We start from the raw sequence: 57,671 nt of genomic DNA, 5'->3' as shown, positions 1-57,671 counted from the left end.
GGGCAAAATTTCGCTGAGCCATGTTTGAAAATTTAACGGATAAACTCGAACGGTCATTCAAAATCCTCAAGGGCGAGGGGCGCATCACCGAGATCAACGTAGCGGAGACGCTCAAGGAGATCCGTCGTGCGCTGATCGACGCCGACGTCAATTACAAGGTCGCTAAATCGTTTACCGACCAGGTAAAGCAGAAGGCGCTGGGACAGGACGTGCTCAAGGCGGTGAAGCCCGGACAGATGATGACCAAGATCGTACGCGACGAGTTGGCCGAACTGATGGGCGGCACGGCCACAGACATCAGGCTGGAGGGCAACCCGGCCGTGATCCTAATCGCGGGTCTGCAAGGCTCGGGTAAAACCACCTTCTCGGGCAAGCTCGCGGCATTCATCAAAAGCAAGAAAGGCCGCCAGGTACTGCTGGTGGCAGGCGACGTATACCGTCCCGCGGCCATCGACCAGCTGAAGGTGCTCGGCGGGCAGATCGGGGTGGAGGTCTACACCGAAGAGGGGAACAAAAGCCCGGTGCAGATCGCCGAAAACGCCATCAAATACGCCCGCCAAAACTCGTTCAACGTCGTAATCGTCGATACGGCGGGCCGTCTGGCCGTGGACGAGGCGATGATGCAGGAGATCACGGCCATCAAGGCGGCCGTGAAGCCTTCGGAGACACTCTTCGTAGTGGACGCCATGACGGGCCAGGACGCTGTAAACACGGCCAAGGAGTTCAACGACCGGCTCGACTTCGACGGCGTGGTACTCACCAAGCTCGACGGCGACACCCGCGGCGGTGCCGCGATCTCGATCCGCTCGGTGGTCAGCAAACCGCTGAAATTCATTTCGAGCGGCGAGAAGATGGACGCCCTGCAGGTGTTTCATCCCGAACGTATGGCCGACCGTATCCTCGGCATGGGTGACGTCGTATCGCTGGTGGAGCGTGCACAGGAGCAGTTCGACGAGGAGGAGGCGCGCCGCCTGAAGAAAAAACTGGTCAAGAACCAGTTCAACTTCAACGATTTCATCGGGCAGATCCAGCAGATCAAAAAGATGGGCAACCTGAAAGACCTCGCGGGAATGCTTCCCGGCGTAGGCAAGATGCTCAAGAACGTGGACATCCCGGACGACGTGTTCAAGCAGACCGAGGCGATCATTTCGTCGATGACCCCGGCCGAGCGCGAGCACCCCGAAATCATCAACGCACACCGCCGCGAACGCATCGCCAAGGGCAGCGGCACGACGATGGCCGACGTGAACCGCCTGATGAAACAGTTCGAGGATACCCGCAAGATGATGAAGGCCGTAGCCGGCGGCAACATGAAGATGCCGAACATGCCCGGAAGACGCCGATAGCCAACAGATTGCAAATAAACCACGATCCCTCATTCGGAATGGGGGATTTTTTATGCGGTAGTTTTTAGGGCCCGAAACGAATTTTTCATCACTTTTTCATAGCAGGACAGTTAAAAATTATTACCTTAGTACACGCAATACTTCAAATCTCACTTTTTCTAATTTAATCACAACCACATGATGCAATTATCATTTTGGAAAAGATTACTCTGCGCGGCGCTCACCCTCGCGCTGGGAGTAACACTGACAGCATGTTCGGACGACGACACCAAGGACGACAAGCTGATCCCTGAAATCGAGGTTACCCAATCGTTGACGTTCGATTGCACGCAAACCCAGACGAAAAACCTCGAAATCGAGCTTAACGGAAAGCTCAACTGGCAGATCAAGGCCGACGCATGGATCGAGCTGTCGCAAACCAGCGGCAAAGGTTCTGCGACGGTAGCCGTAACCGTCCCCGCGAACGCCACGTCGCGTACGGGTACCATCACCGTAACGGCAACCGGTTACATGGGCGCCACCGACACGGGCACATGCTCCGTAAGGCAGATCAAAGAAGGGGAGACGAATACGAACATTGCGGAAATCCGCGAGCTCGTCATGGCGACCAATCCCTCTGCCGATGGAAAAGAACTGACGGACGCGATCAGAGCCATGACGCTGTGCGGTATCGTAGTCTCGGACAAGGGGGGGGGAAATCAGCAGCCCTTCATCGTAATCCTTGCCGACGATACGCAGGATGCCGGTGCCGGCCTCGCACTCTCGATCAGCCAGTCTAACAACACCTTCGAGCGCGGCGACATCGTCGAAGTATCGCTCAGCGACGCATCGGCACAGCTCTTCAGCGGACTGCTGCAGGTTTCGACCCACAACGAACCCATACTCGTGGGGCAGACCGAACCGCTGGCCCCGATCGCCATCACCGCAGACAAAATCGCGCAGTACGAATCGCAATACGTAAAGATCGAAAACACGCAGCCCGAAGCGTCGGAATCGGGCACCTGGAACAGCGACTCGAACAAGGGCAATGTTTCCATGGAGACCAAGGACGGAAAGTCCTACAAAATCCGCACCCTGCAAACCGCATCCTATGCCCAGGATGCCATCCCGACCGACAAGAGCGGTTCCATCGCAGGTATCGCGGGCATCTACAACGGCACACTGCAACTCCTGCCCTGCAACGGCGACGACATCCAGCTTACCGAAGCACGTTTCACGGTACAGGGTAACAAGGCCACGCTGGCCGAAGTGCTCGAAGCCGGCGCCGGCTCGGCATTCGAAGTCGAGGGCGTAAGCGTCATCGCCGCCAACGAGCAGGGTGTCCTCCTCCAGCAGGACGGCGCACGCATCTACGCATTCAAGGGCGAAGCCCACGACCTGGCCGTCGGCGACGTAATCACCGTATCGGGCAAGACCGAGTCGCGCAACGGCCTGCTGCAATTCGGCAAGGGTTGCAGTTTCACCAAGACTGGCCACCAGGATATTACCCAGCCGCAGCCCGCGGCATTCTCGGCAACGGAAATCGAAGCCTACATGAAAAACCCCGAGGTGAAATACGTGACCTACAAGGGTACCGTCCTCGTATCGGGCAACTACGTCAACGTCGAGATCGACGGCACTTCGGTGCAGGGCAGCCTGGACTACATGAGCGACGATTTCAAGGAGAAGTACAACAGCCACAACGTGACCATCACCGGCTGGCTCTTCGGCTCGTACAAAACCTATATGTACACCATCCCCGTGGAGATCAAGGACGAGGGAGAATTCGAAGAGGAAGTTCCCGACGGAGCGATCTTCTACAGCACGTTCGACAAGGAGCTCGCCTCGCAAACCTTCGGCGACGGCGGCCAGTGGCCGTTCCTCGACCAGTTCGAAGGCTGGATCAACCACAAGGGCTCGGGCGTCGCCAACGTGGCTTATGACTTCAAGAGCATGTCCGCACGTACGAACCAGTCGTCGAAGGGTTCGCTTTCGCTTTACGACGGTTCAGGTAAAAACAACATCTTCTTCAGCACGGCGCCCAACTATTTCACGATCCAGAAGATCGCGGTAACGTCGCAGAACCTTCGCCTCTCGTTCGGCGCGCAGCGCTACGCACAGGGCGCCACCAACACGTTCATCAAGTCCGACTTCGTGGTGCGCCTTTCGGCCGACGGGCAGCTCTGGTCGCAGGCGCTCGACTACGATTTCGGCAGCGTAGCGGACGAACCGGGTGAGTGGCGCCTCGCAACAGCAGACTTCACCCTGCCGGCAGGCACCGGCACGCTCTACATCAAGTTCGAAGCCAAGATGAGCAGCGTGAACCGTATCGACGACGTATTGCTGACCCCGGGCAACGGCGGGCAGGCAATCGAGTTCGGTAAGGAAGAGGAGACACCGCTTTCGACGATAGCCGAGGTGCTGGCGGCTCCCATCGACGAAGTTTACAAGGTCGAAGGACAGGTGATCGGCACCCACTCGAAGGGCTTCCTCGTAAAGGACGCCACGGGTACGATCCTCGTATTCAAGAAGAACCACGGCATGACCGTCGGCGACAAAGTCACCGTCGAAGGCGCAACGTCGGAATACGGAGGCATGAAGCAGTTCGGCGAAACGTCGGAACTCACCAAGAACGGCTCGGGAAGCTATACGCAGCCCACCCCGACGGATTTCGGGGCAGCGCAGTTCGACGCCTATGTCAACAACCCGACGATCCAGTATGTAAAATACGAAGGCAACCTCAGCTCGTACCGCGACCAGATTTATCAGTGGCACTATAATGTCGCCGTGGAGGGTACGAATGTAGTCGGCTCGATCGCCTACCCCAACAGCGACCTGAACATCGAAAATTTCGTCGACCGCAAAGTCATCATCACGGGCTACACCGTCGGTGTTTCGGGGACGGATACCAAATACCTCAATACGCTGACCACGTCGATCGAATTCGCAGAACAGGAGACCATGCCCGACGAGAGCCAGGCCATCACGGTGAAAGAACTCAACGCCAAACTCGCCACGATGAATGCGGGCGATGCGCTGGGCGAACTGATCGCCGTGAAGGGCTATGTGGCGGCCAACAACGAAGGAGGAAACTTCTACCAGCTCATTTCGCTGGTGGACAACACCGGCGAGGCCAACACGGGCATCATCATCAAGGGCAGCGACTACACCGAGAAAGACCTGCCTGTGGGCACGAAAGTGATCGTCAGCCTTAAATACGCCAAGTACGACATCAACAATGACCTGCCGCAGTTGAGGATGGCGACGATCTTCCCCACTCAGGAGAAGGTAACGATGAAAGTCCCCCAGATCACCGTTTCGCAGGCAGGAGATTACGTTGGCCAGTATGTGACGGTAAAGAACCTCACCCCGGCGGCAAATTCGACGACCTGGGTCGTGAATAAGAAGACCACTTCGGTCAACTTCACCGACGACGCCGAACTGCCGATGGTGGCACGTACGACCAATCACGCCGTATTCGCCAACGAAGCTATCGCAATAAAGAAGGCGGATCTGAGTGGTATCATGGAGATATACAAGGGGGGCTATCAGATCTTCCCCAACAGCATGGAGGACGTTGCAGGCTTCAAAGTCGAGTAACACGGCACAATCCATCCGTTTGTAAGAAAATCCCTGCGAGCAGCAACCCGCAGGGATTTTCCGTTTCAAAGAGGGGCCAAGGCCGGGGGGGGGCTGAAGATTTAAGAGCGGTTTACAGCATGGAATTGAAAAATAATCGCTAAATTGTACCGGGAAACCCAACCCGGAAAACCACATGAAAAAATTACTCCTGCTGTTGCTGGGGATCGCTTCGATCCCGGCCGCCTTCTCCCAGGGCGGGAGCGGCATCGACTGGGCCGCCGACCTGGATTACCTGGCCAGCGAACTGCCCGCGAAACATTGCAACCTCTTTGCGAAATACGACAAAGCGCAGTTCGAGACCGCAATCGGCGCGATCAAGGCTTCGGCCGGGGAGGCCGGAGATTTTGCTACGGCGCTCAAAACCCAGCAGCTGATCGCCAGGCTGGGCGATTCGCACACCATGCTATATTTCAACCAGCTGATGAACCGGCAGCAGATACTGCCGCTCGGGCTGCTCTGGGTTTCCGACGGGCTGTACGTCATACAGACGGCCGAGGAAAACAAAGAGTTGCTGGGGCACCGGCTCACAGCGGTCGGCAAGGCACCGGTAGAAACCGTAATCGACAGCCTGAGCACCCTGTTCACGGTCGACAACGAAGCAATGGTAAAATCCATGATTCCCCAATTGTTCCCGTCGTTACAGCTCCTGGAATATTTCGGGTTCGCACACAACGGGCAGGCGGAACTCACGCTGGACGGAGACAAGACCTATACGCTCAAACCGTCCGATCCGCAGCGGGCGGGTCGGGCCGCCTTCCAGCCCGATTCCCTGCCCTTTGCGATCGCGGAAAGGAACGTGCTTTTCACGGATCGCTATTTCCCCGAGGAAAAAATATACTATATCCTCTACAACTCCTGCTGGGGGCGTGAAAGCGAGGCGGAGTTCAAGAGCCGCGAGAAAGCCGCGTCGCTGCCGTCGTTCACGGAATTCGGCCAAAAGGCGTTCGGCATATTGCAGGGCAACCCCGTCGGGAAGATCATTTTCGACATGAGGAACAACGGCGGAGGGAACTCGGCACAGGGGACGGCATTCATCGAAAGGCTGGCCCGGTTCCTGGAACAGCACCCCGGCATAAAAACCTATGTCGTCATCGGGCGAAGCACATTCTCCTCGGCCATCCTGAATACGATGGATTTCAAGCACCTGACCGATGCGGTCGTAGTCGGCGAACAGACCGCCGGCAAACCCAACCACTTCGGCGAGGTACGGAATTTCCAGCTCCCGGGATCGAAGCTGACAGTCGCCTATTCGACCAAATATTTCCGGCGTACGGACGAAGAGGCAGACACGATCACCCCCGACGTCAGGATCGAAATGAGTTTTACGGATTTCACGAAAGGCATCGACCCGGTGTACGAATGGATCAAGGCACAATAGGCTGCGCGGGCGGTTTACTCCGTCCAGCCGTTATGCCGGACGTTCGCCGGGTTCCACTTCTGCTTGGGCTCAGGATTGTCCGCAGGATAGCCCACCGGAATCAGGTTGAGCGGAACGACATCGGAGGGAAGCCCCAGCACGCGCCGCACGGCCTCTACCCGTTCGCCGCGGGGATAAACCCCAGTCCATACGGCTCCCAACCCCAGGGCATGGGCCGCAAGGAGCAGGTTTTCCGAGGCCGCCGAGGCATCCATCACCCACCAGTCGCCGGAAGCCCCCGGATTGCGCGACAAGTCGCCGCAGACGACCACGGCCAGGGGTGCCCGGGCGGCCATCTTCGCAAAGGGCAGCGCCCCGGCGAGTTCGCGTAACAGCTCCCGGTCGTCCACGACAACGAAAGCCCACGGCTGACGGTTCACGGCCGAGGGCGCGGCCATCGCAGCCCGCAGCAGCAGTTCGACCGTATCGGCACCGACCGGGCAATCCCGGTAGGCCCGGATGCTCGTCCGGGTCATAATCACATCGAGGGGGCTCCGCTTGCCGGACTCCCCGGTCGGGGTGCGCATCCCGGCCGACAGCCACCATACCAGCAACGCGGCCAGCACGGCACCGGCGCAGAAAAAGAGGATTTTCGTCCTGTTCATAATTTTCCGTTATATCGTGTACCGGCAAATATACGGGAAAAATCGTAAAAAGCACCGCACACCGGTCAAACGACCGTATCGGCGGGTAAATTAATCGACCGGGCGTTTGCAGGGGTCTTTTTTTATCGCTACCTTTGTCCGGATCATATCCCAAAAGGAAAATGCACAAATCGGGCTTTGTAAATATCATCGGAAACCCCAACGTCGGCAAATCGACACTCATGAACGCGCTGGTCGGCGAAAAGTTGTCGATCATCACGTCGAAGGCGCAGACCACGCGCCACCGGATCATGGGCATCGTCTCGGGCGAGGATTTCCAGATCGTCTATTCCGATACGCCGGGCATTCTGAAACCCAGCTACAAATTACAGGAGTCGATGATGAAATTCGTGACGGGCGCCGTGGCCGACGCCGACGTCATACTCTATGTCACCGACACCGTGGAGCGGGGGGAACGCTCGGCCGAAATCATCGACCGCATCCGCCAGAGCGGCGTTCCGGCCATCGTGGTCATCAACAAGATCGACCTCACGACGCCCGAGGCACTCGAGGTACTGGTCGACAAATGGCAAGGGGAGTTGCCCGAGGCACGCATCGTACCGGCATCGGCCAAGGAGAATTTCAACATCGAAGGGTTGTTCAAAACCATCCTCGACCTGCTGCCCGAAGGCCCGGCCTTCTATCCGAAGGATACACTGACGGACAAGACGCTGCGGTTTTTCGCCTCGGAAATCATCCGCGAGAAAATCCTCAGGTTCTACGACAAGGAGATCCCCTACTGCTGCGAAATCGAGATCGAAAGCTATAAGGAGGAGCCGGCGATCGACCGCATCGCCGCAACGATCTATGTCGCCCGCGACTCGCAGAAAGGCATTCTGATCGGGCATAAGGGCGAGAAACTCAAACGGGTCGGGCAGGCCGCGCGCGAGGACATGGAGCAGTTCCTCGGCAAGAAGGTTTTCCTGCAACTGTTCGTCAAAGTGAACGACGACTGGCGCAACAACGAACGCCAACTGCGCCGTTTCGGGTACGAATTGGAATAAACCGGAATAATAAACCGCCCGAAAAGGACGTTAATGGGACAAGTGAGTCGGAAATTGAAAAAATACATCCTCGGGATCGCACTGGGCATCGCACTGATGTGCGGGAAGGAATCGTATGCGCAGTACAACCGGGAATATTTCTTCTGGGTGGGACGTTCATGCATGATGAACAACGACTACCAGGAGGCCATCCGGACGCTCAACACCCTGCTGCGGTTCGACGAGGATGCCTTCGAAGGCTATTTCCTGCGCGGCATCGCCAAATACAACCTCGACGACCTGCTGGGCGCCGAGGCCGATTTCTCGACCGCCATCCGGCTCAACCCCGTATACACACAAGCCTATACCTACCGCGCGATCACGCGTTCGCGGCTGGGTAATTACGATGACGCCCTGCAGGACTTCCGCGAGGCGATCGACCTGCGCCCGGATCTGCCGGGCCCCTATTACAGCCGCGGCGTGACACGGCTGCTGAACCAGCAGTTCAAGGAGGCCATCGACGATTTCGACAAGTTCATCCGCCAGGAGAACAAAGTCGCCGACGCCTTCATCTGCCGGGGCCTGAGCTACCTGCACCTGAAGGATACGGTACGCGCCTACGACAATTTCAACACCGCCATCCGCACGAACCGCGAGAACCCCAGCGGGTACAACCGCCGCGGCGGGCTCTACATGGAGCAGAAACGCTTTGCGGAAGCCGAAGCCGATTTCAACAAGGCCATCGAATGCGATTCGGCCTACCTGCTTTCGTATTTCAACCGCGCACTGGTCTACTCGGACACCAACCGTCCGATGCTGGCCCTCGCGGATTTCGACAAGGTGATCCAGCTCGACTCGACCAATTCGCTGACCTACTTCAACCGTGCCATGCTGCGCACGCAGATCGGCGACTACAACCGTGCGCTGGACGACTACGACAAGGTGGCGCTCTATTCGCCGAACAACGTGCTGGTCTACTACAACCGCGCAGGGGTCTATGCCCAGCTGGGCGAACTGGAGAAGGCGATAGACGACTACTCCTCGGCCATCAAGCTCTACCCCGATTTCGCCAACGCCTATATTTACCGCGGCCGTCTGCGCGAACTGCTGCGCGACCCGCAGGGCGCGAAGAAAGACCGCGACACGGCCCAGAAGAAGATTGCGGAGTACCGCTCCCGCCTGAGCGACAGCACCTACTCGATCTATGCCGACACGACGCAGCGTTTCGACCGCCTGTTGTCGTTCGACAGCAAATTCTCGGGCGGCAGCTTCGACCGCATCACGGGCCACAACGGCGGCCACGAGGAGATGCGCCTGCTGCCGCTATTCAAGTTCACGCTGATGCGTCCCGACACCGTGCCGACCGTGGAACGCTACCACGTACAGCGCGTCGAGGACTTCAGGAAACGGGTGGACAACGAATACCTCACGCTTTCGTGGCGCGAAAGCAATATCCCGGCCGACACGCTGGTGATGCTCGACAAGCAATACGTCGAGGAGCTCAAATCGGATCGGGCATCGTGGACGATGCTCTTCGAACGGGGTGTCACGCAGTCGCTCATCAAGCAGTATACCAATGCCGTGAACACCTTCTCCGCGGCCATCGAGCAGAATCCGAGCAACCCGTTCCTCTACCTGAACCGCTCGACGACGCGCGCCGAGATGATCGACTTCATCTCGTCGATCGACAACTCCTACCAGCGCATCACGATCGACTCGGATCCGGCCAACCGGCTGAACAACAACAGCAAGCGCACGTACAGTTACGACGAGGCGGTGGCCGACCTGAACAAGGCCATCAAGCTCTTCCCCAACCTGGCGTACAGCTATTACAACCGCGCCAACCTCAAGGCCCTGTCGGGAAGCCTGCCCGAAGCGTTCGAGGATTACTCGAAGGCCATCGAACAGAACCCCAATTTCGCCGAGGCGTATTACAACCGCGGCATCATACAGATATTCATGAAGGACACGCGCAAAGGGTGTCTCGACATTTCGAAGGCCGGCGAGCTGGGTATCGTCGAGGCTTACGAGGTGCTGAAACGATACGCGCCGTTAGAAAAGTAAGCTAACTCAAAAACAAATAATTATGACGGAAATTATCCAACGGAAACTCAACGACTCGGCCTGGGTGCGGTGGACGGCGCTCATCCTGATCGCACTGACGATGTTCTTCGGCTACATGTTCGTGGACATGATGTCGCCCCTGCAGAGCATGATCGAGGCACAGCGCGGCTGGACGCCCGACGTGTTCGGCATGTACGGAAGTTCGGAGTTCATCTTCAATGTCTTCGGATTCCTGATCCTGGCAGGTATCATCCTCGACAAAATGGGTGTGCGCTTCACGGGAATGCTCTCGGCATCCCTGATGTTTATCGGCGCCTGCATCAAATATTACGGCGTGAGCGACGCCTTCATCGGCACAGGCGCCGAGGCTTGGCTCAACAGCTGGTGGGTATCGTTCCCGGCCAGTGCCAAACTCGCATCGCTCGGGTTCATGATATTCGGATGCGGTATGGAGATGGCCGGCATCACCGTTTCGAAGACGATCGCCAAGTGGTTCGAAGGCAAGGAAATGGCCCTCGCAATGGGGCTGGAAATGGCCATTGCCCGTGTGGGTGTCTTCGCCGTTTTCTCCATCTCGCCGTGGCTCGCCAACATGGCTCCCGCAACGGTCGTGCGCCCGGTGGCATTTTGTACCCTGCTGCTGCTGATCGGACTGCTCACCTACACGGTATTCACCTTCATGGATCGCAAGCTGGACAAACAGCTCGGGCTGGATTCCCGCGGCAACAACAGTTCCGAAGAGGAATTCCGCATCAGCGACCTGGGCAAAATATTCAGCAGCAAGGTATTCTGGATCGTGGCCATACTCTGCGTGCTCTACTATTCGGCGATCTTCCCCTTCCAGCGCTTCGCCACGAACATGCTGGAAAGCAACCTCGGGGTCACGGCACAAACGGCCGCCGACATCTTCCGCTGGTTCCCGATGGGCGCCGCGGCCATCACGCCGCTGCTGGGCAGCTACCTCGACCACAAGGGCAAGGGCGCCACGATGCTGATCTTCGGAGCCGTCCTGATGACGGTATGTCACCTGATCTTCGCCTTCGTGCTCCCGGCCTATCCGAGTACGCTCATCGCTTACGGCGCCATCATCATCCTGGGAATCTCGTTCTCGCTGGTACCCGCAGCGCTGTGGCCCTCGGTTCCCAAGATCATGGAGACCCGCTACCTGGGTTCGGCCTACTCGCTGATCTTCTGGATCCAGAACATCGGCCTCTGCCTCTTCCCTGCTGTCATCGGCTACGCCCTCAAATTCAGTAACCCGGGGCATGTGGACGGCACGGCCTACAACTATACGCTCCCGATGGTGATTTTCGCCAGCTGCGGCATCGCGGCGATGCTCCTGGGACTGTGGCTCAAGGCGGAAGACCGGAAAAAGAACTACGGGCTCGAACTGCCCAATATAAAGAAGTAGCCAAACTACGACGAATAAATGAAGCGGAAGGGCTGCCGTGCAATGCACGGCAGCCCTTTGTAATTTTCCGGAGGCAAGGGTTCGGGGAAAATCCCAGCCACGCGATCCGGAATCAGCGTACCATTTCGTACAACTCGGCGATGCGCGTGCACATCTCCTCCCACGAGAAGCGTTTGCGCTCCTCGATGCAGTTCAGGCGGAAGCGTTCGATTGTATCCCCGTCGTACATCCGCGCAACGGCATCGGCCACGCCCCGCACCGTAGGCTCGCAGACATACCCTACGCGCCCGTCGGACACGATCTCCGAAAGGCCGCCGACGTCGGTGACGACCATCGGCACGCAGAATTGGTAGGCGATCTGCGTCACGCCGCTCTGCGTCGCGGTCTTATAGGGCTGGACGACGAAATCCGCAGCCGAGAAGTAGTATTTCACCTGTTCGTCGGGAATGAACCGGTCGTGGAGGATCACCTCGTCCTGCAGGCCGTTGTCGGCAATCTGCCGCAGGTAACGCTCCTTGGGGGTGTAGAACTCCCCGGCGACGATCAGCCTGCGCCCCGCGGCAAGCCCCCGGCGGCGCAACTCCGCCCAGGCGTCGAGCAGCAGGTCGAGCCCTTTGTAGTCGCGGATCAGCCCGAAGAAAAGCACGTAATCGACCGTCGGATCCAGCCCCAGCCGTACACAAGCCTCGTTGCGGGCGACCCGCTCCCCGAAGTTCTCGAAAAGCGGATGCGGGGAAAACAGCGCCGGGGCATCGCTGTATGCCTTCAGTTCGCCGTGCACCTGCTCGGACATGTAGACGAACCCGTCCACAACACCCAGGTAATAACGGTTGAAGGGTTTGTCGGTCAGGTGGTGCTCGTGGGGTTCGACGTTGTCGATCTGGCAGAGCACCTTCGTATGGCCGTTGCGGCGGGCGAAACGGGCAATGGTGCCGAAACAGGGTGCCATGAAGGGCGTCCAGTATTTCATCAGCACGAAATCGGGACGTTCGCGGCATATCCGGCGACCGATACGCACCCAGTTGAAAGGGTTGACCGTATTGACGCACCGGCAGATGTGCAGATCGGCCGGCGGCGGCGTGGATACGGTCTGGCTCTTGCCCGGGAAGAGCAGCGAAGGGTATTGCAGCGTGAAAGTCTTTATGTCGACCTCGTTCCCACGCCGCTGAAAGGTGCGGGCCATGATCTCCATGATCGAAGCCAGTCCGCCCCGGTACGGGTGCGCAGGGCCTAAAATCGTAATCTTCATACGGCAAATATAGGAAAAGATAGCGCAAACGGCTGTCTCTTTTGCCGTAAATATACGGACAGGACAAACTTTTCGCACCACCGCGATTCCATGCGCAGGGGCATAACGGGAAGATCCCGGCAGTCCGGCACCCGTCCCGGCCTGGTTCCCGGCCGGGACGAGGCTCCGTAAAAAGACGCAGCAAAGAGCCCGGAGGAAAAACACACGGAGAAAAACCGGCCGGGAAAGCATGGCGGCAAGTGTCCGGCGGGAAGAACGCACAGCGAAGAGCCTGCCGGACGGGATTCACCGGGAAAAGCCCGCACAAAAAAACGGGGCGCCGCGAACGGCACCCCGCAGACTCAGGCCAGGGACGGTTATTCGCCGTCGTCAGTATGTTTGAAACTCTTGGCGGTATGCTTGCTGCCCGCTGCGGACTGCAGCGCCAGGTACTCCTCGCCGTAGTCGAGCATATGCTGCAACTCGGTGCGGAAGGTATCGAGGTGTTCCTCCTCCTCGACGATAATGTCCTGGAACATCTTGTGCGTCACGGCGTCCTTGTGTTCGGCGGCGATGCGCGACGCCTCGTTATAGGAGTCGATCGTGCTCTGCTCCAACTGCATGGCCAGGCGGAGCATCTCCTTGGCGTCGGTCACCTGCTTGGTACGGAACGAGGCGTTCATGTCGACGTCGCCCTGCAGGAACATGATGCGGTCGGAGAACTCCTCGATATGGCGCATCTCGGCGATCGAGATCTCACGCATGATCTTCGAAAGGTACTGGTAGCGGTCATCTTCGAAATGGGTGTGGAAATACATGTACTGGAGCGATGTGGCGATCTCCTTACCTACGGCATCGTTCAGCAGGTCGATGCTCACCTGATACTTGTTCTGTGTTTTGACTGCGGTTTCCATAATGAAAAAGGTTTTGCAGCCCTACCTGCAAAACCCGTTCCACAGAGTGCCGGCAGGACATTCCCCGCAGGCCTATTTCCACTCGATAGAGGCACGTACAGCCACCGTACCGGCATCGCTGCGTATCTCGAACAGCGCCGTACGGCCGCGTTGTTCGTAACCGACGGCAAGCGTCTGCCCGTAACGGCATTCGCGCAGGAAATGGATGTCCAACCGCACGGGCGCCTCCTGCATCAGCATCTGCAGGGGCAGCATGTCGATCATCATTTCTATATAGCGCATCGTATTGACATGGCGGTTGAAGTCGATGTCGCTGTAAACGACTTTGTGCACGGCCGTCTGCGCAGGGTCGACATCGCGGATCTTTCGCGGCTTGTCGGTCGGCGAAGGGGCATCGACGATGGCCTCGGCATGGGCATTGCCCACCCACGACAAGTCGAGCGCCGAACGGCTCTTCAGGTCGATCATCGCCCACTGCGTCACCGCACGGCCGAATTCGTTGCCCGCGGCGTCGGTCAGCGTGAAATTACGCGTCGAGAGCACCCGCCCGTATTCATTGATCCATGTGGCGATCGTATAGTCGGTATACTGCCCGGGCTGGCAGTCGAATTCCACGGCCATGCGCGAGAGCACCCACGAATGGTTGTCGGCATTGAGGGCGTCGACCCCGAAACCCTTGCCGTGGGCGTCGATGCCCGCCGTATTGAGGATCGCCGAGCCCAGCGACGGGATCGTGGCCCGGAGCGTGAAATCCACATCCTGCGGTTCGACACGGTAATTATAATGCGATTTTTCTCCCATGTAATTGATATTTAGCGTTGCATGGCGGCAAAGATAAGAATTTTTCGTATATTTGGTTGAACATTAACCCTCAATAAAAGCGTTAGTTATGGAAATGAAGAAACTCGACTTCGCGGAAACCCTGAAGGATTCGATCGAAATCGGCGTCAAGAACGCCCCCCGATCGTCGTGGCAGTGACCCTGTGGCTGGTAACTATCTGGATACCCTACCTAAACATAGGGACGACTATCGCCTTCATCACCTTCGTCGTGATGTTCGTACTCTTCGTGCTGGCCGCTTCGATCGCAATGGCCATCGAAGCCTCGTTCTGGAAACAACTGAAAGACAACGTGGAATAAATACGCGCCACAGCAGGCGAAGGACGGCGCTGGTGCCGTCCTTTTTTATCCGCGACCAATTATTTTATCGAAAAACGATAAATATTATTTGTTTTTCGAAAATAAATACTAATTTTGCACTATCGAAACTCAAAAACGAACAAGCATGCAGAACAAAAAAAGACTGCACAGGCATTTACTGCTGATCTACATCATCTACTTCGCGGCGCTGATCGTAGGTTTCGCAGCGAGCTTCGTCCCGGATTTCTCGCGCGGATGGCGCGATGCGCAGGACACGCTGGAGATCGAGATCCCGCAAGGCGGCATACGCTCCTATTACGTCTCCGCCCCGGTAGTGCGCAAGGCCGCCGAGCCGGTCGTGATCGAGGGGCTCCCGGCCAGCATCGAACCGACAATCAGCCGGATAGACCTGCGCGTACAGGTGGACGAGGCCTACACGCTCGGCAACGCGTTCAAGGTGATGGGCAACAATGTCTACTGCTACCTGCTGATGGTGATAACGGGCCTCTCGTACCTGACGATCCTCGTGCTGATAGCCCTGATCATCAATTCGCTCCGCAAGTCGATCCGCGACGAACAGCCGCTGCGCCACAGCAATATACTGCGTACGCGCGCCATCGGCATCCTGATCCTCGTAGCGGAACTAAGCGAGGCTCTGATGAAATACATCAGCAACACCGAGGCGGCACGACTGCTCGAAGGCACCTCTTTCGAGGTCGTGGGGACATTTCCGCTGAGCTACTGGAATGTGATCGTCGGTATTTTGTTCCTCTTCATGGCCGAGGTGCTTTCCCTCGGGACGCAACTGAGCGAAGAACAGAAACTGACTATCTAAAATAAGTAACATAGCATGGCAACGATACAGACAATTAAAGGGGGGGGGACGACATTATGGCTATAATAATCAATATAGACGTCATGATGGCCAAGCGCAAGATGTCACTCGGCGAACTGGCCGAACGGGTGGATATTACGCCCGCCAACCTCTCGATACTCAAGAACGGGAAAGCGAAGGCCATCCGGTTCTCGACGCTCGAAGCGATCTGCCGCGAGCTCGACTGCCAGCCGGGGGACATCATCGAATACCGCCCCGACCTGCCCGCAGAAAAAGAATAACACAAAAACCCTAATACGATCGATTATGAAAAAATTAACAATGCTGGTTGCAGCCGCCTTCGCAATGACGAGCGCAATGGCCCAGCTCAACCCGATGGAGCCGATCCCGGCGGACAAGGATGTCCGGACGGGTAAACTCGAAAACGGAATGACCTATTACATCCGCCACAACGAAAAGCCGAAAGGACAGGCGGATTTCCACATCCTGCACGACGTGGGAGCCATCCAGGAGAACGACGCGCAGCAGGGCCTCGCCCACTTCCTCGAGCACATGGCCTTCAACGGCACGAAAAACCTCCCCGGCAAGCAGATGATCGAATACCTGGAGAAGGTAGGCGTGAAATTCGGCGCCAACCTCAACGCCGGCACCAGCTGGGACATGACTTCGTACATGATGAAGGACGTCCCGACCTCACGCGAGGGCATCATCGACAGTGCGCTGCTGATCCTGCACGACTGGTCGCACTTCATCGCCCTCCAGCCCGAGGAGATCGACTCGGAGCGCGGCGTGATCATGGAGGAGCTCCGCACCCGCGACAACGCTTCGTGGCGTTCGACCATGAAGATGCTCCAGGCGCTGGGCAAGGGCACGAAATACGAGCACCGCAACCTGATCGGCTATCTCGACGGGCTGAAAGGCTTCCAGCACAAGGAACTGGAGGATTTCTACAACACGTGGTACCGCCCCGACTATCAGGCGGTCGTGATCGTGGGTGACATCGACGTCGACGCCGTCGAAAACAAGCTCAAAACGCTGATGAGCGATATTCCGGCCCCGGCCGCCGATGCCGCACAGAAAGAGGTGATCACGGTGCCCGACAACGAAGAGCCGATCGTCAGCATCTACACCGATCCCGAAATGCAGGGTTCGCGCGTGCAGGTCTTCGTAAAGCGCCCGGCCGTACCCGAGCAGTACAACAACCTGGTATACGGCGAGATGCTCGACGTGGTACAGGCTTACATGACCACGATGGAGAATGCCCGTCTGCAGGAGATTTCGATGCAGCCCGACGCCCCGTTCCTGGGCGCAGGCATGAACTCGGGCAGCATCGGCGTAATCCCGACGCTCGAGGCCACGACCTTCGTCGCCATGACGCAGGACGGCAAACTGACACAGGGTTTCGAAGCCCTCTACACGGAGATGGAGAAGGTGCGCCGCCACGGCTTCACGCAGGGTGAGTTCGAGCGTGCACAAAACGACCTGATGCGCCGCGCCGAGCGTTCGTACACGAACCGCAACGACCGTCGCAACGCCGAATTCGTACAGACCTATCTGGATAACTTCCAGCAAAACCGCCCCATGCCCGACGCCGAAACCGAATGGCAGCTGGACAGCATGCTGATCAAGGCGCTCAACGTCGAGGCAGTCAACGCATTCGCACAGCAGGCGATCTACCCCAACAACCAGGTAATCGTCATCACGGCACCTGAAAAGGAGGGTGTCGTAAATCCGACGACCGAGGAGATTCTCGCCATCCGCGACAAGGTCGCCGCAGCCGAGATCGAGGCATATGAGGACAACACGGTCAAGGAACCGCTGATCCCCGAAGGAACTACCCTGGAAGGTTCGCCCGTGAAGAAGACCGCACAGAACGCCGAGTACGGCACGACGGAATGGACGCTGGCCAACGGAGTGAAGGTTATCGTGAAGCCCACGGCCTACAAAGCCGACGAGGTTCGCATGAGCGCCCTGGCCAAGGGCGGCCTGTCGATCCTCTCGGACGAGGAGTTCTACATGGGCGAGATGATGCCGGCATTCAACTCGATGTCGGGCGTAGGCAAGTTCTCGGCCACCGACCTCAAAAAGCAGCTTTCGGGCAAATCGGCGTCTGTACAGCCTTCGGTGGAGAACTACGCCAGCGAGATGAACGGCTTTTGCTCGCCCAAAGACCTGGAGACGATGTTCCAGCTGCTCTACCTCAACTTCACGCAGCCGCGCTTCGATGAGAACGACTACAACACGCTCATGAAGATGCTGCGCGCACAGTTGGAGAACGTCAAGTCGAACCCCGACTACCTGATGGAAGACAAGTTCATCGACGTGGTATACGGCAACAACCCGCGCCGCCAGATGGTGTCGACCGAGATCATCGACAAGTTCAGCTTCGAGGCGCTTCCGGCCATCTACAAGAAACTCTATCCGGATGCCAACAGCTTCGTATTCAAGTTCGTGGGCAACGTAGACCTCGAAACGCTCAAACCGCTCGTTGAAAAATATATCGGCTCAATCCCGACCTCGAAGAAACCGATGACGTTCGCGGACGACAAATGCGATCCCGTGAAGGGCGAGGTGACCGAGGACTTCACGGCCTCGATGCAACAGCCCAAGGTTTCGGTACGTTACATGTTCTCCGGCGAGATGCCCTACACGCTCAAGAACAAGGCTGCCCTGTCGTTCCTGACGCAGGCGCTCAACTCGCGCTACCTGGTTTCGATCCGCGAGGAGAAGGGCGGCACGTACGGCGTACAAGTATCCGGTTCGACGGAATACATCCCGAGCGAGACCTACAACATGACCATTTCGTTCGACACCAACGAGGAGATGGCTGACGAGCTGCGCGAGATCGTAATGAAGGAGATCGAAGAGATCGCCGCCAACGGCCCCAAGAGCGAAGACATCGAGAAAAACCGCGAGTTCATGCTCAAGAGCTGGAAAAACAGCCTCGAACAGAATGCCAGCTGGATGAACTACCTCAACAGCAAATACGGCTCGGGGCTCGACTACCTGGCCGATTACGAAGAGGTGCTCAAGACGCTGACCGACGCCGACGTACAGGCCATGGCCAAGAAGGTGCTTTCCGACGGTAACCTCGTGAAAGTCATCATGCGTCCCGCAAAGGAAGAGGCGAAATAAGCCCCCATCCGACAGAATGAAAGGCAGCCGTGAAAACGGCTGCCTTTTTGTTTGCAACAGGAGGTAAAAATATTACCTTTGCAAAAATTTTAAACCAAAGTGCTGCCACCATGTCTCGTAGTCTCAACCTGGTCTCAGGCCTCTATCTTAAAATATCCATTCTGACGATCGTCGCGGGGCTCGTACTCCGCATCGTGCTGCTCTTCAACGGGCAGACCAGCGACCTCGGTTTTTCACCGGGCGAGTGGTGCCAGGTATTCCTGCTGGGCGCCATGAACGACCTTTGTGCCGCAACGATCGGCTTCGGCTTCCTGTGGCTCTTCATGATGAGCGTCTCGGAGACGAAATACCGCAAACCGTGGGGCTACATCATCCTCGGAATACTCGCCGCGGCATTTTGCTACGTGACCTTCTGCAACACGATATTCGACGAATACGGCAGCGTCGCACCGCAGGTAGCCTCGGGCATCCTCGGCTTCTGGGCCGGGACGTTCGCCCTGCGGCTCTTCTTCCGGGGATTCCGCAGCTACTGGACGACGGTATGGTTCGCACTGATCATCACGCTCTACGTGGGGGCTATCGTCTTCAACGCGATCAGCGAATATTTCTTCTGGAACGAATTCGGAGTCCGCTACAACTTCATCGCCGTGGATTACCTGGTCTATACCAACGAGGTCGTGGGCAACATCATGGAATCCTACCCCGTACTGCCGATGTCGCTCGGGATAATCGTAGTGACGCTGCTCATCACCTGGTACCTTTTCCGCCGCGACCTGGGGCAGGCCGACCGGCTGATCGGATGGCGCTGGAAGGCTGTCGCCGGGCCGGCCTATATCGCAGCCATGCTACTGGCGGTTTGGCTGCTGCATTTCAATACCCGGTTCCAGGACAGCGACAACGTCTACGTGAACGAATTGCAGGCCAACGGACTCTACAAGTTCTACGACGCGTTCGTCAAGAACGAACTCGACTACGAACAGTTCTACATCACCGAGCCCGAAGCCAAGGCCGAGGAGTTCGTACACGGTGTGTACGGCAGCACGGGAGACAACCTGCATGCCGTCCGCAGCGAGGGCCCCGAGATACGGCGCAACATCGTACTGATAACGATCGAGAGCATGAGCGCCTCGTTCATGGGTCATTTCGGCAACACCAGGCAGCTGACGCCCGTGCTCGACTCGCTCTACGACCGGAGCCTGGCGTTCGACCGCGTCTATGCCACGGGTAACCGCACGGTACGCGGGCTGGAGGCCGTGACGCTTTCGCTGCCGCCCTGCCCGGGACAAAGCATCATCAAGCGCCCGAACAATGCGGGGATGCATTCGACCGGCGCCCTGCTGCGCGACAAGGGTTACACCGTGAAATATTTTTACGGCGGCAACAGCTATTTCGACAATATGGAGACCTTCTTCTCGGGCAACGGCTATGAGATCGTCGACCAACGGCAGTACGAGCCCGGGGAAATCACCTTCGCCAACATCTGGGGCGTATGCGACGAAGACGCCTACCGCAAGGTCATCCGCACGCTCAACGAAGACGCCGGCGACGGCAAGCCGTTCTTCGCACATGTCATGACGGTGAGCAACCACCGCCCGTTCACCTACCCGGCCGGGAAGGTCAGCATACCGCACGACGCCAAGTCGCGCAACGGAGGCGTGATGTATACCGACTATGCACTGGGGCGGTTCTTCGCCGAAGCGTCGAAACAACCCTGGTTCGCCAATACGATTTTCCTCATCACGGCCGACCACTGCGCATCGAGCGCGGGCCGTACGGAAATCCCGCTCGAAAAATACCATATCCCGGCACTGATCTACGCCCCGGGCTTCGTCGAGCCGCAGCATGTCGGGGGCATCGTTTCGCAGATCGACCTGATGCCTACCCTGCTTTCGCTGCTCAACATGAGTTACGACTCGCATTTCTACGGCCGCAGCATTTACGACGAGGGCTATGTCAACCGCGCGTTCATCGCAACCTACCAGGATCTGGGCTACCTCGAAGGCGACGTGTTCACGATCCTTTCGCCCGTGCGCCGCTTCGAACAGTACCGGGTCGTTCCCACGGAGGACAATCCCCACAACCTCGAACCGATGGAAACGGAAAACCCCGAACAGGTCTCGCGCGCCATCGGCTATTACCAGACTTCGAGCGCGTGGAACAAACGCTGAGTGCCGGTATCTGAAAAAGGCTGTCTGAGATTTGTCAGACAGCCTTTTTTCGTATGCGTTTCCCGGATACGCCCCCCCGTTTGCGCAGGGTATGAACGCTTATCGGGACACCGCCTCGTCCCGGGGAGGGGCGGTATCACTTCACCACCACGTCCCGGTCGGTGTTGAGCGTCAGCTGATAGGTCGCATAATTGCCCGAGCCGTTGGTAAACTTGGTATAGATGGCCGTCAGGTCAACGACCGAACCGGATACGGGGATTTTGTTGTCGCGGAACTGGCTGTAACCGCTCGTACGCACCACATAGTTACCCGGAGCGGCATTCGTGCCGGTACCGGCGGCCTGCGCATCGTAGGTGAACCAGGCCGAGCCGTAGAAAAACGTGTCGGCATTCGTACCGGGCAACATGCGCATCGTCGCCCAGGTAGCCCACTGGTCGATATCCTCCCACCCGGGGGAATTCACGTCGTAGGAGATGGAATTGGCGAAATAATTGGGAAAGGTGTTCTTATAGCCCCACGGCGCCGTGCCGAAGCGGCTCTCGACCCCTTCGAAACGCACCAGGCGCCCCAGGTCGTCGTCCGACAGCACAGTCAGGTAGTTGTCGCGCGTGACGACCAGCGTATCGGACTTCAGCATCGGCTGCTGTTCGCCCGAAAAGATGTGCTCGTCCTGCATGATCTTGCTTTCGATATTGTCGTTCGAATAGCTCGCATTGTAGGAAGTCGTACCGATGCTGACCATGCCGCGGTAGTTCCCCAGCACGAGCCCTTCGAGGTCGACGTAGACGATCTGCCCGACGGGATGGAACAGGTAGTTGCCCGTATTGAGCTTGAGCTCGATGGCTGACTCGGATGCCTCGTCGTAGAGGTATACCGACTTGTAGACATTGCCGAAGCGGTCGGTCGAAATAACCTTGCCCGAGGTGAACAGCGGCTCGTCGACCGTCCACGACGCCACGGTACCGTCGTTCATACCCGCATTCTCGGCCCGAAAGCGCGCCTTCAGCTCCCCGACGGAAATGTATTCCAGTCCCTTCGCCTCGAAATCGGCGCGGGTGTAGACCCTGGCCGGCCCCGGATTCAGGTAATCGCTGTAACAGCCTGTGAAAAACAGGGCTGCGGCAGCCGCCAGTAACAATTTGAATAATTTATCCATAGCATTCATGTTTTATTCGTCCAACCGTCAGAAACGGAAATAGAGATTGAGGTAATAGGTCGTACCGAACATGTAGAAATACTTCGAGTCGAAAGCCTGGTAGGTCGTCACGGTGGTCTCGGTATTCTTCGAGAGGCGTGTCTGCTCATAGCCGCCGGTCTTGATGTCCTGATTGTTCAGAATGTTCTTGACGTCGAGGCTGAATCCCAGCGTGTACTTGCGGTGGATATACCAGTTCTTGCCGATGCTGGCATTGAGCGTATAGGCCGAGTCGAACTTCTCCTGGCGTCGCAGGTGTTCGATGTCGCCGGGCGCCATGCCGCCCGTGATTACGGCGTCGGTACGGTAGATCGGGCTCATCGAGAGATACATGTTGTTGTAATAGTTGAAGTCGGCCGAGAGGTAGATGTTGTTGTTCGAGCGCCACGACAGGCCGACGTTGACGGCCGTCTGGGGTGTGCTCTCGACCCGGAAATCCTTCCAGTAGACATAACCGTCGGAGACGATATCGCCGCTGTTGTCCTGCGTTTGCAGGTAATAGGGGTTCGAATCGTAGGTATATTGTCCCCAGCTCACGGCGCCGTTCAGGGCGAGCGTGTGGTAGATCGGGATCGAGACGGCCGCCTCGAGGCCGAAATGCACCTTGTCGATGCCGCTCATGGCGAAATTAGTAAAGGTGGCCGCCACGTCGTCGTAATAGGAAATCACCTTCGACTGGTCGTAGATGCGGGTATAATAGCCCGAAATGCGAGCCTTGAAATCGCCGTAACGCAGGTTGTACGACGCATCCACGCCGAGGACGCGCTCGGCCGAAAGCCCCGGCGTCGTGGTGTTGCGCGTACGGGGCGAAACGAACGAGGACTGGAACTCGGGCGCTTCCTGCATGTAGACGACGTTCGCCTCGACGGCATGCGCCGCGGAGAAGCGGTACGAGAAGTTACCCTTGGCCTTGTAGGTCAGGTAATCCAGTTTTCGGGAGTCGCCCTTCGAATTGTCGGGGAAGAGCCCCTTGCGCCACAAACCCTCGCGCCACAGCTTCGCATAGCCCACTTCGCCGCCCACGGTGATGCCCAAGCCGCCGATGTTGAAACCGTACGATGCCCACGCCCGGGTGCTGAGCACGTGGGCATAGTAATCGTAGCTGTATTTATCGCCCACCTTGGCGGCATGCGCATGGCCGTACTTGTTGTAATAGTCGAGGTTATTCTGGTAAGCCTCTGTATTCGAACCGAAATCGCGTTCGGCGAATTTGTCGATGTCGGCCCAATATTCGCCCCCCAGGAGATCTTTCACCTGCGAGTAGTACTCCGTACGGTTACGGCGCAGCGAAAGTCCGCCGTTGATCCTGGAATCGTCGCGGAAGATATGCGAAAAACTGGCCACGAGGTTCCAGTCCAGCTGATCGGTATGACGCTCCTCGACCATGTAGTTCGACCGCCGGCCGGGGCCGTAGATCTGCTCGTCGAGGGGATCGTTCTGGTTATAGTTGGTCTGGTACATCTGCTCCCAGTCGAAATGGCGGATGTTCTGGTAGTTGGCCTGCCAGTAGACCTGCTGCCATGCGGCACCGACATAGTTCTTGTCGAGTGCGAAATAGCTCGGCAGGTAACGGTAGTAGTCGGGGCGCGGGTCGGGGCCGTTCTGCCACGTCAGTGCCGAGTAACCGTTCTTGCCGAAGCGCAGTGCCGTGGCCAGCTCCAACTTCGAACGGTCGGAGATGTCGAACGTGTAGTTGAGCATCACGATGGGTTCGTGGTTATTACGCACGCGGGCATTGCGCTTCTTGCCGTCCTGCCAGCCCCAGTTGGGGTTGTAATAGTTGTTGCCTACCAGGTCATAGGCCTCCTGCGTGGCGGCCTGCTGCGCACCGCGTTCGGTGGGGGCACCCAACAGGGTCAGCGCCAGGCGGTGGCGCTGGCCGAACTGCTTTTCGACGGCGGCGAAATAACCGAACGCATTGTAGTAAACGCCGTCGACATAGGAGTTGCCGCCCTGGCGGGTCGAAACCGAAAAGGCATACGACCAGCCGTTGTCCTGATAGCCCGAGGCATAGGTGACCATCGCACGGAAACGGTACATCGAATTGCCGTTCACGAGGCTGGCACGCAACCCCTTGCGCATCTGCGACGGGCTGGTGATGATGTTGGTCGTACCGCCGATGCCGCCCAGCCCGACATCCGAGGCCACGATCCCCGAAGTGACTTCCTGGTTACGTGTGGCATCGTTCAGGCCGCTCCATAGCGACCAGGGCGTATAGCCCGTGAGGGCGTCGTTGAGCCGGATGCCGTTCATGTAGACGTCCTGGTACTGCGAATCGTAACCGCGGACGTTGAAGCGCATCTCGCTGAACTTGTAGGAAGCGATGTTGTTGAAGATGTCCTTGGAGGCCGAGAGTGACGTAGGCAATGCCTGCGCATCGTCGACGGTCTCCATGTCGAACTCGGCGAACACGGCGTCGTCGATCATCTGCCGGGGTACGTCGGGCACCAACACGACCGCATTGATGTCGCGCACCTGCGAGCCGACGCGCACGGCGATGGAGAGGGGTTCGAACTCGGGGGTCTCGAACTGCAGCGAGTATTCGCCCGCAGGGACATTCTCGATGAGGAAATTACCCCGCTCATCGGACATCACGGTCACGTCGCCCGGCGTCATCGTAACCTTCACGCCGTCGAGGGCCACACGCCCCGCACGCGAAACGACCCTGCCCCTGACGCCGCCGTCCTGTGCAAAGGCGGTCAGCGTGGTGACGGAGAGTACTAAAATCAGTAGAATTTTGACTTTCATAGACTATGTAGCTAAATTATTTGGCAAAATAGATATACACCGGGAAGTGGTCGCTGTAACCGCCCTGGAAGTTGTTTCCCACATAGGTACGCAGCGGATAACCTTTGTACTGCCCCTCCCGCTGCACCATGTAATGCCTGCGGAAGATGTTGCCGTAGTACTTCGAACCGGGAGCCTTGCGCAGTTGCATGCCGTCGTCGCCCGAGACCATGTTCCCCGAGACCACGATGTTGTCGAAGAGGTTCCAGGCATCGCCGTAGGCGAGCGTACCGATCCCCGCACGCAGCATGTCCCCGAAGGGATTGTAGAAATCGCCGGGTTCGAGCTCCTTCATGCGCGTTCGGGCACCCAGGCCTTCGGCCATGCTCGGATCCGTAGGGTCGTCGTTAAAGTCGCCCATGGCAACGATCCGGGTCGCGGGGTCGGCTTTCAGCACCGAATCGGCGATCCGGCGCATCTGCTCCCCGACGGCGATGCGTTTGAATTCCGAAGCGTCCTTGCCGCCCAGCCGCGAAGGCCAGTGCGCCACCATGAAGAAGAAGGGTTCGTCGTCGATCCTTCCCCACATCGTCAGGATGTCGCGGGTCTTGAAATTGGGGAGCGACGGCACGACGGTTTTCACCGGATAGCTGCCCTCCAGTTTGAAGACTTCGGGGCGGTAGAGAAAAGCCACGTCGACGCCGCGCGCCTCGGGCGAATCGTAGTGCACGATACGATAATCGGCTGGCGCCAGTTTGGGCGCCGCCACGATATCCTCGAGCACGGAGCGGTTTTCGACCTCCGACACGCCGATCACGGCAGGATAGACCTTGTCGGCAGCCGCAAGGTCGAACAATACCCGTTCGGTGTTGCCCAGCTTGCGGTTGTACTTGGCCGAGTTCCACTGTTTGGGCCCTTCGGGGGTGAACTCGTCGTCGAGCACCTCGGGGTCGTTGATCGTATCGAAGAAATTCTCCAGGTTGTAGAACATCACCTTGTAGGGCTTCTGCGCGAAGCACGCCACAATGAATGCCGCCAGCAACAGGGTGAATATCAATCGTTTTTTCATCGTTCTGAAATTTTAAGGTTTTACAGTCCCCACGAGGCGGCGTCTTTCTGCGCCTTGACGGCGGCAGGCACCGAAGGGAAGAATTCGAAACCCGTGAGGCTTTCGACCTCCGAAACGCTTTTCACCCAGCTCCTTGCAGTCCCCTGTCCGCCCGCATTCTCGACCCAGAACCCGATGGACTTCAGCTGGTCGGCCGGATAGTCGCCCAGCCGGTCGCCCGCCTGGCGGACATTGCCCTTGACCGTGCGGACGAACACCTTGAAATAGTAGTTCGGCACGGGACACTGCTTGCCGTCGATATCGGGCGTGGCAAAGGTGCTGCCGGGATTCCAATAGGCACCCGTGACGACATAGAGCGTATCGGAGCACATCCAGTTGTCGCGCGCCATCTTCTCGAGCGCCGCCCAGGGATTCTGGTTCAGGCTGGAATTCTGGGGCGTCATGTTCGAGAAATAGAAGGTCTGTGCCTGCATCGTGGCATTCCCGCTGCGGTCGGCGTTGGGGATCTGGTGCCCGCGGTCGAAATTCCGTGCCGGATAGCTTTTGGTCAGGTTGGCCTGGTACTCGGCGGCGATCTTGGGGTCGTATGCCCAGGTTTCGACACGCCCCGAACCCGTGTAAGCGCTGTGGAGCGGATAGGCCACCCACCAGGCGGCGAACTTGGTCTTGTCGAAGCACATCGTAAAGTTGCGGGCGTTGTAGGTTGCACCCGTATTCTGGTTGCGCAGCAGGGCGAAATGCGTCACGTAGACATACGCATCGTCGGATTTCCGGGCCGGGATTTCCGGCCAGACAAGGTTATGGCCCGTCTGGTAGACATCGTCGGCTGCCGAGGTGCTGTATTGTGTGAGTTCCAGTTCGAGGGGCGCCTGCCCGTCGAACGTGAAGCGGATCATGGCATGCCGCTCTCCCCGGGTGTCGTTCGGCCAGTAATAGACATACTGATTGCGAGCCGCGAGGCTCGTTCCGGCAACACCGGTCTTGACGGTCTGCCCGCCCGGAGCCGTACGGTTGAACGAAACCCAGTCAGCGCCCGCCGTGATCTCGGCCCTCCACGATGTCCCCTCGCGGCCGTCCACGATCAGCACGGCAGCGCCCTCCCGGTCGGGGTGCACGGTCTTGGTGGGATCCCACTCCACGCGGAAGACCCCGGAACCCGAATCGGAGTCGTCACTGCAGGAGGTGGCGGCGAAACCCGCCGCCACGACCGCAGCAACCCCGAGGAGCGTTCGTATCAGATATTTACGCATCCTCTTCATATCAATAGACCTGTACGCCCAGCACGATGGCACGCCCCGTATTGCGATCCGATGCCGCCGTGAAGTCGGGCGACGTGGAGATCGTCACGGTCGATGCGGCGGTCAGCCCCGTGAGCTGGAAGGTGTAGTAATCGGAATCGGTCACGTCGGTGAAGGTGAAGTCGTTGCCCGACCCCGTGGCACCGGCACTGGCCGTGATCGCATGGTTGTCGGCACCGCTCACCGCACCGCCGTTGTTGACACGGATGTAGACCGTGGCGGCCTTGCCCGTCCATGCCACGGCATAGAACGAAAGTTTCTTGTCGCCCGTGAGGGATGCTCCCAGCGCCTCGGAGGTGAATACGCCAGCAAGGCTGCTCGTACCGAGCTTGAAACCCGTAGCAGGCTGGCCGTCAATGGTCGAGTTGGAAGGATAGTAACGGTCGGTCGTGCTGGTGGAAGCCGGGATGAACTGGCTCATGGAGGTATAGATGCCCTTGGTATCGCCGCCCGACCCGGCCGCGAACTGCGTGAGCGTAACCTCGCGGCTGTTACCGCCCGCAACCGAGACGGTCATCGTGCGTACGATGTCGTCGGAAGTCGTGTTGGGAGCCGGAGGCGTGACGGTAACGGTGGTACCGTTGACGACGGCCGTGAAGGGCGCAATCGCATCGTTATCGACCGTCAGGGCGTTCGACCCGAGGTTGACGACCGTAACCGCGACATTCTTGGTTACCGTCTCCTCGGCACCCCAGGTCAGCGACGCGGGGTCGACCTCCGTAATCACGGGCGTCGAAGCATCGACCTTGAAGTCGGCGACATCCGCCGCGGACTGCGGGTAGAGCTGCGCCGCACCATCGTAGACTTCGGCCACTCCGGTCAGCGAACCGGCCGTCACGGTCGACGAGATCAACTCGCCGCCCCATGCGACGGTCTTGTAGGTACGCACAGCCAGGTCGCCGCTCCCGTCGGTAAACAGGCGGGTCGAATAGTTGGCTGTACCGCTGTACCACATCTCGCCGGCCTCGCCCTTGAATGCGAGCCCCGTGACCTTCACGTTCATACCCATATAATCGTTCGAATTGAACTGCGCGAGGGTGACGGACGGCACGACCATCTGCACGGGCGACGAGTTGTCGACCGCGGTCGTTACCTTATTGATCTTATACAGGCCGTAGGAGTTGTAGACCGTACTCGTCGCATCGAGGGTCAGCGTGATCCGGGCGCCGACCGGGTAGTCGGCGACGGTTTCGTACGCCGCATCGCCGAGCAGGATACCCGAACCGGCATCCCCGGTGTTATCCACGACGGAGATCATCTGGTAAAGGTTGCCGCCCGCGTCGTTGGCGGCGATATATCCCTGAACGGTCTGTCCCGTCCACTCTCCGAGCGAAGCCTCGGCGCCCGAAGCAGGAGCCAGCCCCTTGACGAAGGCAACGAATTCGGCAACCGTCTTGGGCTCGGCACTCGGCTTGGCGGCCTGCGCGACACGCAGGGTCAGCGGCGTGACGCCCTCGCCCGAGAAGGTGATGCTGCCCAGGTCTTTCGATGCGGAGGTTTCATTGGCTGCGGTCGCCGTGACGGTGACCGTACCGTTGTTATCCCCGCCCTGGGGTGAGATCGTGAAGCCGTCGCCGCTCATGGTGGCCGTCCACGCGATGTTGGCCGTGACGGTCACGGTCGCCGTGGCACCCGACGCCGAGCCCAGCACGAGGTTATCCTCGGGCGAGATGCTAAGCGAAGCCCCCGAAGCGACGAATGCGGCCACGTCCGAAGGCATGGTCGGGATGACCTGTATGTTCTTGAAATTCTGTTCGGCGGTACCGAGCAGGGCGCCCGTCTTGTCGGCGATCGTAAGGTCGGCGAACCCGGCGGCATCGGTAGCCGTAGCCATATAGCTCTGAACGGTCTCGCCTCCGGCGGCATCGAAACGCACGACGCGCTTGGCGGAAGTCGCCCACGCCTCGCCGACGAACGACGACTGCGGCGTGAGGTTCGTGACCCGGACATACTGCCCCTGGTAATTGCCCTCGTTGAGCGTCGCGGCCGAAAGCGTCGGCACGGCCACCTCGACGGCAGGATCGTCGGAGACGGTCACCACGACGTTCTTCAGCTCGCGCAGATTGCCGTAGGGCGCATACTGGGCGGCCGACAAGTCGAGCGTAACCTTCTTGCCGACCGGATATTTCGCGCTGTTATCGCGGGTAAACTCGGTCGTGCTGTAAAGGATGATGGCCGAGTTGGGCAGCGTGATGTTGTCGCCGACATAGAGCTTGCCGAAATTATTGCCGCCCTCGTTGTTGGCGAGGATCACGGCGGGAATCGTCTTTTGGCTGTAATTCAGCTCTTCGGTACCGCTTTCGAGGCTCGGCCACGTGTTCTTGATGTAGGCCACCAGCGCGCTCACCTCGCCGGCCTTGGGCGCCTCGCCCTGCTCGATGGTGACCTCTTTCGTCCAATAGGCGCCATATGCGTTCTTCAGGTTGAACGAGAGCTTGGCGATACGGCCCACGTTGCTCGCGGGGATGGTGAATTCGACGGTACCGTCGCCCGAGCCCTGAGTTGCGGAGGGCGTAACCCAGTCGCTGCCCTCCAGCACTTCGAGCGTCCAGGGGCGGTTGCTCTTTACGGTGAATGCGGAGGCGCCTTCCGGGGCACCGTCGGCATTGAACGTGAGCACGTCGGGGGTGACTTCGAGATAAGGCATCCCCTTGTCGTCGTTATCGTCCACACATGAGGCCAGGGCCACGGCGGCAAAGAACACCGTGCCGGACAATAACTTCCAAAAGTTCGATTTTTTCATAGAAGCGTTTATTTTAGACAGGAATGAATGAATTTCCTAATTTCCTGTATATCCGCTTCAAATCGAATGCCAAGGAATGCCTTTCAACCGCCGGACGGCTCCGGCAGGCACAAAAAAATATATCCCGCAAGCGGGATATATTCAGCGGACGGGCCGATTGATGCCACGTCCGGTCGTATGGCGCGCGTCAGCGTATTCTATCGGCGGCACGTACCATCAGTTCGTCGCGAAAAACAGCCCGTGCAGCGAGGTAGGCGAACAGCAGGCACACGAGCGGCAGTGCGATGGCGGGCCGGAAACCCTGCGTATGGAACGAAAGTTCGGAAAAAACCCGCCAACTGAGGAAATAATAGGCCGCTTCCATAACCGCAGAACCGATCAGCAGCACGATCTCCACGACACAGAGCCGGATCTGGAGCAGGCGGCGTTTGAACAGGAAGATCGTAATGAAAGGCAGCACGCAGGCCAGTGCCAGCACGACGCCCATGTAGACGGTCGACTGTACAGCCTCTCCGGCCGAGGTCTGCAGGGAAAAGGCATAGAGCCGGAACTCACCCGCGTCGCCCGCGAACCAGGCCAGCGGGGCAAAGAGCGTAACGGCCATGAGCGCCGTGACGATGAGCAGATGGAGTGTTTGGATTCGTTGTATCATAATTATTTACAAAGTTTTATCAATCAGGTATTTATTCCTGTCCGACGAACTCCGGTTGATGAGCTCGCCCAGGAACCCCGCCAGGAACAACTGCACGCCGAGGATCACGGCGAGGATCGCCAGGTAAAAGAGCGGCTGATCGGTGACCGGGCGCAGCGACAGTCCGTGTACCTGTTTCCAGATCTTTGCGGCGATGATCCACACCGTAGTCCCGCCGCCGATAAGGAACATCAGCGTCCCCAGACTGCCGAAGAAATACATCGGCGAGCGGCCGAAATGCGTCATGAACAGCACGGTGATCAGATCCAAGTAGCCTTTCACGGTACGTTCGAGGCCGAACTTCGAGCAGCCGTATTTGCGGGCGTGGTGCTCGACGACCTTTTCGCCAATACGGCGGAACCCGGCCTGCTTCGCCAGAATCGGAATGAAACGGTGCATCTCGCCGTAGACCTCGATCGACTTGACGACCTTGCGGCGGTAGGCCTTCAGCCCGCAGTTGAAATCGTGGAGTTTGATGCCAGAGACCCGGCGCGCCGTCCAGTTGAAGAATTTGCTCGGCCAGCGTTTGCCGACCGGGTCGCGGCGCTTCTTCTTCCAGCCGGATACCAGGTCGTACCCTTCTTCGAGGATCATGCGGCGCAGTTCGGGAATCTCGTCGGGCGAATCCTGCAGGTCGGCATCCATCGTGATGACGACCTCGCCTTCGGCTGCGGCGAAACCGCAGTACAGGGCTGCCGACTTGCCGTAATTGCGGGCGAAGCCGATGCCGCGGATCGCCGGGTACTTCTCCCGGAGCGATTCGACAACCTCCCAGGAGCCGTCGGACGAACCGTCGTCCACGAGGATCACCTCGTAGGCATAGCCATGCGACACGGCAACGCGGTCGATCCATGCCACCAGTTCGGGCAGGGACTCGGCCTCATTGTAGAGTGGTACTACGACGGATATGTCCAGTTTATTATTCACGGTATGTCCCTATTCGCTTAGCGGGGTATCGAACGGTTTGGGCGCACGCGACAACACGCCTGCAATGATAAGGCCGAAAACGGCACCGAACAGGATGCTCACGAAAGTTACGGCCCACAGCGTTCTTAAAAAAGAAGGTTCGGGGGTATTCTGTATCTGGTCGAACATCTGCGACAGCATGGATTCCATGTTGGCCGGCACCCCGCCGTTCCGCCCTATAAAATCGGATAATGCGGCTGTGGTACGCTCCGTATAGTTGGCGTAACCGATGAAAAAGTGCAGGTAAAGGTATTGCACGATACCGACGATGAGCCCCGCAACGGTCGAAACGGAGAGGATGTAAGCATACCCCTGCCCGAAGGAGAAACCCTCCTCGGCGGTATACATCATCGAATACCGGCGCGTGAAACGGTGCAGCAGATAGTAATGCAGCACGACGACGGCAATCCATTCGATTGCGTACAGGCCGAAACTGGCCGAAATCTGCAATCGGGTTTCCAACATGAACGAGACGGCCAGCAGGGCGCCTATGATCGCGCCGTACTTGGCGACATCTTTCCAGAAATTCGTTTTTTCCATATACTGTTTATATTAATCTCATTGCAGTTCCCCTTTGCCCTCGCGCAGCACTTCGGGCTCGTCGCCCGTAAGGTCTACGACCGTCGTGGGAACATTGTCCCCCATGCCGCCGTCGATCACAAGCGCCACGTCGCGGCCATAGCGCTCATGAATCAGTTCGGGATCGGTGGTATACTCCACGACCTGGTCGTCGTCCTTCACCGATGTGGTGACGAGCGGGCAGCCCAGTGCGGCGACGATGGCGCGGGATATGGCGTTGTCCGGAATGCGGATGCCGATCGTACGGCGCTTTTCAAGCGCCTTGTCGGGCACGCGCGAGGATGCCGTGAGCACGAACGTGAAGGGCCCCGGCAGGTTCCGTTTCAGGATCCGGAACGCCGTGTTGTCCACACGGCAATACTCCGCCACCTGGGCCATATCCCCGAAGACCACCGAAAAAGCCTCGGCATCCCTACCCTTCATCCGCCGTAGGCGTTCGATGGCCTTGGGCGAATGGAGCGAACAGCCGAAAGCATAGACGCTGTCGGTCGGATAGATGACGATCCCGTCGTGGACGAGCACGTCAACCACCTTCTGCAATTCCCGCTCCGAGGGGTTCTGTTCGTAGATCTTCGTAAGCATCAGGACAAATGTACGAAAAATTATTTAATCTTGCGCCGGTTCAGTTCGGCGCTGTAAGCCCGGGCATTGGCATTGTGCTCGCGGAGCGTCCGTGCGAAGTTGTGGTAGCCGTCGAACGTCGCCCGCGCACAGAAGAAAAGGTAGTCATGCTCCTCGAAATTGAGCACGGCGTCGATGGCGTCGATGCCGGGCATGCAGATCGGCGAAGGCGGCAGCCCCTTGTTCCGGTAGGTATTGTAGGGCGACTCGTATTTCAGGTGTTTGTGCAGGATGCGCCGCAGCCCGAAGTCCTGCATGGCATACTTGACCGTCGGATCGGCCTGCAGGGGCATCCCCTTGCGCAGGCGGTTGACGTACACCCCTGCGATACGGGGCATCTCGTCGGTCTTGCGGGTCTCCTCGTAGACGATCGATGCGAGGGTCATGACCTCGAGCCGGCTCAGACCGCTGCGTTCGCGCAGGGCGTCGCGCCCGGGCGTCCAGAAACGGTCGTACTCGCGCTTCATGCGCTGCACGAACTCTTCGGGGGTCACCGTCCAGTAGAACTCGTAGGTGTTGGGGATGAACATCGAAAAGAGCGTCACGCTGTCGAAACCCACGCCACGCGCCACTTCGGGCGAGGTCAGCACCTGCATGATCGCCGTGGAGTCGGCGTCGATCTGCCGGGCGAGTTTCTGCGCGAGCTGCGCCGGAATGCGGGCATTGTTGATCGAAACCCGTACAGGGGTTTGAAGCCCCAGTTTGAGCATCCGCGCTACCCGGATCACGCTCATCCCGGGCTCCAGCACATAGTGGCCGGGCTTGAACGTCTCCGGCAGGTTGATGCGCCGGGCATAGACACCGAAAGCCCAATGGTGCCTGAGCCGGGGCAGCAAGGAATCGGTGAGGCTTTGGTAGTCGGCACGGCTGCCGATATAGAGGTCGCGCCCCGCGCGCACGGCATTCCCGTAAAATTGCTGCCGCAGGACAAAACCCGTGACAAGCAGGCACGCAAGGCAGGCGAAAAGGATATAGCGAAAAGTTTTTTTACGCATCGGGCCGAAAATTTTTGCAAAGATATAAAAAATTCCTACTTTTGTGCCCGGGTGAGTCTTATACGACCAGCTCCCACAGAATCCCCCAGGCGAGGAATCGAGCAAGGGTATGTGGTCGTAGCGGTGCGATATAAGGAGCTCACCCTTTTTTTGTTATACGGTGCCCGGGTCACATAGCCCCGGGCACCGCTTTTTTGCTCCATCGCGGCATGAAAAAACGTCAACGAACAAACCTGCCGCCGGCATAAAATCCAATCGTATTGTGTTGCCGGCAAAAAAAATGCATACCGGATGCAGCAGCCGGCCAGTGCATTCCAGTAAAGGCATAAAAAACGGGACGAAGACGTCCCGCGCGGCATGATTCCGGTATTTTATTTCGAATAGGCGATCAGCAACTGGTTGACGACGCTGACGAAAACATAGCAGATGACAAAGATGGAAATCCCGCGCCACCCCTTCATATTGGCCGAGACGAGGTAGGCGAAACAGCCCCAGACCATCGACCAGGCCATCGAGACCGACAGCAGGATCACGATCAGGTTATACCCTGCGAGCTTCATCACTTCGCAGGCGCTGCGGGGCTCGCAGACAAGCCCTCCCAGCCATTTCGAAGGCACGCTCAGCACCCCGAGTATGACGATCGTGGGCAACATGGCAAAAAGGTTCGTGGCAAAGATATCGACTGCGCGGATACGCGACGGCGAGAAGAGCAGGGCCAGCACGTAGAGCAACAGCGAAAGGGGAATCCACAAAAGCAGGTTCGAAGAGAGGATCGTGACGATCTTCGACAGATCGTCCCCGACAGGCCAGCTCACCGCCGTCAGCAGGCAGATGGAAAAAAGAGTCCCGGCAAGGCCCCAGCCGAGCGCTTTCCCGGTAGAAAGGTATTCAAACGGGTTAAGAATCCTGTTCATCGCCTTCGAATTGATTAAGTTGAGCAATTATGTCGTCCAAACGGTTGCGTACCGTAGGGTAACTGAGCCCTAATTTCTGCGCCATCTCCTTCAGGGAGCCGCTGCTTTTTACGAAATCGAGCACGAATTGCTGGTCGGGAGCCGAAAGCTGCATCATCACCGGGAGGTTGTAGTCGCCTTCGATATGCGTATCGCATCCGTTGCAATGCATCGCTTGTACGCTCAATCGTTTACCGCAGGAGGGGCATATCTTGGGGAGGTTCTTCAGTGCCATATAAGTTCAAAAAGTTGTATTTATGCCATATCAGGTTTCACAAAATTAATATATTTTTTCAATATATCACACAAATGTGCAAATTCCTGCAAAAACCGACGGCAACAGCAACAGCTGCGCGTCACAGACCGGAGGTGGGATTTCAGAAGTTGGCTTTCACCCCGACCGTGAAATTTGCCCCGTATTCCGGATACCACGGGTATTGGTACAGGCGGCGGTTGATCAGGTTACGGCCCTCGGCGAAGAGCGTAATGCGTCCCGAAACCTTCCAGTCGAAATTGACCCGCAGGTCGGCGGCAAAGGGCACTTCGACACTGCCGAAACTCTCCGCCCCGGATGCTGCATCCAGCTGGTAATCGGACCATTTACGAGTGCTTTGCAGCCAGATACCCGCACCGAACGAAATCTTGCGGCCGTCGTAGTGGGCGGAAAAATTGCCATCGAAAGCCGGGGCACCGTTATGGAGTTTGGTCTCGTCGTCGTTATAGATATAGCCGTGCACGCCCAATTCCGTCCGGAAACTGCTCGCGGGACGCCACGTCACCTCGCCGTTGAACGACAAGACGGTTTGGCGGGCCATCGACGGCAGCATGGTCAGCCCGGCGGCAAGAATATCGCTCCCCTGCACGACATCGGCACTATACCAGTAAAGGTGGTTGTCACGGATCGAGAACCCGGCATAGGCCCGGTAGTCGAACTTCCCGCGCCAGATACTGCCCCCGATACCGAAGCGGCCGTTGTAATCGACCGAACTCTTAGTCCCGAATACGGGATTCAGCAAATAGGGATTCAGCTTCGTAAGCGAGCGGTAGCTGTTGTCGTCGACGCTCCCGTCCATCTCGAAGAACGGGCACAACCCGTCCGTACCGAGGTTCAGGTTCAGCCGCACGAAGGGGAGGATGTAGTTCTCCGCCTCGACGGATTTAATCTTGTCGTGGTAATAGTCCGCACCCGCTTCGAGGCGTACTACCCCACCCTCGATACCGTAACGCAGCGCGGCATGTATCCGTTGCTGGTTATATTCGTCGAGGGCCTTCTGTCCCGCAAGGCGCTCGTAGCCCACCTCGGCAGCCAGGCGGTGACGCCCGAAACCGCGGGCGATCTTCGCATGGGTTTCCAGTGTGGTCTGGCGGGCCTTGTCGTTATAGTCCGGCCACTCGGAATGGTCGAAAAACATGCCGCCCCGGATGGCGATTTCGAAATTCACGCGGCTCAGATCCTGGAAATCGTCGCCGAAGCGCACCGCGATGTTCGCATCGCCGTAATCGGCCATCGAACCGGGTACGGCATCGGCAGAGAAGTCCGGCGCGAGGTACATACCGTAGCGGTGGTATATGCGGTTCTCGTAGGAGAGGTCGCCCTCGAGCACGTGGCGGCCGAAATATTTACCCGCAGCGGCGCCGATACGGTTGAGCATCCGCGTCGAATTGTTCTTGACGCCAAAGTCGTTCCCGATCTTGGAATAGCGCCCCTCGTGGTTGACATAGCCCACCACATACCCCGTCCCGGGGTTCTGGCTCGAAGCATAGAAATCCAACACCGAATTGAACGGGTAGCCCATCCCGGCCTTGAGGTAGAAAGGCAGCGGGCGGTTGAATTCCCAGTAGGTTACCGTCGCAGGGCGGATCGGCCGCGTGGCGAGGGTCGTCTGCAACGACAGCGGTGTGATCGTATAGTCGATCTCGGGACGCATCTTCACCGTGTCGGTCATGTCGGGCACGACGGCGAGTTTCGACGCCCCCTCCACACTCGGCACATAGGCCTTGGTCACTTCGACCCGTTTCTCGACCTGCGCGCTCGCGCCCCAGGGCAATGCCGCCATCAGCGCGGCTACAAACAACATGCGTTTCATCGTCAGTTCAGTTTTGCGATCCGTTCCTTGGCTTCGTCCACGATCCCGTCGTCGGCAGGCGAATAGCCGTCCGCGACGCTCTGGTAGGTCGCCCGCGCCTGGAAATTGTCTCCCTTGCGGACATAGACGTCGCCCAGCAGGATGAAGGCCTTGGCCAGCCAGTAGGCCTGGGGTTCCCGTTCGGAATAGGCGAATATCGCCTTCTCGGTCTTGTCCATATCGCCCTTTTCGAAGGTGTCCTCCAGCACGTAATAGGCGGCGGCGGAACCCTCCTTCGAGCGGACGTCCGCGGCCAGTTCCCTGTAAAGCTTCACGGCATCGGCACGGCGATCCTGCTGCCGCAGCAACTCCGCCCATGCGAATTTCGATTCGCGCAGCGCCCCGGCCCCGGCATCGGGATGCGCGGCGACATCGGCAGCCATCGCCTCGATTTTCGAAGCGTCGCCCCCGGCCAGCGTGGCGCGCACGTAGCCCGTCATGGCATCCTCGCGCCCGGCCACCGTCGTCGTGACGTCGTACAGCTTGCGGAATGCGGCGGCGGCCTCGTCGTAACGCTTGTCCTCATAGGTCAGCTCCGAAAGTTTTTCGAGCACCGTGACCGAATACTGGTTCGTACCCTGCCCGGCCAGTTCGGTGAGGGTTTCGATGGCATCGCCGCGCTCGCCCGTGCGGAGGTAACAGTCGCTCAGGAAATAGAGAGCATCGTTCAGGTAATACCCCTTGGGGTAACTCCTGACATAACTGCGCAGCGACTTGGCGGCAGCGTCGGTCTGCCCGGCCAGGTAAAGTTTTTGGGCGGCGGCGAACGACAGCGAGTCGCGCGACACGGCTGTCAGGTCGCTCTCCATGCCCACCCTGGCGGCATAATCGAAATAGTCGTCGACCTTGCCGTCCGAGACATAGATCTCGCGGATACCCTGCATGGCCCCTTTGGCTTCGGACGACTGCGGGGCCGTCTCGACCACCATGTCGTAATATTTCAGCGACTTTTCCTTGTCCCCCAGGTTGAGGTAGGCGAGCCCCAGGTCGGCAAGCGCCTGTGCACGGCGCGGCGACGAGGGATAGTCGGCAATGAACCGTTCCAATTGTCCGGCACCTTCGGCATAACGTTCCTGCGCGATATAGGAACGGCCGAGCTCGTACGAGGCGGCATCGACATAGTCGCCCTGCCCTGCGGCAACGATCTGCCGCAGCGCCTGCAGCTTGGGCTCCGTGCGCCCGAGGATGCCGAGCGTCACGGCGCGTTTATACTGTGCGTAATAGCGTTCGGGGGTGTTCAGCGCAACGGCACGGTCGTAATCCCCTACGGCCGCTTCGAATTCGCGGTCGGAATAGCGGATGTCGCCCAGCCGGTTGTAGGCATCGGCGCGGTAGCGGTCGCGGGCCGGATAGGCTTCGAGGAACTTCTCGAACGCACTGCGCGCTCCGGCCATGTCCTTGCGCGAGAAATCGCAGTAGCCGAGGTTGTAGAGCGCCATGGCATATTCGTCCTCGCTGCAGGGGGCACGCTTCAGATAGGCGTTGTATTTGGCCGCAGCGACCGTATAGTCGCCCTGTGCGAAGGCGATTTCGCCCTGCCAGAAGGAGTTGAGCGCACTGTATTTGGGGCTGACATTGATGGCCGCGGATTCGGCCAGGTAACGCTGCGCGGCACGCATGTCACCGGCGCTGTACGCCTCCAGACCGCGGAAATAGGTGATCTTTTGCAATGCGGCACGGATGTCGGCATCCTGTGTCGGGAAGGATTTGATGGCCCGGTAAGCCGCGTCGTAATCGTTCGAATTGTAGTAGGCCGCGATCAGCAGCGAACGGGCTTCGCCCACGCGCGGAGAATCGGGATACTGTCCGACATAGCGCGTCAGCACGTTGATCGCGCCGTTGAAGGCACCGCCGCCCAGCTCGTATTGCAGTTTGCCGTAGTTGAACAGCGCGTCTTCGGCGATCACCGGATCGAGCTTGTCGTCCGCTGCCATGGCGAACGCCTGCATGGCGGCCTGCTTGTCACCCGCACGCAGATAGCAGTCGGCCAGGTGGTACGAGGCATTCTGCGTCAACGCATCCTCGGCACCGCAGGCCTTGCGCAGGAACTCCGCAGCCTCGGGATAGCGTGCCGTGCGGTAAAGCGAGAAGCCCATCAGATAGCTGCCGTCACGGTCGAGTTCGCCGCCGGCAGCCGTAAAAGCGTCCAGATGCCCGATGGTCTTGTTATAGTCGCCCAGGTGAAACCACGATTCGGCGATGACGCGCTCCAGTTCCTGCCGGCGTTCGGGCACGGCGCGGCGCACCAGTTCGTCGCCGTTCTCGACGACATAACGGTAGTTTCCGTCGCGGAATTCGATCTGCAGGAGGTAATACGGCACCACGGCACGGTAGGCATCGCTGCGCTGCAAGGCCGTGAAGCCCTGTTTCGCACGCCCGTAGCGCCCTTCGGCATAGTCGATATAGGATTTGTAATAGAGTGCATGGTCGGCATATTCGCTCTGGGGGCCGATGCGGTCGAAATAACCGAAAGCCTTGTCGTAACTGCCTTCGGTAAATTCGACATAGCCCATGCGGATGTCGTACTGCTCCTTGCGCGAGCGGCTCAGCGCCTTGTAATCGGTCTTTGCGAAAGCCTCGCGGGCACGCCTCATATCGCCCTCGGCGCAATAGAGCGACCCCAGCGAAAACCGCACGTCGTTGGCGTAGACCGAACCGGGATAACGCGCCTCGAAATCGCGGAGCGCCCCTTCGGCATCGCGGCTGCCCAGTTCGACGGCACAGGCCGCCAGGTAGAAATCGACCGTCTGCGCAGCGACACGGTCGGAAGGCGCGAGCACGTCCCGGGCCCGGAGGAACTCATGCCGGGCATCGCTCCAGCGGCCGTAGTCGAACAACGACCGTCCGCGCTCGATAAAGGTCTCACTTTCGGGCACCCCGGCCTGCACCCGCAGGGTGCATACCGCGCACAGCGCGAGGGTCAGCAACAAGCTCAGTTTTTTCCGCATACGCACATAAATTCTTACAAAGGGCAAATATACGAAAATTTGCCTTCCCCGCATACCCCTGCCCCAAATATACCGGTATAAAACCGGAACCGACACCCCGGCGGCGCCCGGGAAGGTTTGCATCTGTCGAAAATTATCCATACCTTAGCCGGGCCGTTACGTCCTTAACTCACCCAAAATGAAATTGCGTCTCTTCCACCGTAACAAGCCCGCCGGAATACAGGTTCCGGCCGTATGCGACACGCTCAGCCGGGTTTCCGTCGCCTGCATCGAACTGACGCCCGAAGGGGAATTAACGGATATCAACATGCAGGCATACAAGGTACTCCGCCTCGGGGGGGGGATTTTTCCCATCCGCTGAGGATTTCCGACCTGTTCTCCGTCTGCCAATACCAAAAAGACCTTTTGCCCGCTATTTTCGAGGGGCTGCAGCAACACAGGGACTGCGGCGACCTGCCGCCGCGGACGTACATCCGGCTCCGCAGGCACCAGCTGAAATTCCACATCGAAGGCCGCTTCGTCGGCCAATACGACCGGCACAGGAAGTTGCGCCGGGTCGTGTTCCTGTTCCGGGACACCGAGGAGGAAATATCCCGGAAGTTCATCCTCGACACGGCGTTGTCGCAGACGAAAATCTTTCCGTGGTTCTTCGACCCTGACAGCAACCTGCTGACCATCGACCGACGCTGGTTCGCATACCTGGAGCTCCCGAATGACGGCGACACGATCAGTGCCGAAACATTTTTCAGCCTCGTCCACCCCGACGATCGGAAAGCGCTGTCGCAGGCTTTCGCCAACCGACTCGCCGGCGAACCTGCCCCCGACACAGTCACCTACCGGCTGCGCCGCGGGGACGGGACTTGGGAATGGTTCGAGGAGCAGTCCGTCTCCCCGGGCCGGACCGCCGACGGTTTACCCTACCGCATCGCAGGCATCTGCCAGAGCATCCAGGCCCACAAGGAGGTCGAAGGACGCCTGCGCGAAGCCCGCGACAAGGCCCGCGAGAACGACCGGCTGAAATCGGCGTTCCTGGCCAACATGAGCCATGAAATCCGGACGCCGCTCAACGCCATCATCGGCTTCGCCAACCTCGTGACATGCGACGACGTCCCCTTCAGCGAAACGGAAAGGCAGGAGTACAGCCGCCTGATCTCGGCCAACGGCGACCAGTTGCTGCGCCTGATCTCGGACATCCTCGACCTTTCGAAGATCGAGTCGAACACCATGGAGTTCTGTTTCGGCGACCAGTCGCTGCACACGCTGCTGTCGGATATCTACCAGTCCCAACTGCTCACCATGCCCCCACAGGTCGAACTGAGGCTCGAACTCCCGCAGGCCGACACGACGATCCGCACCGATGCCTCGCGGCTCAAACAGGTCATCAACAACCTGATAAACAACGCCGCGAAGTTTACCGACAGGGGCAGCATTACATTCGGGTACCGCACGGACGAGGGCGCGGGAGAGGTCGAACTGTTCGTCAGGGATACGGGGAAAGGCATTTCGCAGGAGCACGTGGGCCGGATATTCGAGCGTTTCTACAAAACCGACTCCAATGCGAAGGGCGTCGGGCTGGGGCTTTCCATCTGCCGCACGATCATTGAAATACTCGGCGGCGACATCTCGGTCGTCTCCGCACCGGGCAAAGACACCTGCTTTAAGATCGTGCACCCCGTCCACCGTACGGAAACGGCGGCGGAAACCGCGGGGGCATACCGGTAAGGTACGATTCTTGCCCCGCTTGCAGCGTTCAACATAAATTCTGTGACTTATGATCGAAAAAGTAACGCTGCAACTCTCCGGGGATGCGGACTTCACGTCCGAAGGCGGGCCCCGCTGCGAGGAGATGAACCCCAAGACACTGCTGCTCTATGCCGCGGCGAAATGCGTCGGCAAGACAGCCCTGATGATTATGGATAAGGAACGCTTCCGCCCCAAACGCTTCGAGATCGGCATTTCGGGCGAGCTCTCGGACGAAACGCCTCAATCCGAAAGTACCTTCAAATCGTTCCACGTGGTCTACAACATCGAATGCGACACCGAGGACGACCAGGCCAAGGTCGGCCGTGCAGTGACGCTGGCGCACGAAAAGTATTGCGGCATGATGCAGATGCTGCGCAAGGTCGCACCCGTATCGCACGAAATCGCGGTGGTCAGCACCGACGCGGTGAAAGCCTGACGCGACGGACAGGATATACAGAAACGGGGATTATCGAAAATCCCCGTTTTTTTGTACCCCCACAGGCAGGAAACCGGCGACGGCGTCCCGAAGAGGCGGTCTCGGCCATGCGGTTTCCGCAGCCGGAACAGGCATCCCCGCCGCGACGGCCTGCCGGGCAGGGCCTGCCTGCCGCCGCTCACTGCGCCGTGATGCGCAGGTAGTCCGATACCGCCACGGCATAGTTGTAATGAGCCTTGATTGCATTGGTGTAGAGCTGTATCCAGCTCAGCTGCGCCTGCAACACATCGAGGATCGTAGAGAGCCCCTCGCCGTAGGAATAGGTGCTGATGTCGAGGTTTTCGCCGGCGATGCGCAGGCTCTGCTCCGTGGCATCGACCTGTGCCCGGCTGTTGACCAGCGCCGTCCAGCCGTTCATCTCGTCACGCACGATATTGTCGTGCAGCAGCGCGGTGTTCCACTCGCTCTGCCGCTGGACGGCGCGTGCAGCACCCGTGGCGCGGCGGCGTTCGCCCCAATGGAAAATCGGGAGCGTGAGTTTCACGAACGCCGAGCCGTCGACCGTCGTGGCGCCCGTCCGGTTGGGGAAATACGGCTGCCACGAGCCGCCGATGCCGACGCTCACCTGCGGATTGAACGGCGCGCGCGCCGCCCGGATACCCGCGTCGGCCTGTTCGCTGCGCAACCGGGCAGCCATATAGTCCGGACGGCGCCCCAGCACCTCGTCGGGCAGTACGCGCACAGGCTGCGGCAGCGAATCGCGGATGCCCTGAGCAAGTTCCACCGCAAGGTCGGGATCCGTGCCGCGCAGGATGTTGAAATTGTGCAGCGCGACGGTATAATTCTGCTCGGCACTCACCAGCCCGTACTGCGCTTCGCTCAGACGGGCGTCGATCATTAGCACATCGCCCTTGGCAATGTAGCCCTCGGCGAAACGGCGGTCGACGACCTCCTTGAGCGAGCGGATTATGTTGACATACTGGCGCATGGATGCGGCATACAACTCCATGGCGGAGAGGTTCCAGTAGGTATACTCGGCCGCATAACGCACGTCGAGCTGCGTGAACTCCTCGTCGCAGAGAGCGATGTCGTAGCCCAGCTCGGCCTGTTTGTAGGCCGCACGTACGGCCCCGCCGCCGTAGACGGTCTGCACGAGTTGCGGAAGGACGCTGAAATTCCACCGCTCCACCCCGTCGTAGTGGTGTACCGTGGCGGTGAAACTGCCGTCGAGCGACAGCCGCGGCAGGTAACCCGTACGAGCCTGTCCCATGGTCTCGGAAGCCGCATCGCTCTTCGATGCGGCGACCTTCAGTTCCCAGCTGTATTCGGTCACGGCCTGCCGGTAGTCGCCGAGCGAGGTCTGGGCGGCGGCGGGCACGAAGGCCAGCAGTGCGGAGAGGATCAGATAATTCTTCATGACTTGCGGATATTGTAGAAAATGGCATAGACGACCGGCAGCACGCAGACCGTCAGCAGCGTGGCGACGAGCAGGCCGCCCATGATCGTGGCGGCCATGGCGCCGAACATCGAGTCGAACAACAGGGGCAGCATACCGAGGATCGTGGTACCCGAAGCCATCGCCACGGGGACGATTCGGCTGCGCGTAGCCGCCGTGAGGGCTTCGTAGGCACCCTTGCCTTCGGAGCGCAGCACGCCGATCTGCTCGACCAGCACCACGGCGTTCTTGATGTTCATGCCCACCAACCCCAGCAGTCCCAGCAGGGAGAAGAAGTTGAAAACCTTGCCCGTGACGGCCAGTCCGAGCACCACGCCGATGAAGATCAGCGGGATCATCAGCAGGATAACGGTCGGCTCGCGGTAGTTGCGGAAAAGCAGGAGCAGCACGATGAAGATGAGCACCATCGTCAGGGGCATATACCTGGCCAGGGCCGAGTTGGATTCCTGCTGGCTCTCCTGCTCGCCGAAAACCTTCATCGAATACCCTTCGGGGAGCACCACGCCGCGCAGAACCGAATCCCGCAGCGCAGCGTAGAGCCGCATGGTGTTGACCCCGCGGCCGGGGTCGCACTGCGCCTTCATGACCCGCTGACGGTTGTAGCGTTTCACCACTCCGACGCGGTATTCGAAGCGGAAGCCGTCGGTCGCCTGCTCGATGGAGTAGACCTTGCCGGCGGGGGTGAAAATCGGCAGTGCCTGCAGGTTGGTGAGGTTGTAGGTGTCGATATTCTCGTCCTTCAGAAGGATCGGCATGAACTGGTCGCCCTCGCGGTATTCGCCGAGGCGGTAACCCTGCGTGGCGATGGTGATGCCCTGCGCCATCTGGCTGCGGGTGACGCCGATACGCTGCCCCTTCATCTGCGAGTAGAGCGGCAGCCATGTCGGGACGCGGTTGCCCCAGCTGTTGCGGATGTTGACCGTGCCTGCCGTCCGCCACATGATCTCTTCGGCGGCCTGCGTCAGGCGGCGGAGCGTGTCGATATCGTCGCCGATAAACCCGAATTCGATCGCCGCATCGGGCACGGGCGAGAGTTTGAAAAGCGACGAGCGCAGCCACACGTCGGGGCACATCGCCCGGACATAGGCGTTGAAACGCGCCTCGACAGCTTCGGTCTGCTCCTTATCGTGCAGTTCGACGAGGATGTTCCCGAAATTGGGGCGCAGCGAAACGCTGCTGCTGGCCAGGTAGTAGCGCGGCGGCGTGGAACCCATCGTCACCGAGACGGTCTTCACCTCGGGCTGCGCATGAAGCCACTCCTCCATCGTGCGTAGGTTGCGTTCCGTGTCCCGGATATTGTACCCCTCGGGCAGCAGCACGTCGGCACGGAAATAGGGCTTGTCGAGCGACGGGAAGAAATTCTGGGGCATAAGACCCATTACCGCCAATGCCGCCGCAAAGAGCGCCACGACGCCTGCCACGACGCCCCACCGCCATCGCAGCAGGGCAGCCAGCAGGCGGTCGAAAGCGCGGTAAAATTTCGTATCGTAGGGATCGTGCGCGGCAGGGTTCACGCGGAGCATGAAGTCGCCGAAAAGCGGCGTCTGCGTCAGGGCCAGCACCCAGCTCAGCAACAGCGACAAGGCCAGCACGACGAACAGCGGCTTGACGATCTCGGCCACGGACGACGGCGCCAGGTAGAGCGGCAGGAACGAGAAAATGGCGATCAGCGTCGCGCCGAGCAGGCTCCAGCGCGGGGCATTCGCCCCGTCGACGACCGCACGGCGCCGCGCGACACCCCGCAGCATGGCCTGCTGCGCGTTGTCGGTCACCACGATGGCATTGTCCACGAGCATCCCCATGGCGATGATGAACCCGGCGAGCGACGTACGGTTGAGCCCCTCGCCCAGAAACTGCATCAGCAGCAGCGTACCCCCGATGGAAAACAGCAGCGAGCTGCCGATGAGCACCCCAGCGCGGAAACCCATGACGAGCATGATGATCAGGATGACGATCGCCACCGACTCGGCGAGGTTCAGCACGAAGGTCGCATTGGCCTGCCGTGCAATGCGGTTTTCGGGATAAAGCACCGTAAGATCCATGCCGACGGGCATCTGGCGCGTAAGGCCGTCGAGCACCCGGGTGATCTTCTCCCCGGTTTTCACTACGTCGACCTGCGCCTCGGTCGAAATGCCGATGCCCACGGCACGGCGGCCGTCGACTCGCATGAGCGTCTGCGGCGGGTCGGCATAGCCTCGTTCGACGCGGGCGATGTCGCCCAGGCGGTATTGTTTGCCCGAGGCAGCGGTCAGCATCTGGTTCGAGATATCGTCGAGGCCCTTGTAGGTTCCGGCCTCGAGTATCTGTATCTGGAGCGCCCCGGCCTGTTTTTCACCGCTGTTGACGATGGTGTTCTGCTGGCCGATGGTCGCCACGATCGTTTCGGGGCGGATAGCGAAGTTGGCGAGCGCGGCAAGGTTGACATAGACGTTCACGACGGGCGTCTGCTCGCCGAAAAGACTCACCTTCTGCACGCCGTCGACCGTCACGAGCGCCGTCTTGATCCGCTGTGCCCAGTCGCGCAGTTCCGCCCAGGTGAAACCCCCGTCGACCGACAGGCCGTAATAGATACCGTAGACGTCGCCGAAATCGTCGGCCACGGTCACGGGCGAAGCCCCGGCAGGCAGCCGGGGCTGGATGTTGAGCACCTTGCGCCGCAGTTCATCCCACAACTGGGGTATCTCGGAAGCACGGGTCGCAGGGTCGAGTTCGACCAGCACCTTCGACAGCCCGTAATAGGATTCGGACGTGATTTTATGCACGAGGCGCATCGACTGCACCTCGCGCTCGATGGGTTCGGTCACGAGCTGTTCGACTTCGAGCGGCGTGGCGCCCGGGTAGGAGCAGACCAGCGACGCACTCTTGATGACGAATACCGAGTCCTCCTTTTTTCCCAGCGTAACGAAGCCCAAGGCTCCGCCCGCCAGCAGGATGAAAAGGAAAAACCAAACGACTTTTCTGTTCTTCAATGAATATTCGGGCAGGCTCATCGTCGCATCAGTTTAAGATTCTCACCCGTTCGCCCTGCCGCAACTGGTAAACCCCGGCCGTGACGACCCGCTCACCCGGTTCCACCCCGCTGTCGATCACGACCCGGTCTCGGCCGTACAATTCGCCCAGGGTTACGGCCCGGCGCTCGACACGGTCGCCGCCGGTCACCACCCAGACGTAAGTGCCGCCTTCGGCCGGGGCATAAACGGCCGAGACGGGCAGGGATACCGCATCCGTGACGGGATCGGCGCTCTGCATCGTGACCATGCACGACATGCCGGGCGAAATCGAATAACGCCCGGTGTCGACATCCGTAAGGCGCAGCGACACGGGGAACCCCGAAGCATCGGACGATGTCTTGGCATAGTCCTTCAGCACGGCGGGGAACTTGACGCCCCGGTAGTTGTCGAACTCGACCTCGAAGCGGGTCGAAGGCGACGAAAGGAGCGACAGGCCGCTTTCGGGCATGGTGAATTGCACTTTGGTCGTCACCGGGTTCACGACGCGAACGATGGACTGCCCGGCCTGCACGCGTTCGTAGTTGTCGACGAACTTGCGTTCCACGACGCTGGCGAAAGGCGCACGGAGCTTGGTCTCCTTGAGCAGGTCGAGGGAATTTTCATAGGCTGACTTGGCTTGTGCGAAACGGGTCTGGGCGCTTTCGAACTCCTGGCGGGATACGGCTTCGTGCTCCAACAACCGCTGCATACGCTGCATCTGCGAACGGGCCTCCTCGAAAGCCGACCGGTCGGCCGAAACCTGCAATTCGATATCCCGGGGATCGAGTTCGGCCAGCAGCGCCCCTTTCTTGACGCTTTCGCCCTGCGCGACGGGGACATCGAGCACCTGCCCCGGAAGCTTGAAGGCGAGGTTCACGGCGTCATCGGGCGTCGCCAGCCCTGCGAAGTCCTTGTCGATGACCGCCGCACCGGCTGCCGTGGTGACTTTGACGGGACGCACGGTCTCGGGCACAGGCTGGCGCCGGGCGCAAGCGCCCAGGAGAAAGACTACGATTAAAACATGGAAAGTTCGCATAATAAGAAAGTTGACTCCGTTCCCGGGGTCAACTTTCATACCACATGCCGCAAAATGTCCCTACGGACGAATATCGCGACAATTCTTTTTAGCACGGATCACGCCGTCCTCCAGCACCACCATGCCGTTATTGGCGCGCAGCATGGTCTTCATGGTCGAAGCGTCTATGTTATAGCACCGTACATCCCCCGAACCGAAATCGTGGTAAGTGACCCCGTACAACGGCTGCGGGGTAAGGCAGACGACGCGGGCCCCCTCCTCCGCGGCCCGCCGCACGACCTTGGCGAACCGCTTGGCGCAACCGCGCGGCAGGCGGTCGAACGACGTAACGCAGAGCAGGTACACGCGCCCAGGAGCAGTCACGATCTCCTCGGTCGCATCCCCTTCGGCATCGCGCAGGGAGAATTCGCTCATGAGCGGGCGGATGGCGGGCATCTCGTCCGTAGTCCGGGTATCGACCCACTCCCATTTTTCGGCATCCTGCCAGGCCGTGTCGTCGAGCGAAAACTCGCGCAGCTTGCCCGTCTTGATGTTGCGGTAGACAAGTACGGTCTCCGTTTCGCCGGGCTCGACGACCGGGGCGTGCATCCCCTCCCAGATATTGACCCCGACCTTATAGGGCAGGAAGTCGATCAGCGGCAGGTGGCGGTAGCAATAGTATCCCAGATACATCGTGAGGAAGAAAAAGGTGACGGTAAGCACGATTTCCAGGGGGTTGAAGGCGAAGATCTTGTCGGGGCGGTAACGCCACCAGACCACCAGAGCCATCGGCAGCAGCGCCAGGTTCTTGTAGAAAGTCTCCCACGGCGTCAGCTTCAGCGCCTCGCCGAAACAACCGCAGTCCTCGACGGGGATCACCGTAGCGCTGAGCAGGGTGAGGGCGGTGAAAAAGAGCATGGAAAGCACGGCGAAGATCGAGATCAGGCGGATACGTACCTTGAAGAGGAGCATACAGCCCATCATCATCTCGGCACCGCACAACCAGATCGAAAAGGCCATGCTCGCCCCCTGGAGGGATTCCATCCCGTAGATCGAGAGGTACTCGTTGACCTTCATGGCGGTGCCCCACGGATCGATGACCTTCGTGAAGCCCGACACGATGAACGTGCAGGCAAGGATCAGCCGGCAGACATTGGCCAGCAGTTTAAAGGCCCTGGACTTCCGCATCGGCTTCGAGTATTGGTGCCAGCTGGGCACATATTTTAGCAAAAATACCCTCCGGGGAATCCATCGCCCCCGCAGGATCGCTGCAATCGACGACCCGCAGCGCGGGGTCTTTGGCCGCGGCTTCGAGGTATACGCTGCGCACGGCCTGTTGCAAGGCGAGCGACGCCTCGTGGATGTCCTGTCCGCCCTGCAGGTACTCGCGGTCGTCGCCCTCGCGCAGTTCGGAGAGTTTGCGCTCGGTAAAGGTGAACGGCACGTCGAGGAACAAGGACACGTCGGGACGCGGCAGGCCGTTATGACAGAATTCGAGGTATAGGATCCAGTCGGCCAATCGGTTGCGTTCTTCTCCGGCGGGCAGCTTGGCGCACTGGAAACCCACGTTCGAATAGACATAGCGGTCGAGAATGACCGCCTTGCCCTGCGCGAGCCACTCCCTGATCCGGGAGGCGGCATCGGCACGGTCGCCCGCGAAGAGCAGCGCCACGAGGTAGGGGTCGACCTCACCCACACCGCCGAACTCGCCGCGCAGGAAACGGGCTATCAGCTCGCCGTAGACGGGCGAATCGAAACGCGGGAAGTGCACATACTCGCTCTCGACGCCCCTGTCGGCAAAAAACCGGCGCAACATGCGGATTTGGGTCGATTTACCGGCCCCGTCCAAACCTTCGAGTACTATGAACATAGGTTAATTCCGAATTATTTAAGTTTTTATCCTTCAATAAGTCGCCCGGCCCGCTATCCGCGCAGCATCCGCACCGCGCGTTCCACGCCGCCGGCCAGCGCATCGGCCTCGGCCAGCGTATTGTAGAGCGCGAACGAAGCGCGGCACATCCCCGTCGTGGAGAAATGCGTCATGGTGGGTTCGGCACAGTGCTGCCCGGTACGGACGGCGATACCCAGCTTGTCGAGGATCATGCCCATGTCGTAGGGATGCACACCTTCGACGTTGAACGACACGATGGCACATTTGCCGGGCGTCGTACCGTAAATCCGCAGCCCGTCGACGGCCGAAAGCCGTTCGGTCGCACGGTGCAGCAGTGCCGCCTCGTGCGCCTCGACCTCGGTCGGGTCGAAACGCCCGACGAATTTCACGGCTTCGCCCAGGGCGATGGCCCCGGTGAAATTGGCCGTACCGGCTTCGAACTTGAGCGGCACGGGGGCATAGGTGGTCTTGGCGAAGGTCACGGTATCGACCATATCGCCCCCGCCGAGGAACGGCGGCATGGCTTCGAGCAGCGCACGTTTGCCATACAGCACGCCGATGCCCGTCGGGCCGAAGAGCTTATGCCCCGAGAAGGCATAGAAGTCGCAATCCAAAGCCTGCACGTCGACACCGCCGTGCACGACACCCTGGCATCCGTCCACCACGGCGATCGCCCCCACGGCATGTGCCGCGTCGATGACGGGCCGCAGGTCGGGACGCGTTCCGAGTGTATTCGAAGCCTGCGTAACGGCGACGATGCGGGTCTTGTCATCCAGCAGCGACGGCAGCAGTTCGGTGCACAGGCGCCCCTCGTCGTCGAAGGGCAGGACGCGGATTTCCGCCCCCTTGCGTTCGGCGAGCATCTGCCAGGGCACGATGTTGGAGTGATGCTCCATCTCGCTGACAAGGATATTGTCGCCGGCACGGACGAACTTCTCGCCCCAGGCATAGGCCACCGTATTGAGCGAAGCCGTAGCGCCGGCCGTAAAAATGACCTCTTCCTTTTCGGCAGCGCCGATAAAGGCGCCGATACGCTCGCGTGCCGCCTCGTAAAGCGTCGTGGCCTCTTCCGAAAGATAGTGCACCCCGCGGTGTATATTGGCGTTAAGCCCGCGCTGCAGGTAATCGACCATCTCGATCACGGCCAGCGGTTTCTGCGCCGTGGCGCCGCTGTCGAGGTAAACCAGCGGCTTGCCGTAGACCTCGCGCCCCAGGATCGGGAACTCCCCGCGTATTTTTTCAACGTCGAACATCGTTATGATTTTTCCAGTTTGGCAACCACCGCTTCCATCGCCGCCTCGCACAGCGGTTCAATGTCGCAGCGGCGTACGACATCGCCCACGAAGCCCTCGATCTGCAACCGCCGCGCCTGGGCTTCGCTCAGGCCGCGCTGCCGCATATAGAGGATCGCCTCGGAATCCATCTGTCCCACCGTCGCGCCGTGCGAGCATTTCACGTCATCGGCATAGATCTCCAGCTGGGGCTGGGTCGTGATACGCGCCGTCTCGCTGAGCAGAATGTTGCGGTTCTGCTGCTGCGCATCGGTGCGCTGGGCGTCGGGCGCCACATAGACCAGCCCGCAGAACTCCCCTACGGCCGTGCCGCCCGCGACACCTTTTATATAAGAGTTGCTGCGGCAGTCGGGCACGTTGTGGTTCGTCCGCAGCCTGACGACGCAATGCTCCTGCCCGGCGGCGAGGAACGCTCCGCCCAACAGGCTTTCGGCACCCGGCCCGTCGAGATCGACCGTATAGGAGGCATTGGCGCTCGAAAGCTGCACCGCCGTGATATGGCAAAGGCTGCGGGCAGCCTGTTTCACGGTCACCTCCGCAAAGGCTTCGGAAACGAATAACTCGGTCAATACGAAGCGTGCGCCCTCCTCCAGCACGATCTCCAAGGCCGACACCTCGGGCGAAGTATGGAGCACGGCCAACCGCAGCGAAGCCCCCGCCGCGACCTCGACACGCATACGCCGGGGATCGACCGCAGCGAAAGGCTCGCTCTCCGCCCCGGCAACCCGGAACACTTCGCCCTCGGCCGTACGGAACCCGCGGATTATATCGTAAAGCGCCGTCATTCCCTGTAATCGTTAATCAGCCAGTCGTAGCCCTCCTTTTCGAGCTTGAGGGCCAGCGTCTTGTCGCCCGTATGGATAATGCGCCCCTTGTAGAGCACATGCACCACGTCAGGCACGATGTAGTCCAGCAGGCGTTGGTAGTGCGTGATGACCACCGTGGCATTCTGGGGCGTATGGAGTTTCGTAACGCCCGTGGCGACGATGCGAAGGGCGTCGATGTCGAGTCCCGAGTCGGTCTCGTCGAGGATCGCCAGTTTCGGGTCGAGCATCGCCATCTGGAAAATCTCGTTTTTCTTCTTCTCACCGCCCGAGAAGCCTTCGTTCACGGCACGCGACGTGAGCTTCGCATCGAGCTCCACGACAGCGCTCTTCTCGCGCATCAGGCGCAGGAACTCGGCGGCCGTCAGCGGCTCCTCGCCGCGGAACTTGCGCTGTTCGTTCACGGCCAGCTTCATGAAATTGGCCATCGTGACGCCCGGTATCTCGACCGGGTACTGGAAGCCGAGGAACAGGCCGAGGCGCGCCCGGTCTTCGATCGGCATGTCCAGCAGATCCTGCCCCAGGAACGTCGCCGAACCTTCGGTGACGGTGAACTTTTCATTGCCCGCGAGCACCGCCGCGAGCGTCGACTTGCCCGAACCGTTGGGGCCCATGATGGCATGCACCTCACCGGCTCCGACCTCGAGGTCGATGCCCCGCAGGATCTCCTTGCCGTCGACGGACGCATGCAGATTTTTTACGCTTAACATATCTTTTCCCTTTTTTATATCCGGTTATCCGACCGAACCCTCGAGGCTTATCGAAAGCAGTTTCTGCGCCTCGACGGCAAATTCCATCGGCAGTTTGGCCAGCACCTCGCGGGCGTAGCCGTTGACGATCAGCCCCACGGCGTCCTCGGTCGAAAGCCCGCGCTGGTTGCAGTAGAAAAGCTGGTCGTCGGAAATCTTCGACGTGGTGGCTTCGTGTTCGACCACGGCCGTGCGGTTGCGGCTGTCGATCACCGGGAAGGTGTGCGCGCCACACTTGTCGCCGATCAGCAGCGAGTCGCACTGCGAATAGTTGCGGGCGTTCTCCGCCCCCTTGGCCATGCGCACCAGCCCGCGGTAGGAGTTCTCGCTCCGTCCTGCCGAGATACCTTTCGAGACGATGCGACTGCGGGTGTTGCGGCCGATGTGGATCATCTTCGTACCGGTATCGGCCTGCTGGAAGTTGTTGGTCATGGCCACCGAGTAAAACTCACCGACCGAATTGTCGCCCGCGAGGATGCAGCTCGGGTATTTCCAGGTGATGGCCGAGCCGGTCTCCACCTGCGTCCACGACAGGCGGGCGTTTTCGCGGCAGATGCCGCGTTTGGTCACGAAATTATAGATGCCGCCCCGCCCCTGCTTGTCGCCGGGATACCAGTTCTGCACCGTGGAGTATTTGACCTCGGCGTCCTTCTCGACGATGATCTCGACCACGGCGGCATGCAACTGGTTCTCGTCGCGGCGCGGGGCCGTACAGCCTTCGAGGTAGCTCACGTAAGCCCCTTCGTCGGCCACGATCAGCGTACGTTCGAACTGTCCCGTCCCCGCCGCATTGATCCGGAAATAGGTCGACAGCTCCATCGGGCAGCGGACACCCCGGGGGATGTAGCAAAACGATCCGTCGGAGAAGACCGCGGCATTGAGCGCCGCATAGAAATTGTCGGTATAGGGGACGACGCTGCCCAGGTATTTCTTCACCAGGTCGGGGAAGTCGCGCAGCGCCTCGGAGATCGAACAGAAGACGATGCCCTTTTCGGCCAGCACCTCCTTGAACGTCGTCTTGACCGACACCGAGTCCATCACGGCGTCGACCGCCACGCCCGCCAGCGCCATCTGCTCTTCGAGGGGGATGCCCAGTTTGTCGAACGTGCGTTTGAGCTCGGGGTCGACCTCGTCCATCGAATTGAGTTTTTTCTGCGGCTTGGGGGCGGCGTAATAGATGATGTCCTGAAAATCTATTTCGGGAATCGTCAGGTGCGCCCACGTCGGGGGTTCCAACGTCAGCCAGTGGCGGTAAGCCGCCACGCGCCGCTCGGTCATCCACGCGGGCTCGCCTTTCTTGGCGGAGATCAGACGTACCACCTCCTCGTTCAGACCCTTACCGATGGTTTCGGTCTCGATGTCCGTGGTGAAGCCGTACTTGTATTCCTGCTCTCCTATATTCTCCAGTATGTCTTTATCTTTCTCTGCCATTATGAGCGAAATATCACACAAAGGTACAAAATCTAAATGCAATTTCATAATACGGCAAAGCAAATCCGACACCAGAGCAGGCAAAACGGCAAAAAAGAGATGTGAATTTTCGACGCCCGTGCAACGGATGCCGCTGCCGACAGGCCGTATCGGCGGGACGCAGCCTTCGGCCACGGGGGCTCCATGCCGCGGGGCCTCCCCCGGCAGAATGCAGGGCGAAAACTTTTCTCCGGTTTTTATTTGGTAATTCCCCTTTTTTGATTTACTTTTGTCCCGCTTAACGATAGCAATATTTAGTTTTAGCTGCCCGGAGAGTTGGGTGAGTGGCTGAAACCACCAGTTTGCTAAACTGACGTACGGGATTACTGTACCGGGGGTTCGAATCCCCCACTCTCCGCAAAAACGAGCGAAACCCCTGCAAATATCAATTTGCAGGGGTTTCCATTTCCGGGGTGCCGTCCAACGGAAAAAAGGAGAAAACCTCGGACAAACTCCGGTATGCCGGGCTTGGATGCCTTCAGCAACGCCCTTCCCCATCGCGGTACGACCTTTGCAGCACACTTTCCAAAAAAAGAACCGATGAAAAACACCGACCAACACCATCCGTCCTGCCGGCAAGAGGCAGCGCAGGCCGACGTAAGACAATCGCAAGGCATGCAGGAAATCCCCGTCACCCAGATCACCCCGGACGACATACTCGCCGACGGCGGCCCCATCACCCCTGCCACCGAAGACGGAACGCCTACGCAGCGGCAAATAGAGCAGGACGTGGTGAGCGTCAATCCCTCGGCTGACAGCATGGAAAGCCGGGGTTGAATTTCCCGTCCGGGTTTTCCCCGTCGTTCTTACAGGTTTCCGGCGGTGCTTTCCGGACGGAAACCGGATTGAAACATCTATCCCCGAGGCCGAAAAATTTGAGAAAACGGGCGTAATTTGTTATATTTGTGATGACAACCCATATATTCGGAACATTCAGTCGCAAATATACAACATTCAGTCCGCAAATGCGGCATCGGGGATATGACAATCGAAAAACTGGACGGAACTTCGCCTCGCCTCTACACACTCGTCGCGCCTCTGGTCATGCGGCGCAGCGTATTGCGCCAGAACAACAACTATCCGTTCTGGACTTCGCGTTCGCATACGTGGTTCGTCGCCTGGGAAGGTGAAAATGTTTACGGATTCGTGCCGGTGGAGATTACCGACGGCGGGATCGCAAGGATCAACAACTACTATGTCTCGGGCGACAACCCGCAACTGCTCGCGCGGTTCCTGCGGGAGGTCGTCCAGTATTACGGCCGCGACTATACGATACGTTCCGTCACGCTGATCCGCCATGCGGAGATATTCCGCACCGAGGGATTCGCCGCAATCCGGGAATGGAAGCAATACGTCGCGATGCAGTACGACAATAAACGGCCGCAGCCATGAATGTCTACGAGCGGACACAGCAACGGCTGAAAACCGTCTTCGAGCTCTTCGACGACATCTATGTCTCCTTCTCCGGCGGCAAGGACAGCGGCGTGCTGCTCAACCTGTGCATCGACTACATACGGCGGCACCATCTCAAACGCCGCATCGGAGTATTCCACATGGACTACGAGATACAGTACCGCGACACGGTCGACTATGTCGACCGGACGCTGGCCGCGAACGCCGACATACTCGACGTCTACCGGGTCTGCGTGCCGTTCAAGGTACAAACCTGCACATCGATGTTTCGGCATTACTGGCGCCCGTGGGAAGAGTCCAAGCGGGAGCTGTGGGTGCGTGAGATGCCTGCGGGCTGCCTCACGCACCGCGACTTCCCGTTCTTCAGGGACGACATGTGGGACTACGAATTCCAGAATTGCTTTGCCGAGTGGCTCCACGCCCGCAACCGGGCGGCACGCACGTGCTGCCTGATCGGCATCCGCACGCAGGAGAGTTTCAACCGCTGGCGCACCATATACAGCGACCGCAACCACCACCGATTTTCGGGCAAGCGGTGGATACGCCAATGGGTCGGCGGCGGAATCTGCAACGCCTACCCGCTCTACGACTGGCTCACGACCGACATCTGGACGGCGAACGGCCGGTTCGGCTGGCCCTACAACCACCTTTACGACCTCTTCTACATGGCCGGCGTGCCGCTGGAGAGCCAACGCGTAGCCAGCCCTTTCATCTCGCAGGCGATTTCGAGCCTGCATCTCTACAAGGCCATCGACCCGGACACGTGGGGCCGCATGATCGGCCGGGTCAACGGCGCCAACTTCGCGGCGCTGTACGGCCGGACGGCTGCCACCGGCTGGCAATCGGTCAAGCTGCCGAAAGGGATGACCTGGGAAGGTTACATGCATTTCCTGCTCTCGACGCTTCCGGAGCGGACACGGAATAACTACCTCGAAAAGCTCTCCGTAAGCATCCGTTTCTGGCGCGAAAAAGGCGGGTGCCTCCCCGACGAAACCATCGCAAAGCTGCAAAAGGCGGGTATCCGGATTGAAATCGGCGGCAAGAGCGCCTACCGGACGGACAAACGTCCGGTGCGCATGGAATACCTCGACGACATAGACCTTCCGGAATTCAGCCGGCTGCCAACGTTCAAGCGGATCTGCATTTGCATCCTGAAGAACGACCATGCCTGCAAATACATGGGATTCTCGCCGAACAAAAGCGAGACGCAGCGCCGAAATAAAATCATGGAAAAATATGAATCGTTACTGCAACCCTCCGACAAAAGCAACGTACCGGAGCCCTGTCTATGACGTCAGAGCCGTGCCGGTGGAGAAAGTCGTGGCGAACAGCTACAACCCCAACGTCGTAGCCCCGCCCGAAATGAAACTGCTGGAGCTGTCGATCTGGGAGGACGGCTACACGATGCCGTGCGTTTGTTATTACGATGCCGAAAAGGATCTCTACGAACTGGTGGACGGTTACCACCGCTACCTGGTGCTCAAGCGGTCGAAACGCATCTACGAACGGGAGAGGGGCCTGCTGCCCGTGGCGGTGATCGAAAAGGACATCTCGAACCGCATGGCCTCGACCATCCGCCACAACCGGGCGCGCGGCACACACAACGTAGAACTGATGAGCGAAATCGTCGCCGAACTGACGCGGGCACAGATGTCCGACCAGTGGATCATGCGCCACATCGGCATGGACCGCGACGAACTGCTGCGCCTGAAACAGATCACGGGGCTCGCCGAACTCTTCGCAGACAAGGAGTTCAGCCCCGGCGATACCGAGGACGAGGCCGTGGAGCCCGCCAGGATCATGCGCTGAGCACCGCGTCACGACGTATACGGGACGGTGGAGAGGAACCGGCATGGGATACGGCCCGGAATATCCGCACCGGGGCGTGCGGCGCCGCACGCCCCCGCCCACAGCCGGATTCGAAGCCCTGCAAAGGAGCATCGCCGCTCCCCGGGCATGGAGCGAATGCCAGCGGGCAAGGCCGCAGGAAAAGGAGCCCGAAAAAAGTTCCGTAACCGGAGCAGGCGGCCTCACGTCGTCCCGGCGACAGCGACAGGGCGCTGCCGCCGGCAGCAGGGAAAACCGGCAGCAGGGAAAAGGCCGCCCGCGAATTTGCGCCCCGGAACATATTATGCGGACATACCGGAGGTTTGGAATAGTTATTGATGACTTTCGCACCACAATACAAAGTTCCGAACCCCAAGATGTTAAAGGAAGGATTTCTTTTCACGTTCATATCCGCCTTCATGGCGTTGTTTCCGGTGGCGAACCCCGTCGGTGCGGGCTTCCTGGTCAACGGGCTTCTGTCGGGGCTGGACGATGAAGACCGCAAGTCGATCATCCGGAGGATCATCACCGACTATCTGCTCGTCGGGCTGGGCAGCCTGGCCGTCGGGCATTTCGTGCTGACGCTCTTCGGGCTCTCGCTGCCGGTAATCCAGCTGGGCGGCGGGCTGCTGATCTGCCGCACCGCCCTGCAATGGCTCAGCGACTCGGACTCCTCGGTGGGGCACGCGCAGGGCAAGGATGTCAACCCGCTCCACAAAATAGCCCTCGAATCGCAGGTCTTCTACCC

The 57,671-nt window shown here is 59.3% G+C and carries 46 protein-coding genes, 1 tRNA gene and 1 other RNA gene (1 of these 48 only partly in view); 21 read left to right on the top strand and 27 right to left on the bottom strand.

Features of this window, described 5'->3' with window-relative positions; all coding sequences use genetic code 11:
- The first annotated feature begins 20 nt into the window (after positions 1-20).
- The 3 genes from ffh to DW189_RS01620 all read left to right on the top strand — a co-directional run bounded on the left by ffh (position 21) and on the right by DW189_RS01620 (position 6,345).
- Positions 21-1,346 (top strand): signal recognition particle protein, encoded by a 1,326-nt coding sequence (ffh, locus tag DW189_RS01630; RefSeq protein WP_117506644.1) that lies wholly within the window; start codon positions 21-23, stop codon positions 1,344-1,346.
- Positions 1,347-1,523: 177 nt separating this feature from the next.
- On the top strand, positions 1,524-4,925 hold the full coding sequence (locus tag DW189_RS01625) for a DUF5689 domain-containing protein (protein ID WP_141417511.1): 3,402 nt from the start codon (positions 1,524-1,526) through the stop codon (positions 4,923-4,925).
- A 175-nt stretch (positions 4,926-5,100) separates the two neighbouring features.
- Positions 5,101-6,345, top strand: a complete 1,245-nt coding sequence (locus DW189_RS01620) for a hypothetical protein (protein WP_022333436.1) — start codon at positions 5,101-5,103, stop codon at positions 6,343-6,345.
- 14 nt (positions 6,346-6,359) lie between these two features.
- On the opposite strand, the gene DW189_RS01615 is transcribed toward DW189_RS01620, so the two are convergent.
- Positions 6,360-6,989 (bottom strand): nitroreductase family protein, encoded by a 630-nt coding sequence (locus DW189_RS01615; RefSeq protein WP_117506642.1) that lies wholly within the window; start codon positions 6,987-6,989, stop codon positions 6,360-6,362.
- A 161-nt stretch (positions 6,990-7,150) separates the two neighbouring features.
- Here DW189_RS01615 and era point away from each other — a divergent pair, with 161 nt between their 5' ends.
- From era to DW189_RS01600, 3 genes are read left to right on the top strand one after another with little or no spacing between them, the layout of a single operon-like run.
- Positions 7,151-8,032 carry a GTPase Era gene (gene era, locus DW189_RS01610; RefSeq protein ID WP_055211101.1) on the top strand — a complete coding sequence of 294 codons (882 nt, stop codon included), beginning with the start codon at positions 7,151-7,153 and terminating at the stop codon, positions 8,030-8,032.
- Between the two features lie 54 nt (positions 8,033-8,086).
- Positions 8,087-10,075, top strand: a complete 1,989-nt coding sequence (locus DW189_RS01605; RefSeq protein ID WP_117506641.1) for a tetratricopeptide repeat protein — start codon at positions 8,087-8,089, stop codon at positions 10,073-10,075.
- A 22-nt stretch (positions 10,076-10,097) separates the two neighbouring features.
- A complete protein-coding gene (locus DW189_RS01600) occupies positions 10,098-11,486 on the top strand; it encodes an MFS transporter (protein WP_174760529.1) in 1,389 nt (462 codons plus the stop codon).
- 112 nt (positions 11,487-11,598) lie between these two features.
- Here the strand turns inward: DW189_RS01600 and DW189_RS01595 are convergent, their stop codons facing one another.
- The 3 genes from DW189_RS01595 to DW189_RS01585 all read right to left on the bottom strand — a co-directional run bounded on the left by DW189_RS01595 (position 11,599) and on the right by DW189_RS01585 (position 14,429).
- Positions 11,599-12,735, bottom strand: a complete 1,137-nt coding sequence (locus DW189_RS01595) for a glycosyltransferase (RefSeq protein WP_117506640.1) — start codon at positions 12,733-12,735, stop codon at positions 11,599-11,601.
- Positions 12,736-13,091: 356 nt separating this feature from the next.
- Positions 13,092-13,628: a ferritin-like domain-containing protein gene (locus DW189_RS01590; protein ID WP_022332956.1), complete on the bottom strand. Its 537-nt coding sequence runs from the start codon at positions 13,626-13,628 to the stop codon at positions 13,092-13,094.
- A gap of 72 nt (positions 13,629-13,700) precedes the next feature.
- Positions 13,701-14,429, bottom strand: coding sequence for an acyl-[acyl-carrier-protein] thioesterase (locus DW189_RS01585; RefSeq protein ID WP_117506639.1), 729 nt, complete (start codon positions 14,427-14,429; stop codon positions 13,701-13,703).
- 168 nt (positions 14,430-14,597) lie between these two features.
- On the opposite strand from DW189_RS01585, the gene DW189_RS01580 reads away from it, so the two are divergent.
- The 5 genes from DW189_RS01580 to DW189_RS01560 all read left to right on the top strand — a co-directional run bounded on the left by DW189_RS01580 (position 14,598) and on the right by DW189_RS01560 (position 20,906).
- Positions 14,598-14,768, top strand: coding sequence for a hypothetical protein (locus tag DW189_RS01580; protein ID WP_229107370.1), 171 nt, complete (start codon positions 14,598-14,600; stop codon positions 14,766-14,768).
- 145 nt (positions 14,769-14,913) lie between these two features.
- On the top strand, positions 14,914-15,603 hold the full coding sequence (locus DW189_RS01575) for a DUF2975 domain-containing protein (RefSeq protein ID WP_022332960.1): 690 nt from the start codon (positions 14,914-14,916) through the stop codon (positions 15,601-15,603).
- Positions 15,604-15,659: 56 nt separating this feature from the next.
- Positions 15,660-15,884, top strand: a complete 225-nt coding sequence (locus DW189_RS01570; protein WP_055203307.1) for a helix-turn-helix domain-containing protein — start codon at positions 15,660-15,662, stop codon at positions 15,882-15,884.
- Positions 15,885-15,924: 40 nt separating this feature from the next.
- Positions 15,925-18,738 carry a M16 family metallopeptidase gene (locus DW189_RS01565; protein ID WP_117506638.1) on the top strand — a complete coding sequence of 938 codons (2,814 nt, stop codon included), beginning with the start codon at positions 15,925-15,927 and terminating at the stop codon, positions 18,736-18,738.
- A 110-nt stretch (positions 18,739-18,848) separates the two neighbouring features.
- Entirely contained in the window at positions 18,849-20,906 is a 2,058-nt protein-coding gene (locus DW189_RS01560; RefSeq protein ID WP_117506637.1) for an LTA synthase family protein, read from the top strand.
- Positions 20,907-21,042: 136 nt separating this feature from the next.
- Here DW189_RS01560 and DW189_RS01555 read toward each other — a convergent pair whose 3' ends face one another.
- The 10 genes from DW189_RS01555 to mltG form a co-directional block, all read right to left on the bottom strand.
- Complete coding sequence (locus DW189_RS01555; RefSeq protein ID WP_117506636.1) at positions 21,043-22,062, bottom strand: DUF5689 domain-containing protein; 1,020 nt, start codon at positions 22,060-22,062, stop codon at positions 21,043-21,045.
- Positions 22,063-22,089: 27 nt separating this feature from the next.
- Positions 22,090-24,849, bottom strand: coding sequence for a carboxypeptidase regulatory-like domain-containing protein (locus DW189_RS01550; RefSeq protein WP_117506635.1), 2,760 nt, complete (start codon positions 24,847-24,849; stop codon positions 22,090-22,092).
- A 16-nt stretch (positions 24,850-24,865) separates the two neighbouring features.
- Positions 24,866-25,897, bottom strand: a complete 1,032-nt coding sequence (locus DW189_RS01545; RefSeq protein ID WP_055203445.1) for a nuclease — start codon at positions 25,895-25,897, stop codon at positions 24,866-24,868.
- A gap of 20 nt (positions 25,898-25,917) precedes the next feature.
- Complete coding sequence (locus DW189_RS01540; RefSeq protein ID WP_117506634.1) at positions 25,918-27,147, bottom strand: DNA/RNA non-specific endonuclease; 1,230 nt, start codon at positions 27,145-27,147, stop codon at positions 25,918-25,920.
- Positions 27,148-27,157: 10 nt separating this feature from the next.
- Positions 27,158-29,938 carry a DUF5689 domain-containing protein gene (locus DW189_RS01535; RefSeq protein WP_141417512.1) on the bottom strand — a complete coding sequence of 927 codons (2,781 nt, stop codon included), beginning with the start codon at positions 29,936-29,938 and terminating at the stop codon, positions 27,158-27,160.
- Positions 29,939-30,125: 187 nt separating this feature from the next.
- Positions 30,126-30,590, bottom strand: a complete 465-nt coding sequence (locus DW189_RS01530) for a DUF4293 domain-containing protein (RefSeq protein WP_022332969.1) — start codon at positions 30,588-30,590, stop codon at positions 30,126-30,128.
- Between the two features lie 6 nt (positions 30,591-30,596).
- The gene (locus tag DW189_RS01525) at positions 30,597-31,544 is read right to left on the bottom strand and encodes a glycosyltransferase family 2 protein (protein ID WP_162851436.1); all 948 of its coding nucleotides are present in this window, start codon (positions 31,542-31,544) and stop codon (positions 30,597-30,599) included.
- A 21-nt stretch (positions 31,545-31,565) separates the two neighbouring features.
- On the bottom strand, positions 31,566-32,135 hold the full coding sequence (locus DW189_RS01520; protein ID WP_055203294.1) for a DUF4199 domain-containing protein: 570 nt from the start codon (positions 32,133-32,135) through the stop codon (positions 31,566-31,568).
- Positions 32,136-32,153: 18 nt separating this feature from the next.
- A complete protein-coding gene (locus tag DW189_RS01515) occupies positions 32,154-32,756 on the bottom strand; it encodes an L-threonylcarbamoyladenylate synthase (RefSeq protein WP_117506631.1) in 603 nt (200 codons plus the stop codon).
- Positions 32,757-32,776: 20 nt separating this feature from the next.
- Complete coding sequence (gene mltG / locus DW189_RS01510; protein WP_117506630.1) at positions 32,777-33,790, bottom strand: endolytic transglycosylase MltG; 1,014 nt, start codon at positions 33,788-33,790, stop codon at positions 32,777-32,779.
- A gap of 49 nt (positions 33,791-33,839) precedes the next feature.
- Between mltG and ffs the strand changes: the two genes are divergently transcribed.
- An RNA gene (gene ffs / locus DW189_RS01505) (signal recognition particle sRNA small type) lies at positions 33,840-33,938 on the top strand.
- A gap of 223 nt (positions 33,939-34,161) precedes the next feature.
- Here the strand turns inward: ffs and DW189_RS01500 are convergent.
- From DW189_RS01500 to DW189_RS01485, 4 genes are all read right to left on the bottom strand, one after another.
- Positions 34,162-34,704 carry a hypothetical protein gene (locus tag DW189_RS01500; RefSeq protein ID WP_018695361.1) on the bottom strand — a complete coding sequence of 181 codons (543 nt, stop codon included), beginning with the start codon at positions 34,702-34,704 and terminating at the stop codon, positions 34,162-34,164.
- The gene (locus DW189_RS01495; protein WP_022332975.1) at positions 34,688-34,978 is read right to left on the bottom strand and encodes a DUF2089 family protein; all 291 of its coding nucleotides are present in this window, start codon (positions 34,976-34,978) and stop codon (positions 34,688-34,690) included. Before DW189_RS01495 ends, DW189_RS01500 begins: the two co-directional genes overlap by 17 nt.
- Before the next feature lie 142 nt (positions 34,979-35,120).
- Positions 35,121-36,830, bottom strand: a complete 1,710-nt coding sequence (locus DW189_RS01490; RefSeq protein ID WP_117506629.1) for a hypothetical protein — start codon at positions 36,828-36,830, stop codon at positions 35,121-35,123.
- A 2-nt stretch (positions 36,831-36,832) separates the two neighbouring features.
- The gene (locus DW189_RS01485; RefSeq protein ID WP_117506628.1) at positions 36,833-39,817 is read right to left on the bottom strand and encodes a tetratricopeptide repeat protein; all 2,985 of its coding nucleotides are present in this window, start codon (positions 39,815-39,817) and stop codon (positions 36,833-36,835) included.
- A gap of 178 nt (positions 39,818-39,995) precedes the next feature.
- On the opposite strand from DW189_RS01485, the gene DW189_RS01480 reads away from it, so the two are divergent.
- From DW189_RS01480 to DW189_RS01470, 3 genes are read left to right on the top strand one after another with little or no spacing between them, the layout of a single operon-like run.
- A complete protein-coding gene (locus DW189_RS01480) occupies positions 39,996-40,178 on the top strand; it encodes a hypothetical protein (RefSeq protein WP_026318269.1) in 183 nt (60 codons plus the stop codon).
- A 44-nt stretch (positions 40,179-40,222) separates the two neighbouring features.
- Entirely contained in the window at positions 40,223-41,539 is a 1,317-nt protein-coding gene (locus DW189_RS01475) for a PAS domain-containing sensor histidine kinase (RefSeq protein ID WP_117506627.1), read from the top strand.
- Between the two features lie 49 nt (positions 41,540-41,588).
- A complete protein-coding gene (locus DW189_RS01470; protein ID WP_032135902.1) occupies positions 41,589-41,996 on the top strand; it encodes an OsmC family protein in 408 nt (135 codons plus the stop codon).
- Positions 41,997-42,174: 178 nt separating this feature from the next.
- Here the strand turns inward: DW189_RS01470 and DW189_RS01465 are convergent, their stop codons facing one another.
- The 9 genes from DW189_RS01465 to sufB are packed head-to-tail and all read right to left on the bottom strand — an operon-like array spanning position 42,175 to position 53,644.
- The gene (locus DW189_RS01465; RefSeq protein ID WP_117506626.1) at positions 42,175-43,413 is read right to left on the bottom strand and encodes a TolC family protein; all 1,239 of its coding nucleotides are present in this window, start codon (positions 43,411-43,413) and stop codon (positions 42,175-42,177) included.
- Complete coding sequence (locus tag DW189_RS01460) at positions 43,410-46,442, bottom strand: efflux RND transporter permease subunit (protein WP_117506625.1); 3,033 nt, start codon at positions 46,440-46,442, stop codon at positions 43,410-43,412. The genes DW189_RS01465 and DW189_RS01460 overlap by 4 nt, the downstream gene beginning before the upstream one ends.
- 7 nt (positions 46,443-46,449) lie before the next feature.
- Positions 46,450-47,478 carry an efflux RND transporter periplasmic adaptor subunit gene (locus DW189_RS01455; RefSeq protein ID WP_117506624.1) on the bottom strand — a complete coding sequence of 343 codons (1,029 nt, stop codon included), beginning with the start codon at positions 47,476-47,478 and terminating at the stop codon, positions 46,450-46,452.
- Positions 47,479-47,538: 60 nt separating this feature from the next.
- Positions 47,539-48,645 (bottom strand): BT_3928 family protein, encoded by a 1,107-nt coding sequence (locus DW189_RS01450; RefSeq protein WP_117506623.1) that lies wholly within the window; start codon positions 48,643-48,645, stop codon positions 47,539-47,541.
- Complete coding sequence (locus DW189_RS01445; protein ID WP_117506622.1) at positions 48,623-49,327, bottom strand: dTMP kinase; 705 nt, start codon at positions 49,325-49,327, stop codon at positions 48,623-48,625. The genes DW189_RS01450 and DW189_RS01445 overlap by 23 nt, the downstream gene beginning before the upstream one ends.
- Positions 49,328-49,380: 53 nt before the next feature.
- Positions 49,381-50,601, bottom strand: coding sequence for an aminotransferase class V-fold PLP-dependent enzyme (locus DW189_RS01440; RefSeq protein ID WP_117506621.1), 1,221 nt, complete (start codon positions 50,599-50,601; stop codon positions 49,381-49,383).
- A 2-nt stretch (positions 50,602-50,603) separates the two neighbouring features.
- A complete protein-coding gene (locus DW189_RS01435) occupies positions 50,604-51,425 on the bottom strand; it encodes a SufD family Fe-S cluster assembly protein (protein ID WP_117506620.1) in 822 nt (273 codons plus the stop codon).
- Entirely contained in the window at positions 51,422-52,174 is a 753-nt protein-coding gene (gene sufC, locus DW189_RS01430) for a Fe-S cluster assembly ATPase SufC (RefSeq protein WP_018695347.1), read from the bottom strand. The genes DW189_RS01435 and sufC overlap by 4 nt, the downstream gene beginning before the upstream one ends.
- A gap of 24 nt (positions 52,175-52,198) precedes the next feature.
- Positions 52,199-53,644, bottom strand: coding sequence for a Fe-S cluster assembly protein SufB (gene sufB / locus DW189_RS01425; RefSeq protein WP_022332989.1), 1,446 nt, complete (start codon positions 53,642-53,644; stop codon positions 52,199-52,201).
- Between the two features lie 309 nt (positions 53,645-53,953).
- Between sufB and DW189_RS01420 the strand changes: the two genes are divergently transcribed.
- The 6 genes from DW189_RS01420 to DW189_RS01395 all read left to right on the top strand — a co-directional run.
- Positions 53,954-54,041: transfer RNA gene (locus tag DW189_RS01420), tRNA-Ser, on the top strand.
- Between the two features lie 182 nt (positions 54,042-54,223).
- The gene (locus tag DW189_RS01415) at positions 54,224-54,460 is read left to right on the top strand and encodes a hypothetical protein (protein ID WP_022332990.1); all 237 of its coding nucleotides are present in this window, start codon (positions 54,224-54,226) and stop codon (positions 54,458-54,460) included.
- 204 nt (positions 54,461-54,664) lie between these two features.
- Positions 54,665-55,075: a hypothetical protein gene (locus DW189_RS01410; RefSeq protein WP_022332991.1), complete on the top strand. Its 411-nt coding sequence runs from the start codon at positions 54,665-54,667 to the stop codon at positions 55,073-55,075.
- A complete protein-coding gene (locus DW189_RS01405) occupies positions 55,072-56,388 on the top strand; it encodes a DUF3440 domain-containing protein (protein WP_117506618.1) in 1,317 nt (438 codons plus the stop codon). The genes DW189_RS01410 and DW189_RS01405 overlap by 4 nt, the downstream gene beginning before the upstream one ends.
- Positions 56,333-56,905 (top strand): IbrB-like domain-containing protein, encoded by a 573-nt coding sequence (locus DW189_RS01400; RefSeq protein ID WP_022332993.1) that lies wholly within the window; start codon positions 56,333-56,335, stop codon positions 56,903-56,905. The genes DW189_RS01405 and DW189_RS01400 overlap by 56 nt, the downstream gene beginning before the upstream one ends.
- A gap of 395 nt (positions 56,906-57,300) precedes the next feature.
- On the top strand, positions 57,301-57,671 hold the 5' portion of the coding sequence (locus tag DW189_RS01395; RefSeq protein ID WP_117506617.1) for a MarC family protein. Its footprint extends 301 nt past the window's final position; only the first 371 of its 672 coding nucleotides appear in the window; it begins with the start codon at positions 57,301-57,303; the stop codon falls past the right edge of the window.

The sequence above is a fragment of the Alistipes sp. AM16-43 genome (genome assembly GCF_003435745.1).
In the GTDB taxonomy this organism is placed as follows: Bacteria; Bacteroidota; Bacteroidia; order Bacteroidales; family Rikenellaceae; genus Alistipes; species Alistipes onderdonkii.
The sequence above is the reverse complement of the archived record's forward strand: the minus strand, read 5'-3'. Positions and strand labels throughout refer to the sequence as shown.

Excerpts from the sequence above, each read along its gene's own strand:
- ffh (WP_117506644.1), top strand. The coding sequence starts at position 21 with ATGTTTGAAAATTTAACGGATAAACTCGAACGGTCATTCAAAATCCTC.
- DW189_RS01625 (WP_141417511.1), top strand. The coding sequence starts at position 1,524 with ATGATGCAATTATCATTTTGGAAAAGATTACTCTGCGCGGCGCTCACC.
- DW189_RS01620 (WP_022333436.1), top strand. The coding sequence starts at position 5,101 with ATGAAAAAATTACTCCTGCTGTTGCTGGGGATCGCTTCGATCCCGGCC.
- DW189_RS01615 (WP_117506642.1), bottom strand. The coding sequence starts at position 6,989 with ATGAACAGGACGAAAATCCTCTTTTTCTGCGCCGGTGCCGTGCTGGCC.
- era (WP_055211101.1), top strand. The coding sequence starts at position 7,151 with ATGCACAAATCGGGCTTTGTAAATATCATCGGAAACCCCAACGTCGGC.
- DW189_RS01600 (WP_174760529.1), top strand. The coding sequence starts at position 10,098 with ATGACGGAAATTATCCAACGGAAACTCAACGACTCGGCCTGGGTGCGG.
- DW189_RS01595 (WP_117506640.1), bottom strand. The coding sequence starts at position 12,735 with ATGAAGATTACGATTTTAGGCCCTGCGCACCCGTACCGGGGCGGACTG.
- DW189_RS01590 (WP_022332956.1), bottom strand. The coding sequence starts at position 13,628 with ATGGAAACCGCAGTCAAAACACAGAACAAGTATCAGGTGAGCATCGAC.
- DW189_RS01585 (WP_117506639.1), bottom strand. The coding sequence starts at position 14,429 with ATGGGAGAAAAATCGCATTATAATTACCGTGTCGAACCGCAGGATGTG.
- DW189_RS01575 (WP_022332960.1), top strand. The coding sequence starts at position 14,914 with ATGCAGAACAAAAAAAGACTGCACAGGCATTTACTGCTGATCTACATC.
- DW189_RS01570 (WP_055203307.1), top strand. The coding sequence starts at position 15,660 with ATGGCTATAATAATCAATATAGACGTCATGATGGCCAAGCGCAAGATG.
- DW189_RS01565 (WP_117506638.1), top strand. The coding sequence starts at position 15,925 with ATGCTGGTTGCAGCCGCCTTCGCAATGACGAGCGCAATGGCCCAGCTC.
- DW189_RS01560 (WP_117506637.1), top strand. The coding sequence starts at position 18,849 with ATGTCTCGTAGTCTCAACCTGGTCTCAGGCCTCTATCTTAAAATATCC.
- DW189_RS01555 (WP_117506636.1), bottom strand. The coding sequence starts at position 22,062 with ATGGATAAATTATTCAAATTGTTACTGGCGGCTGCCGCAGCCCTGTTT.
- DW189_RS01550 (WP_117506635.1), bottom strand. The coding sequence starts at position 24,849 with ATGAAAGTCAAAATTCTACTGATTTTAGTACTCTCCGTCACCACGCTG.
- DW189_RS01545 (WP_055203445.1), bottom strand. The coding sequence starts at position 25,897 with ATGAAAAAACGATTGATATTCACCCTGTTGCTGGCGGCATTCATTGTG.
- DW189_RS01540 (WP_117506634.1), bottom strand. The coding sequence starts at position 27,147 with ATGCGTAAATATCTGATACGAACGCTCCTCGGGGTTGCTGCGGTCGTG.
- DW189_RS01535 (WP_141417512.1), bottom strand. The coding sequence starts at position 29,938 with ATGAAAAAATCGAACTTTTGGAAGTTATTGTCCGGCACGGTGTTCTTT.
- DW189_RS01530 (WP_022332969.1), bottom strand. The coding sequence starts at position 30,590 with ATGATACAACGAATCCAAACACTCCATCTGCTCATCGTCACGGCGCTC.
- DW189_RS01520 (WP_055203294.1), bottom strand. The coding sequence starts at position 32,135 with ATGGAAAAAACGAATTTCTGGAAAGATGTCGCCAAGTACGGCGCGATC.
- DW189_RS01515 (WP_117506631.1), bottom strand. The coding sequence starts at position 32,756 with ATGCTTACGAAGATCTACGAACAGAACCCCTCGGAGCGGGAATTGCAG.
- mltG (WP_117506630.1), bottom strand. The coding sequence starts at position 33,790 with ATGCGTAAAAAAACTTTTCGCTATATCCTTTTCGCCTGCCTTGCGTGC.
- DW189_RS01500 (WP_018695361.1), bottom strand. The coding sequence starts at position 34,704 with ATGAACAGGATTCTTAACCCGTTTGAATACCTTTCTACCGGGAAAGCG.
- DW189_RS01495 (WP_022332975.1), bottom strand. The coding sequence starts at position 34,978 with ATGGCACTGAAGAACCTCCCCAAGATATGCCCCTCCTGCGGTAAACGA.
- DW189_RS01490 (WP_117506629.1), bottom strand. The coding sequence starts at position 36,830 with ATGAAACGCATGTTGTTTGTAGCCGCGCTGATGGCGGCATTGCCCTGG.
- DW189_RS01485 (WP_117506628.1), bottom strand. The coding sequence starts at position 39,817 with ATGCGGAAAAAACTGAGCTTGTTGCTGACCCTCGCGCTGTGCGCGGTA.
- DW189_RS01480 (WP_026318269.1), top strand. The coding sequence starts at position 39,996 with ATGAAATTGCGTCTCTTCCACCGTAACAAGCCCGCCGGAATACAGGTT.
- DW189_RS01470 (WP_032135902.1), top strand. The coding sequence starts at position 41,589 with ATGATCGAAAAAGTAACGCTGCAACTCTCCGGGGATGCGGACTTCACG.
- DW189_RS01465 (WP_117506626.1), bottom strand. The coding sequence starts at position 43,413 with ATGAAGAATTATCTGATCCTCTCCGCACTGCTGGCCTTCGTGCCCGCC.
- DW189_RS01460 (WP_117506625.1), bottom strand. The coding sequence starts at position 46,442 with ATGAGCCTGCCCGAATATTCATTGAAGAACAGAAAAGTCGTTTGGTTT.
- DW189_RS01455 (WP_117506624.1), bottom strand. The coding sequence starts at position 47,478 with ATGCGAACTTTCCATGTTTTAATCGTAGTCTTTCTCCTGGGCGCTTGC.
- DW189_RS01450 (WP_117506623.1), bottom strand. The coding sequence starts at position 48,645 with ATGCGGAAGTCCAGGGCCTTTAAACTGCTGGCCAATGTCTGCCGGCTG.
- DW189_RS01445 (WP_117506622.1), bottom strand. The coding sequence starts at position 49,327 with ATGTTCATAGTACTCGAAGGTTTGGACGGGGCCGGTAAATCGACCCAA.
- DW189_RS01440 (WP_117506621.1), bottom strand. The coding sequence starts at position 50,601 with ATGTTCGACGTTGAAAAAATACGCGGGGAGTTCCCGATCCTGGGGCGC.
- DW189_RS01435 (WP_117506620.1), bottom strand. The coding sequence starts at position 51,425 with ATGACGGCGCTTTACGATATAATCCGCGGGTTCCGTACGGCCGAGGGC.
- sufC (WP_018695347.1), bottom strand. The coding sequence starts at position 52,174 with ATGTTAAGCGTAAAAAATCTGCATGCGTCCGTCGACGGCAAGGAGATC.
- sufB (WP_022332989.1), bottom strand. The coding sequence starts at position 53,644 with ATGGCAGAGAAAGATAAAGACATACTGGAGAATATAGGAGAGCAGGAA.
- DW189_RS01415 (WP_022332990.1), top strand. The coding sequence starts at position 54,224 with ATGAAAAACACCGACCAACACCATCCGTCCTGCCGGCAAGAGGCAGCG.
- DW189_RS01410 (WP_022332991.1), top strand. The coding sequence starts at position 54,665 with ATGACAATCGAAAAACTGGACGGAACTTCGCCTCGCCTCTACACACTC.
- DW189_RS01405 (WP_117506618.1), top strand. The coding sequence starts at position 55,072 with ATGAATGTCTACGAGCGGACACAGCAACGGCTGAAAACCGTCTTCGAG.
- DW189_RS01400 (WP_022332993.1), top strand. The coding sequence starts at position 56,333 with ATGAATCGTTACTGCAACCCTCCGACAAAAGCAACGTACCGGAGCCCT.